The organism is Limnothrix sp. FACHB-1083, from assembly GCF_014696485.1.
GTDB lineage: Bacteria > Cyanobacteriota > Cyanobacteriia > CACIAM-69d > CACIAM-69d > CACIAM-69d.
On sequence record NZ_JACJQD010000002.1, the window covers coordinates 461,373 to 515,774 of the forward strand.

Here is a 54,402-nt window from a genome sequence, read left to right on the forward strand (position 1 = left end):
CAATGGGGGTGATCAAGAAATTTCGGCCAATGCTGCGTCATGATTGAGATGTCGCCCCGACCCATTGAACAGTAGCAATTCGATCATGGTTGCCACGATCGCCCCGGGTTTATCGCTTGCGAAATTTTTACAGCAGCCGGAGATTGACGACTCGCCGGCCTGGGAGTTTCACGATCAAGGGCCAATCCAAAAACCAATGCCGGGTGGAAAACATAGCCGTCTGCAAATTCGCTTAGGCGGGGCCATTAATTCACCCTGGGAAGCGCTGACGGAGATGCGCTGCACCTTTGGCGATCGCTCGATCGTGCCTAACCTGATCGTTGTCCGCGAGACCGACGTGCCGATCGATCAGGCGGATGAAATTTCGGACTTTGGGATGACGGTGGCTCCCAACTGGGCGATCGAGATTCTGTCGCCAGCCCAGGGCGAAACCCGCGTGGTGCGAAACCTGTTGCACTGCTTGCGCCACGGGAGCCAGTTGGGCTGGTTGGTGATGCCGCGCGATCGGGTGGTGGTGGTGTTTTTGCCCGATGCGTTGCCGCTGGAATTGTCGGGGAGCGATCGCCTGCCGGTGTTGCCGGACTTGCCCTTGGCACTCACCGTAGATGAGTTATTTAGCTGGCTAAAGCGCCGGGAACCGTAACCGGGCGATCGCCCCTATTTCAAGTCGGCGATCGCCCCTCGGGCCATTTCGGCGATCGCTCGATCGGTGGCTTTCGGTAGGTGGTAATACTTGCCGCCCGCCGTTTCCGCTAGCTCCTTGGCGAAACCTGTTGAAACGAATTTGCTTTGGGTGTCAATTACCAGCAGCTTGATGTTCAGGGCGCGGATTTTGCCGGAAATGTCCAGCAGCTCTTGCTTCACGTCCGGTTTCTCGTCCGGCTCCATCGGCTGGCCGAGCGATCGCGCCAGGGGCACATTTCCCCGACCGTCCGTAATCGCCACGATCACCACCTGACCCACATCCCCCGACTGACGGGCATTGGTGCCGACGCGCACCGCCTGGGTCAAACCGTGGGCCAAGGGCGAGCCGCCACCACAGGGCATGGTTTCCAGCCGTCGCCGGGCCGCCGAGATTGATCGCGTGGGCGGCAACAGCACCTCTGCTTGCTCACCCCGGAAGGGAATCAGCGACACCTGATCACGGTTTTGGTAAGCCTCCGTCAGCAACCGCAACACCGCCCCCTTGGCGGACTGCATCCGGTTCAGGGCCATCGACCCCGATGCATCCACCACAAACACCACCAAGGCTCCGGCCTTCCGGGCGAGGCGCTTGGCCCGCACGTCGCTTTCTTCGACGAATACGCGGCGACCCGTTTCGCCCGCAGCGGCGGCTCGGGTGCGGCGGGCTTTTTGGTAGGGCGCGGCCGATCGCAGGGTGGCATCGACGGCAATTCGGCGCACGGGGCCGCGCGGCAAAACGGGTTTGATGTAGCGCCCCCGATCGTCCGAGAAGATGATCGATCGGCTGCCGGAGCTACCGCCCGATCGCTGGGCCGTGGTTTGGGCAAACAGCAGCACCGACGGATCCATCACCACCCCTTCCGGGTCGAACACGAATTCCTCGGGGATGGCAGGCGGCTCGTCCGGTTGATCCTCGTCTTCGTTTTCGTCTTGATCTTCGTTTTCGTTGTCAGTTTCGTCGTCCTGTTCCTGCTCCGCTTCCGGCTGCTGTTGCGGCGGCGGGGGCGGCGGCGGCTGTTGCTCGTCCGGCGGCGTTTCAATCACCGTGGCCCGGGGCACAATCACCAATTCCACCGCCACCCGCAGGTCATCGGCATTCACCGCCGTCCGCCCATCGAGGGCCGCATGGGCTTTGGCAACCCGCACCGCAAACAGTTCCGCCCGGTGGCCCTGCACCCGGCCGCGCACCGCCTCTTGCACCAAATATTCCACCTGCTCGCGGCTGATCGTGGCATCACGCAACCACTCCCGCGCCAACAGGATTTGGGTTTTCAGACCATCCAGTTCTTCGGCATATTGACCGAGGAAGTCCTGGGGCGATCGCGCATAGCCCACGGCCCGATCGACCACTTCCACCCGCTGATCCAAGCCCAACGCTCCATCGGCGGACAGGGCGATCGCAATTCGATCGAGCAAATGCTCCCGCAGCGGCCCCTCTTCCGGGTTGTAGGTGGCGATCAACAGGGCTTGGCAGGGGTGAGCAAAGCTGATCCCCTCCCGCTCAATTTGGTTGCGCCCTTCCCCGATCGCCCCCAACAGCAGGTTGGCGATTTGGTCATCCAGCAAGTTCAGCTCATCGACATACATCACGCCCCGGTTCGCCTCCGCCAGCAAGCCGGGCTGAAACACCGTTTCGCCGCGCTTCACGGACTGGCCCACATCCACCGAACCCAGCAGCCGATCTTCGGTCACACCCAGGGGAATTTGCACAAAGGGCGCGGGAATCACTTTCCGGGGCACTTCACCGGTAAATTGCAAGCCGTCTTCCCAGCGATCGGGCGCGTCCGGGTCGCAGTTGCTGAGGGAGCCGTCCACCACCTCGATCGGGGGCAGCAGGGCATGGATCGCCCGCGCCATCACCGATTTGGCCGTGCCGCGCCGACCGGCGATCGCCACGCCCCCCAGGCCCGGATCGATCGCCGCCAACAGCAAAGCCATCTTGATCGACTCTTGGCCGATCACCGCCGTCAGCGGAAAGGCGATCGGGTCTCGGGTTTGGGGCGGCGCAGTAACGGACATGGCGGGCGAAAAAGGGAAATTCTTATGATCAGTCTTGATGCTTTTCAGGATATCAGCGCAACGGGACAGCCGGGCCACTTCAGGCGGTTGGGGCCGTAGTGGCGTGACAGTCCGAAAATTGCAGGTTCCGCCGGGAGCTTGGCTGTTACCAAATCGTCAGGGGGCAAGGGGCTTAAGTCCCTTGTCTAGCAGGGTGGAACGGTTTTTGGATAAGGGTTTTGCGGGTTTGATGACCTTTCACGGACTGTGCCACCACGGTGCTGGATCTTGCACAATAGCAACAGCGACCTTGGGCAACATTGCAGTTTCTCGATGGTCAAGGCGCTGAGGAGTTTGAGCCAATGACTTCCAAAACGATCGCCCCGATCACCTACGACAGCGACTATTACGGCTGGGTGCAACAACAGGCCGAACTGTTGCGATCGGGGCAGTTTGATCAATTGGATCTGGAGAATTTGTTAGAAGAGGTTGAAAGCTTGGGGCGATCGGAAAAGCGAGCTTTAACCAGTCAGATTATCCGGCTCTATTGGCATCTGCTGAAGTGGCAATACCAACCCCACAAGCGATCGAACTCTTGGGCATTTTCCATTGAAGATGCGCGGGATGAAATCTTGGAATTACTCGACGAAAATCCCAGCTTTCGGCGCGACTTAGCAGATTGGATCGTCAAGAGCTATGAGCAGGCCCGCAAAAAAGCCGCCCGAGAAATGGGCTTACCAATCGATACGTTCCCGATCGAGCTGCCGTTTACTTGGGAAGCTGCGATGACTGTTGCGATCGAATATGTTGATCGGGATTAGGATGCCACCGCATGGAAACACAGACGACTATCGAGTCGATCGCCCCGACCACCTACGACAGCGATTATTACGGCTGGGTGCAACAACAGGCCGAATTGTTGCGATCGGGGCAGTTTGATCAATTGGATCTGGAGAATTTGTTAGAAGAGGTTGAAAGCTTGGGGCGATCGGAAAAGCGAGCTTTAGCCAGTCAGATTGTGCGGCTCTATCTGCATTTGCTGAAATGGCGGTTTCAACCCGATCACCGATCGAATTCTTGGGTGTTTAGCATTCGTTCCGCCCGCCGTGAAGTTCAACAGTTACTCACCGAAAATCCGAGTTTGAAACCCTGGCTCCCCAGTGCAATCGAGCAGGCCTATCCCCAAGCCCGCGAGCAAGCTTTTGTGGAAACAAAATTGCCCTTGAAGACGTTCCCGATCGAGCCGCCCTTTTCCTGGGAATTGGCGCTCACGATGTCGATCGAGTATGCCGATCAAGATATGGATCAAGATCAGAAATTGAGTTGATTTTGGTCTGCTCAACCGATCGAAATCTAGGCGATTTTTAGCTCCCCGATCGCCTCTAGCCGCTTAAAGGCATTGAGCTGCACATATTTTTCTTCCAGCGCTTCCGACACATCGGGCCCAATCCAGCCCAGTTGTTTCAGAATGTGGATCGCAGCAGCATATTTGGCCCGCTTGGCCCCGTCTGTCACCTTGATAGCAATGCCCAGCCGCTCGCCCACGCGGCCCATACACTGCATCCCTTCGGCTCCCGCTTTGCTGACAATTTCGCCCCCCGTCAGCCGCATCAGATCCGTGTCAAAGCCACCATGGCCGGAAATCAGCTCCGGATAGCCGGTCATGGCCCGCACGATGCGCTCCAATTGCAGATTGTCGCCGGATGTGAGCTTGGCAAACAGGGTGGCCAACTCCTGAAGGGGCATCAGATAGGTGGGCGCGCCGCAATCGTCGCGGGCTACGACAAATTCTTGGGCAGGAATCCCGAGCAGCTCGCCAATGACACTGGAAACGGCTTGCTGGGCGGGGTGGGAATATTGCAGATAGTCCCCGATCGACCAATTGCCGTGACGACACATGGCCAACATCCCTGCATGTTTGCCAGAGCAGTTGTGTTGAAGTGCGCTGGATTTGCCTTGGGGAATCGGGCATTGGAGGGCGCTGGGTTCAATGCCGCAATGCCAAAGGATGTTGAACACTTGGCGGGCTTGGGCAATGTCTCCCTGATGGGAACTGCACATGATCGCCAGGTCGCGATTGCTGAGACCAAAGTGATCCAAGGTTCCAGAGGCGACCACGGCCAGGGCCTGGAAGGGTTTCAGAGCCGATCGCGCAAAGCTGGAGATGCCGGAATCGCCCGCCAACATCAACAAGCGCCCCCGGTCATCGCAGGCCACTGCTTGCACCATGTGGGTGGACTCCACCAACCCTTCCCGCAGCAAGCGAATTTCAATATCGGCCGCGCGCGTTAATTTGCCCCGAGTCATAAAAACTGGTTTGAAACTTGTTTAGTTAGACATTAATTCCGCCAAAAACTGCGATTGTTCATCGCAATTTAAGATCAGCTTCGGCAATCAGCCCATTTTTTCGGTGTTTTCCATTCTTCAACGGATCTTGCGCGGATCGGGGCCTTGCGATCGAACTCGCTCGATCGCGCCCACCGTTCCCCATCCAGGTTAACCGAACCGGCCCCTAGACCAGGCTCCAAACGGCCGCCCCCGCCAGCAAGGTTCCTGCCAAAATCAGCACCAACCGCCGGAGCCGATCGAGCGTGGGCTTCACCTCATAGGAAACCACTAGCCGATCTTGGGCCAACATTTCCGGAGCCTTTTCCCAGACCTGGCCGTCATACCAGCCGGATTCTTCATAGATAATTTTTTCGCTGAACAGGCGACGGCCCACATAGCTCCAGGCCGAATAGATCCGCGCCAACACCAGCAACACGGGTAACACCGCCCCGCCACCGGCCCCCAACAGAAAGTGAGCCAGGTCTTTTTTGAGGGGGAAGCTGGCGGCGGCCACGGGCCCCACCACCAACCAGCTCCAGGCCCAAATCCACAGCAGCTTGATCACCAACCCTCGGCCCGGCAGGGTGGGCCAAGACAACAGCCAGGCCTCCTTCAACTCGGAAAACTCGTTGAGGGGTTGTTGTTCTTCGGGAACGGGGCAAACCGAACGGGGCGATCGCGTCATAAACAAGGGATGAATCAGCTCTGTTGCGCCGCTCAGGCATGGATGATCAGCGGGGGGATCGAATCGAGATCCCTAGCCAGCCGTGTTGGACGATTCAGTGGCGGGCAGGGGCCGAAACTCCAGCCGCCTGCTGTGGCCCCAAAAGGCTTCTAAGTTGTAGTATTCGCGCTCCGTGGGCATCATCACATGCACCACCACATCGCCGTAGTCATGCAAAACCCAGCCGCCATCACCATAGCCAGCGGTGTTTTGGGGCCGGCGATCGAACTCGGTTTTCAGCTTCATTTCGATCGCGTCGGCAATGGCGCGAATTTGGGCCCGCGAAAACCCGGTCACAATCAGGAAATAGTCCGCCAGGTAGGAAACCTCCGTCACCTCCAGCAGCGCAATGTCTTCCCCTTTACGATCGTCCGCCGCGTTGGCCGCCGCGATCGCCACTTCATAGCTGGAACCACGCCCCAGTTGATAGACCGCCCCCTTGGCCACAGGCGGCGCAAACTCCACTACCGTCTCGTCGTCCCCTTCGTCTTCAATGCCCTCAGCCGTCAACAGGGCCAGCTCTTGCGCGTTCAACTTCAAATCCGGATCACTCATCAAAATTACGTCGCCGCGATCGGCTGGCGAGGTGAGTTCTACACAATGGCGCAACACAGTGGCACAAAACAGTGGCACAACGCAGGAACCCGAAACCAAAACGCTGATGAACGGTCGATCGATCAACCCAGCCTCCACCCCAAGCAAAACTTAAACGGTGGCAACAAACTGGGGCGATCGGGTCATGAAGATGAGAGCGCAGCCCTCCGGTTCACGGGTCACTGTTTTGAGTCACGCGCCATTGAACCTTCAGTCTAGCAAAAGCCGTTGTTCTGCGAATCGATCCCCTGAATTACCATCCCCAAAAGCATCCTTCCGCCAATCCTGGCCTGAATTTGTACTCGCCAGCCCACCTCATTTTTAAATTCTTGGGCCGCAACGCCAGCCTCCAAGTCTCTGTTAAAATGGCGGCGTTGTTATTGCCCCGTAGCACCCTTGAGTCCGTCTCTCGATCTTCCCAAGGTTGACGATTTTTTGCAGGAACTCGCTGCAATCCAGCAAACCGGCTCCAAGCGGATCGCCATCCTGGGTTCGCGCCACGTGCCGATTACGCATCAACAATTGATTGAAACCCTCAGCTACGCATTGGTGCTGGCCGGGAATCAAATTATTACTTCGGGTGCTACGGGAACCAACGCCGCCGCCATTCGCGGAGCCATGCGCGCCGATGCCAATTTGTTGACCGTGATTTTGCCCCAAAGTTTGGAGCGGCAACCGCGCGAATCTCGCGATCAATTGGAATCGGTGATTCATTTGGTTGAAAAACCAGAAAATGACCAGCTTTCTTTGGCGGAAGCCAGCTCCCTGTGCAACCACGAAATTATTTCCCGTTGCCAGCAGTTAATTTGCTTTGCCTTCCATGACAGTGTGACCCTGCTGCAAACCTGCCGGGAAGCTGAAGAACAGCGTCGGGTGGTCACGCTGTTCTATTTCGACTAGTTGATTCGACTTCCTGAAATTCGACTAGGTGAAAACGCATGATTTTGGGTTTTAGCATTCCCACTTTGCTGCTGGGTTCAATTTTTGTGGCGAGCTTTTTGGTCTATTTCCCTTACTTGGCGGTGGCCTATGCCCGGTTCCAGGTGGGGATGGATTTGGGTGCGCCCCGGGCCATGTTCGATCGCCTGCCGGACTATGGTAAGCGAGCCACTTGGGCCCACCAAAACAGCATTGAAACCTTTGCTCCCTATGCCGCTGCGGCCCTGGCGGCCTATGCCACCGGGGTCAACACCCCTGCGGCCGGTTGGGCAGCGGTGGCCTTTGTGGGAGCGCGGGCGCTGTTTTCGGTGGCCTATTTGGCCAACATTCCTCCCTTGCGATCGCTGATGTTTGGCATTGGGCAAATTGCAATGATTTCGCTGTTTGTGCAAGCACTCCAGCAAATTGCCTAGGGGGGCTGAATCCACGGCTGCATCAGTCACCATTGGCGAGTCTGGTTCATGGGAACTCGATCGCCCCTGGCTGAAGATTGATCACGAATTGGGCGATTCATTTTGTATTGGTTTGGATTGAAAAATTAGGGTTATGGCTGCGACGTTTTCCTTTGATGTGGTGAGTGAGTTCGATCGACAGGAGTTGGTCAACGCGATCGACCAATTGCAGCGAGATTTGAAATCCCGCTACGACCTGAAAGACACCAACACGATCGTTGAACTGGGCGAAACCGATCTCACGATCGAAACCGCCAGCGAAATGACCCTTGAAGCCGTCACGGCCGTTTTGCGCGAGAAAGCCGCCAAGCGAAAACTAGATCTGAAAATCTTTGACTTTGGCGACATTGAATCCGCGAGCGGCAACCGTGTTCGCCAAAAGGTGAAGTTGCAAAAGGGCATTCCCCAAGACATCGCCAAACAAATCAGCAAATTGATTCGCGATGAGTTCAAAAAAGCTCAAGCCCAAATTCAAGGCGACGCAGTGCGCGTTTCTGCCAAATCCAAAGACGATCTGCAACTGGTGATCCAGCGCCTGAAGCAGGAAGATCTGCCCGTGGCACTGCAATTCACTAACTATCGTTAGTCCCACCGGCTCCCCGATCCAGGAGCCGGCCCTGGCAACCCAAAACATCTTCAAGCACTTTGCCGTTTTGGCAAGGTGCTTCATTTTGGCAATGGGATACTGCCGCATAACCATGGCCAGATGCAGCGCGATCGCCCCGGTGGAATGGCCGGACTCGATCGTTGTCGCAGCCACAACGGGTTGGCAAATGTCCAGAGACCACGATGTTGCTGGCTTGCTCAAGAACAAATTCTAATGCAACAATTTCGCATTAATTAGAATCTGTCTTTTAAGCCAGCGCGATCGCCATGACCATCACCACTTCTGAACAAGCCGCCGTTGAGCTTTATCAAGAGACGGCTGCCCAAGCCCGACACCCAGACGCAACCGATCGGCACGATCGCTTATTGGTTTACCCCGCTTGGCTCTGGGACGGCTACATCCGAGAAGTGGAACTCCGGGAAGGCTTTGAAATCCAAGTCCATCACTACCGGCTGCGCGATCGCTGGGATGCGGCCCTGGCCGAGCGTGCCGAGTGGCTGTCGTTCCATTTCCACCTCTCCGGGCAGCACCAAGACAGCTACACCGAAGTTCACAACCTGGAATATGCCCTCTACGGCAGTGGCCTGGCCCCCAAGGATTGGATCATTGGCACAGACCGGAACCCGATCCTAGAAGTCCATATTTGGCTGTCGCCGCAGGTGTTTCAGTCCTTTGCGGGTCAAGACGGGGAACTCCCTCCGGCCTTGCGCCACCTTGTGCGGCCACCAGACCAGCTCTACTACACCCGCGTGGGCAAAGTCTCCAGAGCCATGCAGCGGGTGCTGTGGCAAATCATTCGCTGTCCCTATCAGGGCATTACCAAGCGGATGTTTCTAGAGAGCAAGGCCCTGGAGGCGGTGATGCTGGTGCTGGCCGATGAGCTGAAAATTCAGCAGGAACAGCCATCAACCCATGGCCCAGCAGAGACTTGGGAGGGCGGTGCGGCGCTGGCAAACCTGAAACCCGATGATATCGATCGCCTGCACCAGGCGCGATCGATCTTGCTGAAACACCTAGAGCAGCCCCCCTCATTGATGACTCTGGCGCAACAGGTGGGGCTGAACAGTCGGGCGTTAAAAGAAGGCTTTCGGCAGGTGTTTGGTCAGCCACCTTTTACCTATTTACATGACCATCGCCTAGAGCAAGCCAGACAGTTGCTCGAAACCGGCGAGCTAAAAGTGTCCGAAGTCGCGGCTGCTGTGGGCTTTGGCGATCGCAGCCACTTCGCCAAGCAGTTCAGAACCAAGTTCGGCATCAATCCCAAGCTCTATCAGGCCCAGCGCAAAAAGTTCTGCTAGCCCCCAAAAAAAGTACCGCGACTCACCAAAACGGCTTTGTTTTGCCATTCGCCCTTGCTAGGCTCCTGAAAGTCTTTCTCAACTGCGGTGTGGGGTCATGGTGAATCGGTTGTCGGGTCTGGTTGTGGCGACTGTGCTGTCGGTGGCAGGGCCACAGGTCGCCTGGGCCGAGGACAACGCTCAAATTCCCCGAGTACAAGACCTAGGGCAGCCTGCCACCAGCCTCCAAGAGTGGCGGGCGCAAATTGAACGGGCCACCGTGCAAGTAACCGGCGTGCAACTGAACCGCACTGATGCGGAACTCGAAATTATCCTAGAAAGCGCCGAAGATCAGCCCCTGCAAATTGATGCGACTCAGTTCCGTACTGAGGGCAATAGTCTTGTTGCCGAGATTCCGAATGCCGTGCTGGCACTACCCGCAGGACAAGCTTTTGTGGCGGAAAACCCGATCGCTGACATTGCCACGGTGCAGGTGACGCAGCAAGACAGCAACACGATCCGGGTCAGCGTCACCGGAACCAACGCCCTGCCCACCATCGAAGTGACCCTGACCACCGCCGGCCTGGCCTATAGCCTCAACCCTGCCGGGGAGGAGCCAGACGAGGAACTCGTGGTCACCGGCGAAGGGCAACGGGGCTATCGCGTGCCAAACTCCTCCAGCGCAACGCGAACAGATACGCCCTTACGCGATATTCCCCAATCGATCCAAATCATTCCCCAGGAACTGCTGCAAGACCAACGGGCTGACGTGACCAGCGCCTTGCTGAATGCGCCTAGTGTGCGGGTTGGCTCGCCGTCTAACTTTGACGCGGTGCGGGCCCAGGTGCGAGGCTTTTTCACTTCGCCCACCGTCGATGGCATAGTCGCACGGGACTTTAACGGGGTCTCTGCCAATATTGGCCCTGACCTCACGGGGATTGAGCAAATTGAAGTGCTCCAAGGGCCCAACTCCATTTTGTTTGGCTCATCCTCGCCGGGAGGAACGATCAACTTTGTCACAAAGCGCCCTTTGAGCGATCCCTATTACTTCGTGGAAGCGAGTACGGGCAGCTTCGATTTTTACCGGGGCGAAGTGGATCTGTCTGGCCCCCTCGATCGCGACAAAAACATTCTTTATCGACTGAATTCCTCCTATCGCGACCAAGAGCTTTTCACGGATTCCAGCCGAACTAGAAACTTCGTGATTGCGCCGGTTCTGAGTTTTGCCTTGGGTGAAGACACCACACTCAGCATTGAAGGCACTTACAAGCATTTGTCGCGCGATAACGCCACCCATGGATTGCCGATTGTGGGCACAATTTTGGATAACCCCCTGGGGGATGTGCCGCGCAGCCGCAACCTGACGGAAAGTGATGCTGAAGTTCGACAAACCCGAATTGGCTACAAGCTGGAGCATCAATTTAATGAAAATTGGTCATTAAATCATGCGTTTCGATATGGGTGGATGGAGTTTGACACCTTTGGCCGATTTCCGGGAGCGCTGGGTGCTGACAATCGAACTATATCAACCAGCTTCTCTGACATTTCCGACCAGTATTTTGACTATCGGATGACTACGAATGTGGTAGGTAAGTTCGCGACCGGCTCCATTCAGCATCAATTATTATTTGGGGTTGATTTAGGGCGATCGGATATTGAGCTGAAGTTCACGGGGCTAGAAGGCCCGCCCATTGATTTATTTGATCCCACCTTTGGGGCATTGCCTGGCGCGGTGACCTTTAGCAGTGAAGACAGCATTGTGACCGATGAGCTGGGGATTTTGCTGCAAGATCAAATCACCCTAGCAGACAACTTGAAGGTGCTGATCGGTGGTCGGTTTGACATGTTTAGACAGACTGGCGATTTCGGCAATCCCGATTTGGTTCAGACGGGCGAGGCCTTTAGTCCTCGGCTAGGGATTGTTTATCAACCGATCGAACCGATTTCCCTGTATGCCAACTACAGTCGATCGTTTGAACCAACTATTGGTCGTTCTCGCGATGACAGTACTTTTGAGCCTACCCGAGGAACCCAGTTTGAAATTGGTGTGAAAGCCGATTTAAGCGATCGGCTTTCGGCAACTTTGGCGTGGTACAACATCACCCAAAAAAATGTGCTGACCACCGATCCCGTTGATGACAACTTCTCAGTGCAAACGGGAGAGCAGCGGAGTCGGGGTGTTGAACTCAGCGTGGCCGGGGAGATTTTGCCAGGGTGGAAGATCTTTGCCAGCTATGCTTACAACGACGCAAGGATTACTGAGGACAATAACTCAGATTTGGTGAATAATCGCGTCCAACGCACTGCACCCCATGCGGCAAGTTTGTGGACAACCTATGAAATTCAGGAAGGCGATTTTCAAGGGTTGGGATTTGGTGTGGGCTTGTTTTATGTGGGCGATCGTGCAGGTGATAATGCCAATACATTTGAGTTGCCGAGCTACCTAACAACTGATGCCGCAATTTTTTATAAACGGAACGGATTCCGCGCGGCAATCAACATCAAAAACCTCTTTGATGTGGAGTATTTTGAAGGGTCTTTCAATCGCAATCGCATCTTTTATGGTGCGCCGTTGACCGTGCAAGCCAGTTTCTCTTGGACGTTTTAACCCAGCGATCGGCGATCGCCCAGTATTCATCAGCCGGGGTAAGCATGAAATGGAATCACCACAAAAGCCTTTGCCAAAATCACTCACTCGCCTGCTTTCTGCCAAACTCAGGACGATTTCTTTCTTCATTCACCGCTGGTTAGGTTTGGCGATCGGGATTTTGTTGTGCATCGCGGGTTTGACTGGCAGCGTTCTCGTTTTTTGGCACGAAATTGATCATTGGGTGCTGGTTCAGCGGCTGGGAACCGTTGTGCCTGCCGGGTCAATGGTGCCCGTTGCTGCCATCATCGAATCGATCAAAGCGGCCTATGGGAAAAAGCAATGGAACATCAACACCATTGCGCCACCCCAATCAGCCCAGGAACCCTATCAAGCCTGGTTGGAGACCCCAGCGCATCACCATTGGCAGGTGTTTGTGCATCCCTACACGGGGCAAATTATGGGCGATCGGGAATGGGAAAGCAGTTGGGTTGGCCTAATTTATGACCTCCATTACAAACTGCTGGCGGGGGAAACAGGAACCCTAATTATGGGCATTGTTGCGTTGCTGACATTGATCTTGAGCCTAACTGGCATTGTGTTGTGGCCGGGCTGGCGCAACTTCATGGCTGGATTCAAAATCAAGTGGAAAAATGCCCATATCAAACGAACCAACTTTGATATTCATAAAGTTTCAGGCATTATTACGGCAATCTTTTTGGGCTTGATTGGGTTCACGGGGTTTGCTTGGAATGTGCCTCAAGCCAAGGTGAATGAGGCGATTTATGCTGTGACTTTCACGCCCAAGCCAGCCCCGCCAGTTTCCAAGCCCATTCCAGGTCAGCAGCCTTTATCCATTGCTGAGTTGGTCCAGCGAGCCGAAGCGGTGATTCCCGATGCGACGATGACCTATATCGTGCTTCCTAAAAAGCCGGAATCTCCATTGATCGTCAGCAAGCGGCAAACCCAAGAAAGCTCGCAATGGGGCAATACTAGAGTGGCGATCGATCAGTTTACCGGCGAGTTAATTCAACTGACTGATGGGCTGAAGCCGACTCGGGCGGAGGCGATTATGAGTCAATTTGATGCAGTTCACTTTGGGACTTTTGGCGGTCTGGCAACCCGAATTCTTTACGTTTTTGTTGGGTTGGCTCCCCTAGCGCTGTTAATCACAGGTTTCGTGATGTGGAAGCATCGGCGCAGAGTTCCCAAGCCGGGCCATTCCTAAGTCAATATAGTTATTAGTCACGCTATGGGTTTTGATTTGGAGGCGATCGCCTAACTCAGGACTGATGACCCGCTAAATTCCTAAAACTAATATCTACAGGGGCTGGATAGTTGTAATAGAGACTGTCATGCAAAACACTCAACCCGCCACCATACCAAGCTTGTGTTACCTGATGACATTCTGCCTATCCGCTATGGTTTAAGGAGGTCAAATACTTTAAATAGTTGATCATCTACTGGTTGTTTTAGTTCAGCTTCTTTTTCAAAATGGTATGAAATCCAACGAACATCTTTACTCTCAATACTTGTATAAAAGTAAATCGCGTTAGATGCTTCAACAAATTTGATAAATGGCAGTAATTCCAGTGGCTTTGTCTGCCCTGAATTACGTAGATACAGCTTTTTTCTGTCAAGAGGGATTAGGCTTTTTACTGTTATTTCATTGAATGGGGTTCTTGCTCCGATTAATTCTTTTGCGTTAAAAGTGAAGATACCATCTTCAAAACTGCTTGTTGTCGGGGAGAGTATTCGAGTATCTTCAAAGGCATCAGCAATATACGCTCTAAACTCGTTTAGTTTCTGTTCAAGTGTTAGAACTCTTTGATTATTTTCTTCTTCGCTTGTTATGCCACCATGTCCCTTCCATTTATTTCTAAGATCGGCAACTTCCTTTAATATACGGATAATGCTCTTGCTGGTAATCATTGACAAAAAGGCTTCTGTCGGATTGCCAAACAGACTTTTGCAATAATCCTTCCTATCTTTGTCTGATAAATATTTTCTAATCGCTTTTGAAAGGTTTGACGTGAGAGCATTCCAATTGCCAAACGTAGCTTTCAAATACCAATCTTGAAATTTTTCATCATTATTAACCCAGTTATGGCTTTCGGCTTTGTAAAATTCTTTGTCTTGAACCAAAGCACTCAGCATTAGCATTGATAAAAATTCCGAGAATCCTTCAAAGAAGTGAAACAAGTGCTCAATTTTTTTACTATTGTCTTTGGTGGCATAATACCGCCATAGAATCGAAGAGATAGGAAAAGGCAGTTCGTCAATCCAAGTTTCTAATTTCTCTTCCTGATTTATAGTTTTCAATTCCTTAGAGATTAACTTATAGCTCTTCGGTCGTTTCCATAGATTGCGTCTAAGTTCATCAAGCCTAAATGTGAATTGTTGAATTTTGCTATCAACTTCAATTACCTCTGCTTGGGTAGGTAAGTCAGGCAAAAATAAAACGCATTTGGAAAGTTGAGATTTTGGAATTTGAGGAATTGCTGCACCAACTCCTAAACTCTCTCTTAATTTTTTACCAATTGGCGTATTAAAATAATTTGCCACATAAATCGCATTGGCTTTTGTTTCATCAAGTTGAATTTGATAGTAATTCTTTGGTTTGATTTTCAGTTCTGATAAGCTTGCAACAACGGGACTGCTTCCGATCTTGGGTAAATAAATAGAATTAGCTAAATGCTCAACTTCATCAGCATTGTCGCCTTTGAGTACATTTATAGATTCAGAAATATCAGTTAATAAAATATCAGTCAATAAAGTTGGCGGGTAGCCAATTCTCTTGACAAGCTCTTGCATCTCTTTTTCAGCTATAAGTGCATTCAATGACTCGAACTCTAAAAAATCAACAAGACAGCCAAGTTGAATAGCTCGACCTTGTTTTTGGTTTTTGAAGTTTTGGAGTATTGTTTTATTCGTTATATCATCTTGTGAAATCTCAGCAACAAATGTTTTCTCTTTATTCTGTTTAGAGATAAGAATAAGATGTAACTGAATACTTGTCATTGGTGAAAAAGCACCGGAAGGAATGGAAAAGACAGCATCAACAAAAAGTCCTTGTTTGTTTAATGCTTCTTTCCCTTTTTCGTTCCACAAAAATGAATTAGGAACAAGGAAGATTAATTTTCCATCTTGAGCTAAACGTTCACCACATTTCAAGAGTAGAGTTGTTGTAAAATCAAAAGGACTTTTCTCTCCATTTACGTCTTGCATTCGTCTTCCGAAAGGAGGAAACGAAAGAACCAAATCAAATCCCTGTGTTGTTTTTGATAGTTCATCTAGTGTGTCATCAAGCTTTATATTCTGACTTTTTTCCTCGAATAAGGACTTAATAGTTTCAAATTCTGTTGGATCTATGCAAGTTCCGAAAACGTCATCAGCCTGAATATAAAAAACAGGCGAGGATGCTGTTAGCCAAGGATCAAAAATAGATTTTTTACTCTCGGCTTCTAGAAGTTTTTCAATAAATTTCAAAACATAAATAGGTGCAACAATTGAATAAGCATTTGCCAGTTTAGAAATTAATTCTGTGCTCTGGAATAAGCTGTCAAGCTTTTCCACTCCCAAAGTTGCTCCAATAAGCTCCAACAACCTGGTGTCACGACATCCTCGAAAACTTGGATCTGCCCGAAGTCGGTCAAGGTTCCTCCAAATTTGATTTTTTATGTCTGTTTGTTGCATCTTTGTTGCCTTCTACGCTTGCAAGTAACTTAAAACCAGTAGACCTAGCTATACATTAGACCGCAGGTTCAGGATATCACCCCCAATTAGGGGACTCTTGCCACAACTCTAATTGTGGAAGCACCACAATTAATCAGTATACTTCTATCGATCAACCTCCTGCCACCTTCCACTCACTCAAGTTCTCAATCTAGGTATTCGCAACTCCTCAAATAACCCTGTCTAGCCGTTAGCCTGTCGCGGTTTCTGAGATTGTAAAAATTTACGAATTCGGCAAGACGATCGCCCGTTGTACCCAGCCAGCCCGATCGCCCACCAGAACCAACGCAGTGTTAGGCAATGGGCACAACATGGAGACGTAACCCAAGCACCTGTAAAACTTTGAGAACCGTAGCAAACTCTGGATTGCCTTCAAGTGACAAAGCTTTGTAGAGACTTTCACGCCCCAACCCTGCTTCACGGGCAATCTGGGTCATCCCTTTAGAACGGGCAATGTCTCCCAACGCTGCCACGACTAGGCTTGGATCACCCTCTTCAAGAGCAGCTTCCAGATAAGCAGCAATATCTTCCTTGGTTTCCAAGTGATCCGCTGCATCCCAAGAATGAGTTTGAACGATCGCCATAGAAACCTCCTATAGGTCTTGCGCCAAATCTAAGGCTGTTTTGATGTCTCGTTCCTGAGTACGCTTATCCCCTCCTGCCAAAAGGATAATCAAGGTTTCCCCTCGTTGGACGAAATACACTCGATAGCCTGGGCCGTAGTCAATCCGAAGTTCTGATACACCTTGCCCCACTGGCTTCACATCGCCCGGATTACCCATCGACAGCCGCCGAATGCGAATATCAATACGCGCTTTTGCTTGGCGATCGCGCAAAGTTTTAAACCATTGCGCATAAGTTTCCGTTTGGCGAATTTCAAACATACTGCTAACTGTATCCTGTGGGATACAGTTAATGGCCTTGTTGAGGACAAATCAACTGATCGCCACCCGAAAGCAACGCTTCTGAACTGATCAGGGTTTACGAACTCGGCAAGACGATCGCCCTTTGTACCTGACCTGCCCGATCGCCCCGAGCCGTGAGCTCCACCACCATTCCTGGTTCACCACGCACCAGCCAGACCACCCGCGATCGATCGTCCGTCGGATCCATGTGGTCGTAATAGGGCGTGGTCGGTTGGTGCGATCGCCCCGCCAGATGACCCAAGCTCACTTCCGGTTGACCGCTGATCAGCTCCGCACCCGGCGGTAGAGCGATCGCCGCGCGGCAGGGTTGCACCGCCCCCTTTTCGATCGCCTTTTGCGTGCCATTGGTCGGCAGCCAGCCCGTGTTTTGCACCACCCATTCCACCTGAAACAGCCGATCGCCCAAGGATTGCGCCGTGGCCTTCACCGGTTCCAGACGCGGCGAAATCAGCAATTGCCAGAGCAGCCAGCGGGGAAACCGTTCAATTTCTCGCTCCAGCAGGTGAGCCGGTGGGTTGCGCCAGGTGCAAATTTGGTTCCAGCCGCCCAGTTCCACCTTGCCCAGTTGCGGATGCTCCCAGGCGTACCAGTCCACATAGCCGCGCCCGTCCAGCACCTCATCGTTCCACTTCAGCAGCGCCAAATCTTCCTCGATCGGGTGGTCGTCCAGCCATTCCAGCAATTTGGGCGTTTTCACCCCCGCCGCCTGGGGCAGGTTCCACAGCTCCACCGTCCAGGCAAATAGCCCCCGCTCCTCATAGCACCAATCGTCAAAGGCTCCGGTCATCACGTTTTTCGGATGGTCGCAGTAGCCCTCAAACACACTGGTGGCGGGATAGTCCGTCAGTTCTGTGCCCTTTTGCCCGATCGCCCGGTAATTCAGCCAGTCCGCTTGGGGCAATTCCATGTCGGTGGCGTGGCTGTAGGGACGCAACAGCAGGCCGCCAAAGGTGTGGAAGGCCACGGCGGCGTTCAGGTTGGGGTGATGGGCAATGAAGTCCGCGATCGCCCGCGTTTCCGGCTCCGAGGTGGGATAGTTGCCCGCGCCGGTCTGTTCCGGTTCCGGTCGCCACTGCATCGGGAAATTACGGTTTAGATCCAACCCTTCGATCGGGCGGGGGGTGGCGATCGTCGCGCCGTCGTAGCGATCGATCCGGCCCTCCGGCAGCAGTCGATAGTAAGTGCCGCCGGTTTCGATCGGGTCGCGCCGCACCAGCAACCGGGGATCGCGATCGGACACTTTCCAGGCCCCATTGGGATCGGGCACACGCATCCAAAGGATCCGCCCGTCCCCATCGATATCTTCCATTTGCAGTTCGCTGGGGCCGCCCGCCAACCGATCGCCCGGGTAGGGTCGAGTGCTCGATCGTACAAATTTGGGGCGATCGGCCAGGGCCAGCTCGGCTCCGTCGGGATTCACGCGAGGGCAAATATAAAACGTCCGCGAATCCAGACAGCGGGTAACGTCCGGATCGCTGCCATAGTGCTTTGTCAAAAAGTCGAGGAGATAGAGGCAGGCCGTGGAAGGCGCAAGTTCCGTGGCGTGGATATTGCCATCCACCCAGAGGGCTGGCTTGTGGCGATCGGGCCCCGTCTCGCTATTGGTGATGGTTAGTAACCAAATATCCCGGCCCTCGTAGCTGCGGCCAATCGATGCCAATTGGACAAGCTGCGGAAATGCGGCCGCATAGCTCTGCAAAATCTCCGACAGTTCCGCATAGCGGTAGAGACGATCAAAAGAAACCTGACCCATGGGTGTTCTGTGTTCTTGGCCCAGCCCGACCAGAGGATGCATCGTGAATCACCATACCCGCCCATGCGGGGCTTGATCGGGATGCCGATTGACGTGAATTGACGTAAATCGACATGAAGACGTAAATCAAAAACGACTAACGCGAGATCTATGCCTGATCAAAACCCAATCAAAACCCAATCATGACCAAACCAAGGCTCATGCCGCCGGTTTGGGGCCGGTTGGGGGGAAATCAAACCCGGCCGGATTGTTCACCAACCAGGGCGATCGTGGCTCAGGAAGGGATGCCAGCCTTTGGATTCCAGCACTTTAACACCTCTATGAGGGGTCTTGCCCCCCATTGCCTCCACCCTTGTCGCAATTCCCGTACCCGCGCGATCGCGCCAGGCTATACAGAATCCTTTAGATTAGTTTTAAGGTTGTAAACATTTATTCACAGTTTCCCACCCCCTAGCTCAAAACATCGGTACTGATTTGGGGCTAAGGAGCCGCTGTGAGCCTGTTGCTAGCCCATTGTTGGGCTGTTGACTTGGTTGATGACGAATCCCCGGGATCTGTCCATGGATCCATTTATTTGGCTTATTTGGATCCCTTGGTCTGTTCATTTGGTCTGTTCATTTGGTCTGCTCACTGCAATCTGCCCATGATGACCTTTGGTGATTGCTCCGCCACCACGAGCCAACCCCGTCCAACTGCGTAATCTTGCCCTCTTGCCCCTCTCTGCACCATGTTTGAGTACTTTACCGATCGCGCCATCCAAGCCATCTTGCTCGCCCAGGAAGAATCTCGCCGCTTGGGCCACCGCCTCGTGGGCAGTGAGCAAATCCTGCTCGGTTTGTTGGGTGAACAGTCCAGCCCGGCGGCTCAGTTGTTGGCGGCAGCGGGGGTCACCCTGGAGGGGGCCCGGGCCCGGGTGGAAGCGCTGATTGGTCGCGGCGCGGGGATGGTTCCGGACGAAGTGCCTTTTACGCCCAAGGTGAAGGCCCTGTTTGAGGCGGCCTTGGCCGAAGCGCGTCAACAGGGCCAAAAGGTGGTGGCTCCGGAGCATTTGCTGTTGGCGATTATTCGCGATCGGGACAACTCGGCGGTGAAGGTACTGCGGAGTATGGATGTGGATCCCGATCAATTGCGGATCAACTTGATTCGGTTGCTGGGGGAAACGGCGGCGGTGGCCGCGGGCGATCGGGGCGAGTCCCGGCGAGAGTCCACGGGCGATCGCGCCGACAGCGGCAACATTTTGGCCACCTATTGCACCAACCTGACCCAAGCGGCGATCGAGGACAAGCTTGATCCCGTGGTGGGGCGCGATCGGGAAATTGAGCGCGTGGTGCAAATCCTGGGTCGCCGCACCAAAAATAACCCGATCCTGATTGGTGAGCCGGGCGTGGGCAAAACCGCGATCGCGGAAGGCTTGGCCCAACGAATTGCCCTGGCCGATGTGCCGGAAACCCTGCTCGATAAGCAAGTCTATTCCCTGGATATGGGGCGGTTGCTGGCGGGCACGCAATATCGCGGAGCCTTTGAAGAGCGGCTGAAGGAACTGGTCAGCGAAGTGCAGCGGGCCGGCAACGTGATTGTGTTCATTGATGAAGTTCACACCTTGCTGGGTGCGGGCGGAATGCAGGGCGGCCTGTCGGCGGGCAACCTGCTGAAGCCGGCCCTGGCGCGGGGGCAGTTGCAATGCCTGGGCGCGACGACGCTGGATGAGTACCGCCAATATATTGAGCGGGATGCGGCCCTGGAGCGGCGGTTCCAGCCCGTGAAGGTGGGTGAGCCGACCCCAGCCGAGGCGATCGAGATTTTGCGCGGCCTCCGCAGCACCTACGAAACCTTCCACAACGTGCTGATGACTGATGAGGCGATCGCGGCGGCTGTCACCTTGGCTGATCGCTACATTGCCGATCGGTTCCTGCCCGACAAGGCGATCGACCTGATCGACGAAGCCGGTTCCCGGGCCCGCGTCAGCGTTGGCAAAAAGCCCGCTCACATCCGCGATTTGGAGCAGCAACTGGCCCAAACCGTCGAGGAAAAAGAGCAAGCCGTGGAAAACCAAGACTTTGAAACGGCGGCCAAACTGCGCGATCGGGAATTGGTAATCACCGAAGAATTGGCGATCGCCCGCCAAGCCCCCGCTACCGATCGCCCTCGCCCAACGATTACCGCTGAAGACATCGCTGAAATCGTCAGCCTCTGGACAGGCGTACCGGTAACGCAGCTTTCGGATGCGGAAGTGGGACAACTGCTGAACCTGGAAGCCAAGCTGCACGAGCGGCTGATTGGGCAAAACGAGGCGATCGAAGCGGTCTCGAAGGCCCTGCGCCGGGCCCGCTCCGGCCTGCGGAATCTGGAGCGCCCGATCGCCAGCTTCTTGTTCCTCGGCCCCACGGGTGTCGGAAAAACGGAACTGGCCAAAGCGTTGGCTAACTTCATGTTCGGCTCCGATGAGTCGATCATTCGGATCGACATGTCCGAATTCATGGAACCCCAATCCACCTCGAAGCTGATCGGCAGCCCGCCGGGATTCGTCGGCTATGGCGATGGCGGCCAGCTCACGGAAGCGGTGCGCCGCCGCCCCTACAGCCTGGTGCTGTTTGACGAGGTGGAAAAAGCCCACCCGGACGTGTTCAACCTGATGTTGCAGTTGCTCGATGAAGGGCGGCTGACGGATTCCCAAGGACGGGTGGTCAGCTTCCGCAATTCGCTGATCGTGATGACCTCCAACCTGGGGGCCAAGGCGATCGCCAAGGGCGGCGCAAACCTGGGCTTTGGCCTCGCCAGCGACAGCGCTGAGGGTCGTTATCAAGCAATCCGCGATCGGGTCACCGATGAGCTGAAAAACTTCTTCCGCCCCGAGTTCCTGAACCGGTTGGACGAGGTGGTGGTGTTCCGCCCCTTGGAAAAATCGGAAGTGCGGCAAATTGTCGATCTGTTGGTGGTGCAGGTGGCCGATCGGCTGGTGGAGCAAGACATTCGCCTGACCGCGAGCGATCGCTTCAAGGACAAGGTGGCCGACGAGGGCTTCGACAGCAGCTTGGGGGCCCGCCCGCTGCGCCGCAAGGTGACGCAACTGCTGGAAGATGCTCTGGCAGAGGCGATTCTGTCCGGTCGGGTCAAGGGGGGCGATCGGGTGTTGGTGGATGTGGCCGACAACGGCGAAACCCTGCTCGATATCCAATCCCAGGCGATCGACCTGCGCTTACCGGCGAGCGTGAGCTAGGATTAGCCAGCAACGGCATGGGGCGATAAGCTTTTGCCCTTCTCCTCATGCCGTTGCAGTGTCTAAGTTAGCAACTCTTGATGGGAGCAATGTCCTCGAAGCACAGAACCCTAGCAGACCTACAAGCTGAAGCAATTCTCCACTGGCCAACGGAGTTGCTTCAACTAGCGGGTCATAAAAGCACACTTCCAATTCTTTTAAAAACTCAAGACGCTTTCATCTCGTTGCTGAAAGTTTGTGACAGCCACCCAGAAGCTTGGATTGGCGGACTTGAACAGAGCCGTCTTCTATCAGGCTCCTTATTTCTAAAACATTTGATGGTTGCTAGTGATTTAGGAGGAGAAGCACTAAATAAGCTGCCCTCTTTATCTCGGTATTTTCCCAACGGAGTTTTACAATTTGAGTGGCAGGGACAAATTCAAGAATATTCATTTAAAAAAATTCAAACAAAATGCTCATTGAGCAATTCAGCTCTAAGTGTTGATGCTCAAAGCCTTCTCACTAAAGATAAGTCTGATCGAAAAATAACAGATATTATGCAAGATGTAGCCATGTTGCTACTATTTAGCTCGTCTGCAGTTTGCGATACCTTACCAGGCGATATTAAAGAGAAATGTATTCTCGGATCTTTACTCGGTAAATGTCAAGATTTAGATAATTTTGCAAAAGAAAACTATCTTCGAGTGAGTCGTCAAGTTGCTGGTGCAACTTCTAATGATCTTGGACATCTGGCTCAAGATTATGTCTTGAACCATCTTAAAGCTTTGCTTCCATCAAATTGGGAGCTACACAAAGATTCGTCTCTACCACGGGTCTCGCACACTCAAGATCAACGAGAAACGAACTTTGATATTGTTGTTCAGTCTCCTCAAAATCGATATTGTGGCATTGAAGTTAGTTTTCAAGTCACGACCAATAGCGTTATTGAAAGAAAAGCCCGAGAGTCATCTTCTCTTTTGGCAAGTGCTCACAGTGAAAATCATAAAATCTGTTATGTCATTGACGGGGTTGGCAATATCGAAATTCGTAAGAGTGCTATTAATATTCTTCTGGAAAACAGTGATTTCATTTCTACTATGTCACCAGAGAGCATTCAGAAGCCAGCCGAATTCTTAGTCAAAAATCTTTAAAATATTCGAAATCTAGATTACTTAAGAGAACAAGCATGATCAAGTTTGTTGATTTGTTTGCAGGCATTGGCGGGATGAGGAAAGGGCTAGAGCTAGCTCTTGCACAACAAGGACTGCAAGAAGATTGTGTTTTCTCCAGCGAAATTGATGAAAAAGCCAAGCAAACTTATCAACTTAATTTTGGTGAAGAGCCTTATGGGGATATTAGAACTATTGATCACTTACCAACCCATGACATTCTCTTAGCAGGTTTTCCTTGTCAGTCTTTTTCCTATGCTGGTAAGCAGAAAGGTTTTGCTGACACCAGGGGTACGCTCTTTTTTGAAATCGAAAGACTGCTTTCTAATTCAGAGAAGAAGCCCAAAGTTCTTTTATTAGAAAATGTTAGAGGATTCACAACCCATGACTCCGGCAGAACTTATAAAACTGTCATCGAAAGATTAGAAGCATTGGGATATTGCACTAAAACTTTACTGCTGAATAGCTCAAATTTTGGTGTTCCACAAAATCGAGTAAGAGTTTATATTGTTGGTGTTTTAGATCATGAACCCAAGTTAACCCTACAATCGAATGTGGGGACTCCAGATTCTCATCAATTTAAAAAAACATTTTCTCAAATTGATTTATTTCTTAATCAATCACAATACTGTTGTGTTCGAGATATTTTAGAACGCAACCCTGATCCACGATATCAATGCTCAGAAACATTCACGGAGCAATTACGTCTTGCTCTCAATGGCAAACCTTTAGAAACGCTGCATGGTTTTCGTTTGATTGATTATCGAGGTGGTAACTCAATTCATTCCTGGGATTTGGGTCTCAAGGGAAATTGCTCCCTTGAAGAGAGAGATTTAATGAATGCCATTATTGAAAATCGCCGCAAAAAGCATTTTGGTACACATCAAGATGGAAAAGCTCTAACGTTAGAACAAATTAAAACCTTCTGGTATCAGCCAAATCTCGAAAACCTTTTGCAGAACTTAGTGAGCAAAGGTTATTTGCGATTCATTGACAATAAGTACAATCCCAAATGCGGCAACATGTCGTTTGAAGTATTTAAGTTTCTAGATCCTGATAGCATCTCTATTACACTCACTGCTAGCGATTCTCATCGTCTAGGTGTTGTACAGAACGGAATTCCAAGGCGAATTACCCCAAGGGAATGTGCAAGACTTCAGGGTTTTCCTGATGACTTTCAGTTACATACTGATGATATAGCGACCTATCATCAACTAGGAAATTCTGTATCTGTGCCAGTCATTAAAGCAATTTTTGAAGATTTATTTAGATCGTCAACTGCTTTACATCATTCAGAAGTTCTATTAGTTTCTCGCTAAACGCATTGGCCATCTAGATTCTTGAAAAATTCTACTGTTGACTACGATGAGTGACATTCCCATAACGTTGGGATTAGCTTGATCACAGCAATGGCTCAACGATTTTTGCTCCCCTCCAGCCTATGTCGGATCCTAAACGCCCCATCCCGAATCATGATGCTGGTTTGCCCTGGGTGCGATCGCCCCAACACCTGTGGCTGATCGGAGCGGCGATCGCGACGGTGATTCTGTGGCAACTGCCGTGGGGTCACCAAATTTTGTATCCCTTTTCAATTCTGGCAACTTGGTTCCACGAAATGGGTCATGGGGTTGCTGCGATGCTGCTGGGCGGGCGGTTTGAGACGCTGTTACTCCATCCCAGTGGTGGCGGCGTGGCCCAACACAGCGGCCAGCTCTGGTTGGGGCCGATCGGGCGAGCCTTGGTGTCGGCGGGTGGGCCCTTGGGTGCGCCCTTGGCGGGCTATGGGCTATTGCGCCTCTCCCAGAAGCGCTTGCCTCGGGTGCAGTTGGGGCTATTTTTGTTGGGTTGTGCGCTGTTGCTGTCGGTGTTGTTGTGGGTGCGCACGTTGTTTGGGGTGTTGGCGATCGGGGCTTTGGGCGTTGCGATCACGTTGATTCCGCTCTATGGATCCCCTTGGGTGCAATATTTTGCACTGCAATTTTTGAGTGTGCAGGCTTGCCTCAGTACCTTTTCCCGGCTGGACTATTTGTTCACTGAAAACTGCACAATTCAGGGTGTGGCGATGGTCTCGGATACGGGACAAATGGCCAAGCAGCTTTGGTTGCCCTATTGGTTTTGGGGAGCGCTGTTGGCGGCGATTTCGCTTTATTGTTTGGGGTCAGGTCTTTGGCGCTTGGTGCGATCGCGTCCCGATGGGTTTTGAGGTTGATTAAAGGGCGATCTCCGTCGGCTCGGAATGGTGTTCGACTCTAGCGGTGGCTTTATTTTGCCGAACAGCGATCTGACCGCTCCAGATGTGTCCCATGTTTCTCGGGCCAAAATGCCCCGCAGGGTTCGATATTTTGCGGAGGTTGTGCCCAACTTGGTGGTGGAAATTAAATCCCAGAGCGATCGGGTGGTGAAGTTTCGCGAAAAACTCACCATGTATTTAGAGCAGGGCGCTGAGGTGGCCCTGCTGGTGGATCCCGATCGGGAAGTCGTGGAACTTTATCGGCTTTTGTAGATAGCAACTAACCCATGCGACCCCAAGGCATATTGATCTTTTTTTGTGGAAAGATGGGGGCGGGAAAATCCACCCGATCACGCCAAATTGCCCAAGCGTTAAACGCGATTTTAATTTCAGAAGATGACTGGCTCAGTCAGCTTTATCCCCAGGAAATCCAAGGATTGGCAGACTATATCCAGTATTCTCGCCGCTTGAAAGGTTTACTTAAACAGCACTTGGCAACGTTGCTGAAGGCGGGACTCTCAGTCGTGATGGACTTTCCCGCTAATACAAAAACCCAGCGGGCTTGGTTCCAAGAGCTGATCCGCGAGCATGATTTGGCTTATCGGTTCATCTATTTGGATGTGGACGATCGAACCTGTCTAGACCGCATTGCCCAGCGCCGCCAAGAACAACCCGATCGTGCCCAATTTGACACGGAGGCGATGTTTCACGAAGTCACGCGCTTCTTTGAGCCGCCCACGGCTGAGGAGGGCTTGGTCATCGAGGTGATTTAACCGGTTGCCGCCGATCGCTCGGCCCGGTCAGGCAGCGCGATCGCCCCCAGGCCAGCGGCAACGCCGAAGCCACATCGGGGCAAGACGGGATAAGAAGTAGTAGGATTACGGTGTAAATTTGCCCCCTCTGGGCGATCGCCCGCTTCTTGCCCGGCCGGCAAGCCATCACCGATGTTGTTGTCTCGTCCCGTATGAGTTCTGCCCTTACCGAACTGGCGATCGTTGCGGCCTTGACGGTTGCGAACGGGATTTTTTCAATGTCGGAAATGGCGATCGTCTCGTCCCGCAAGACGCGCCTGCAAAACCGAGCGGAACGGGGCGATCGAGCGGCTCGCGCAGCCCTGGCCCTGGCGGAATCGCCCAACCAGTTTTTATCCACCATCCAGATTGGCATCACCCTGATCGGCATCCTCACGGGGACTTTTGGGGGTGCTTCTTTGTCGGCGGAGTTGCGGCCAATCCTGGAAGCCGTGCCGCCATTAGCCCCCATGAGCGGGGCCCTGTCGGTGGTGATCACCGTGGCGGGCATTACCTATCTTTCGTTGGTGGTGGGCGAGCTGGTTCCCAAGCGGCTGGCCCTGGGCAATCCAGAACAGATTGCGGCCAATGTGGCGCTACCGATGCGGTGGTTGTCGCGGATTACGGCTCCGGTGGTCTATTTGTTGAGCCATTCCACGGATCTGATTGTGCGATCGCTCGGAACCACGGTTTCCAGCGAGCCGCAGGTGACGGAAGAAGAAATTAAGCTGCTGTTGCAACAGGGCACGGAAGCGGGCACGGTCGAAGAAGCTGAGCAGGAAATTGTAGAGCGGGTGTTGTCGCTGGGCGATCGGCCCGTCAGCTCCGTGATGACTTCCCGCCGAGAGGTGGTGTGGCTGGATTTGGATGCGCCTTTGCACGAAACGATCGAGCAAATCATCAACAGCCACCACCAGCGATTCCCCGTTTGTCGCGACAGTTTGGATGAGGTCGTTGGGTTCATTCAGGTAAACGACCTGTTGGCCCAAACCCTGATGAATCAGACCCTGAATTTAACGGACTGCCTGCGTCAGCCGTTGATTGTGCCGGAAACCACGGGCACGTTGCGAATTTTGGAGATGTTCCGCGAAACGGGTCTGCATATTGCATTGGTGGTGGATGAATACGGCGTGGTGCAAGGGTTGGTGACGATCAACGACATGCTCGAAGCGATCGTGGGCGACCTGACCGATGTGGATGAGGAAGACACGCCCAAGGTGGTACAGCGGGAGGATGGTTCCTGGCTGGTGGATGGGATGTTGGCGATCGAGCGGATGCGCGATGAATTGGATATGGCTGAACTGCCCGGTGAGCGGGAAGGACGCTACCAAACCGTGGCGGGCTTCGTGATTGCTTCGTTGGGTCACATTCCCAAGGCCACGGACACGTTTCACTGGAATGGCTTCCGGTTTGAGGTGGTGGATATGGATGGCAACCGGGTTGATAAAATCCTGGTTTCCAAACCCAGCACGGCTCCCAGCGCTTCAGAGCCGCCCACGGCTGATTAAGGGAAGCACGACCTCAGGATCACGCTTAAATCACTTAAATTCCTTTGGGCCGAGGGCGATCGCGCTGGGCAACTGTCACAGTATCTTGATGGGATGGGCAATGGGAATGAGCGGTGTTGTCGGGGTCGATCCAGGTGTATTGGCCAGGTGTGGTGTATTGGGTTGACCAGTTGGTCAGCGGGTTGATGAACGAATTGATCACGAACCGATCACCCCAACTGTGATCAACTCCAAGATTTTTTGATTAATTTCGATCGACCCATTTCCCGATCGACCCATTTCCCGATCGACCCACTTCCCGATCGGGCAATTTTCGCAGCCAATTAATGTACGATATTCAAAATATGCTCTAACAGATTTTGGATCAATTATTCAAAACCCAATTTAGGCCACCCATCAATTGTGGGCAAATTGCAAAATTCAAAACCTTCGATTTTATAACAAATTGTGCTTTGTCAGGTAAGGGGTGATCACCTGACCCCCTTGTGGAAAACTGCCCAATCGGGGCAAAACCTGTGGAAAACCTGTGGAAAAGTACCCCTATTCTGTGGAAAACCTGTGGAAAAATACCCCTCTTTCTGTGGAAAAAAAAAAGTGTCTGTGGAAAACTTGACTAAGTATAAATACCCTGTGGAAAAACACCCCCCCTTTTTCCACAGGGTTTTCCACAGGGTGTGATCGCTGAAAGGTTCATGAAATAAGGATTTTTTTGAGTTTTCCACATTTCCACAGGGCCCTACTACTACTACCTATTTAAAAAATAAGAAAGAGAAGAAGAAATAGATAGTCCAGCCCAAAAATTTTCTTGGAAACGGCCAAAATTCTTCGGGGAGACGGTCTGTTTCTCTCGAACTCAGGATCCAGTTTTTAGCCTAGTCGATCGAGCCGGAATCGCAACCGACCGGTGAGGCAGTGGCCGCTAGGGGCTGGAGACGACAGGGTTCGAGCTGGGCTGAGTTTGAAACCCAGCGGTTGACGGATCCGAAAACGGCTAAAACCCAGACAGAATCAGGATCTGAGCGCTCAAAGTTCGCTGCGCTTGAGGCCGAGCCGATCGGCAAGCTTGAGGGTGATCGAACCCTTTGAAAACGGCTAAAACCCAAGCCAGGCTTTGATTGTTGCGATTGCACTTCGGTTTTCCAGCGGGCGATCGGGCTGCAAAGTCACGGGTTACTCCCGATGGCCAAAACGGCGATTTTGGGTTAAACTCAGGGCTGCTCATCGGGGCCAAATTTCCCCCGGCGGCGGTCGCCGTTTTCCACAGAACAGCCCCGAAACCCAAGCCCCAGAAGCCATGAAGCTGCTTTGCGCCCAAAGCGACCTGAGTGCCAACCTGTCCCTGGTCAGCCGTGCCGTCCCGTCACGGCCGACGCACCCGGTTTTGGGCAATGTGCTGCTGACCTGCGATGCGGGCACTCAGCGCGTGAGTTTGACCGCCTTTGACCTCAGCTTGGGCATCCAGACCAGCTTCCCGGCGGAAGTGGAAGATTCTGGGGAAATCACGTTGCCGGCCAAGCTTTTCGCGGACATTGTGGGCAAGCTGCCCAATGGCACGGTGTCGCTGGATGCGAACGAGGACTGCTCAGCGGCGATTTCCGCCCAGTCCAGCCGCTACCAGATTCAGGGCATGAGCGCCGAAGAATTCACAACCCTGCCGGTGGTGGAAACGGGCGAAGCGGTTTACCTGCCGGTGGCGGCGCTGTTGGAGGGGATGCGCGGTTCCCTGTTCGCCGCCAGCAACGACGAAACGAAGCAGATTTTGACCGGGGTTCACCTGTCGGTGGAGACCGATTCCCTGGAGTTTGCGGCGACCGATGGCCACCGGCTGGCGGTGGTGCGGGCGGCAATGGTGGAGGACGAAGAGACGGAAACGGGCACGGTGGAACCCTTTGCGGTGACGGTTCCGGGCCGGACGCTGCGGGAGCTGGAGCGGATTCTGGCGGCGCAGCAGTCGAGCGAACCGGTGGCCCTGTACTGCGATCGGGGGCAGTTGGCCTTGCAGTGGGGAGATTATTACCTCACCAGCCGCACCCTGGAAGGGCAATACCCGGCTTATAACCAGCTCATTCCCCGCCAGTTCGATCGCCAGGTGACCGTGGAGCGGAAGTTGTTGCTGGGGGCGCTCGATCGAATCTCGGTGATTGCTGACCAAAAGAGCAACCACATCGTCAAGTTCTCGATCGACGCAACGAACCAAAGTCTAGGCATTTCAGCCGATGCGCAAGATGCGGGCAGCGGTCGCGAAACGATCGAATCGGCCCAAATTTCCGGCGAGGACATCGACATCGCCTTCAACGTCAAGTACTTGATGGAATCGCTGAAAAACCTGACCACGACAGAGATTCAGCTTCAAATGAACACGCCCACCAGCCCGGTGGTGATCACGCCCTTGGGTGGCGCAAAGGCAACCCATTTGGTGATGCCGGTGCAGGTGCGGAGCTAGGTTCAGGTTGGCCGCAGGCGTTAATCGCTTGGTGTTGTTGGTGTTAGTTAATCGCTAGTTCAGTTGCCCTTTCTTTTGCCCTTGCTTTGAAATTTATCCTTGCTTTGGAATTTCCTAGCGTGGGCTGAATATTGAAGATCATGCCCGTTGCGGTTGCTAGCAGTCCCAGGAAGCCCAGTGAAATGCAACTGACAAGGGATAGCTCAAATTTCCAAAATCAGCGGCTTTGGTGGCAGTTTTTGCCTCAGTTGGGTCAATGGCTGGGGATTGTTGGGGCGATCTCCTGCTGCTGGGCCGCTCCTGTTTGGGCAGAATCAGCCCCAATGTCAGCCCCGATGTCAGCCCCGATGGTGGTGTCGCCGTCCGTGACTGACACCAGCGCTTTGGCGAGTGCTCCGGTCAGCGCCCCGATCGCCATTCCTGCCACGCCTAACCCACAACTGGCACAAGACCTCATCACCAATCCGGGTGATTCGGGGGTTTTTGATCGGTTCTGGGCCGACCTAGCTGGATCGCAAGTGATTTATCTGGGGGAAGTTCACGACCGATCCGCCGATGTGCCGATCAAATTGGAGGTTATCCACAGGACTTTTCAACAGGTGGAAAACTTTTCGCGCCAGGGTCAGCCCGGCCGGTTGGTCATTGCGCTGGAAATGTTTCAACAGCCGTTCCAGTCGGCCTTGGATGATTACTTGGCGGGGCGGATTGACGAAGCCACCCTGCGCGATCGCACGGAATTTGACCAACGCTGGGGATTCGACTGGGAAATTATTGCGCCGACTTTGCGGTGGGCGCGCGATCGGGGTGTGGCCGTCGTGGCCTTGAACCTGCCCGTGGAAGTGACTCGCCAAATTGGTCGCCAGGGCTGGGATGCGCTCCCCGCTGAGGCTTGGCAATGGTTGCCCCCGCCCAATGAATTGCAACTGGGGTCTGCGGGTTACCGGGCCTGGCTGCGAGAAATTTATGACGAAATTCATCAACAGCACGGAGCCAGCGCCCAAAGTAGCGCCCAAAGTAGCGTCCAGAGTTCTGGGAGTGCCGATCGCACGGAACGCTTTAACCGATTTTTGGCCGCTCAGGCCGCTTGGGACGAAACCATGGCGGCGGGCATTGCTCGGTTGCTGCAACGGCCGGGCGATCGGGTGGTGACCATTTTGGGTCGTGGCCACATGGTCTATGGGTGGGGCGTGCCCGATCGGCTGGCCCGGCGCAAACCTGATGTGGTGCAGCGATCGATCCTGTTGGGCCCCCTGGAAGCCCCCGAAATTTACCGCGATGGACGATCGATCAGTCACTACTGGTGGCCCAGTGCCCGATCGGCCCCGTGAAATTACTGATTAATCCAAGGGTTGATTAGTAATATTATGAGTCAGCATTATGAGTAAACGAGACCAACTCATGCTTAACAGCATTGCTTAGGGTTTGTCATCGTCTTTGGGAGAAGTGAGTTGAGCTTTGCTTCAGTTTCGGATGCTCCGACGTTTCAGGAGCGAGTTGCGCATCTGACCGAACAGCTTGAGCGATTTGCTCAAAAAGATCTTGATCCAACGGTTCGTGATGAATTAGCACTCGACATTCTGTGCGATCGAGATACCTTGCAAGCCATCCTCAAGGACTTGGCAAAGCATCAGCAACTGGAAGCCGCCACCGTTTCAGAAATCGACGCGCTCGATCGTCGCCTGGCAACCCTAGACTCAAAATTTCTGGCCATTGCAGCCTTGCCCCGTTGGCGAGATACCTTTGATCCTGGCCCTAACGCCTGGTGGTGGTTTCCCGAAGCCGAAGGCTCCAAGCCCAAAATTGCAACCCGACGACGGGAAATTTTCTGGCGGGGGGTGTCCGTTGTGTCCCTCCTGGCCACTGCCAGTGCCGCCAGCACCATCCTGCCGGTTTTCTCGATCGGGGGATTTGGCTTAGGAGAAGCCCTGGCCAGCGCCGGCCAGGTGACCGGGCTGGCCGTGTTGGGGCGTGGCGTGCTCACCCCCGAAGGAACCAAGGCCCTCAAACAGTTTTGCGCGAGGTTTTCGATTCCCGGCCAGTGGTATAGCGAGGCGATCGCCGCCTTTTCCATCACCCTTGGCGCTTTGTCCATGTGGGCCGCCCAAGACGGTCTGCCCCGGTGGTTTAACTATGCCGCCAATCAGCACTATCAACAGGGCGAGCTAGAGGAAGCCCGTGTAAATTATCAAAAAACGCTTTCTCTGATGCCCAACAATGACGAAGCCTCATTGGGGCTGGGATTGGTTTATGAATCCCTGGGGCAACTCAAAGAAGCTGGCGATTCTTATCGGCAAGTGGCTGACCAAGGCGACCCGATCGCCCTCAGTCGATTGGCACGAGTTCAGTTCTCTTTGTTGCTGAAAACCAAGCGATCCGACACGTTACTTCGCAATCAACAAACCTCGGAAGTCGAAGCCCTTTTAAAACTGGCACTGCACCGCATTGACATGAGGGGTCTATCAACCATTGATGCCGCTAACCAGCGCTATCAAATCTACCGAAATTTGGGGTGGTTGCGTTGGTGGCAACGAGATTATATCGGTGCGGAATCTGTCTTGAAACGTGCCATTAGAGAAGATGAATCTTTTCCCGAAAAACAGCTTGGCACAGGTCTTTCCCATTGCTTGCTGGCTCAAATTTATCGTGAAGAACAACGGGAGACGGAAGCCACTGCGGAATACAACATCTGTGTGCAAAAATCGCGGCCGGAAACCCTCACAGAATATGAATGGTTCTTCCAAGTGGGGCAAGGACGGATGGCGACCTGTGTTGATACCAGCGCTGTGATGCGCGGCACAAGCCGAGAGATTATCCGAAAACTACCCCTTTGTACGGAAGACGATCCAGGGCGTAAGAATTCTGTTGCACCGGATCCCACTCAACCCGTCATTCAGTCATCGCCCAGTTCGATGACCGGAACCGTTGCACCACCTAGCCCTTAACCCAGGAAAGAGATTGAAGAGGAGGATGGTTCCCGATCGCCCGTTGCGCCACTCGATCGACTATCCAAAACCGATTGGGTCAGTTGGACAATTTCCGGGAAAGCAAAGTTTTCCGTTAAGTGGGTCAGGGTTTGAAAGAGGTCGTAATAAGGGCTAGGAATCTGCTGCAAGAGTTGAGTAATGGTTTGATCAGAACAGGTAAGGGCCGCATGGTGTAAAGCGGCAATCCAAGCCTGGGGCATCACCGATAAATCCACGGTGGGTGACTGGTTGATCGCGCCTAGGGAGCTGACAGAGTGATCGGGCGCATCGGTTCTGAGTTCTGCATAACGGTACTTTAAGGGCAAATATTTTGCCATCATCTGAAAGGGTTGATCGAGGGCAAAAGGCTTGCTCATATAATCATTACAACCGGCTGCGATCGCCAGCGAAGGATCATCGGCAGACCCCTGGGCCGTAATGGCAATGATCGTGGTTAAGGAAAAGGGTGCTTGATGCTGACTTTCCCAACGCCGTTGCTCCAGAGTGCGAATTTTCCGCGTTGTGGCATAACCATCTAATCCTGGCATTCGCAAATCCATCCAAATCAGATGGGGCTGCCAATCTTGCCATTGGGCGATCGCTTCTAAACCGTTTCTTGCTTCATGAATTTGCAAACCCAAACAGGACAGTAGCCGCACCAAAAGCTGGCGATTTTCCGTTTGATCATCCACCACCAAAATTCGATAGTCCGTGCGATCGCTCGCTAATCCCACAATTTGGGGAATCGGCGTATTGGTTTGCGATATCGCCTGATGAGTCACCAAAACAGGGAGATAAAAGCGGAAAAGGCTGCCTTGGCCCAGTTGGCTTTCAGCGGTAATTTCTCCACCCATTAACTCCACCAGTTGGCGACTAATGGCTAAACCCAAGCCGGTTCCACTATGGGCATCTTGGTGATCCGTTGCCTGCACAAAATCATCAAAAATGGTTTCCAAATGTTCAGGAGCAATGCCAATTCCACTATCTTGAACCTCAAATAGCAAGGTGGTTTGGGTGGGCGTAGAGGGCGATTGCTCCGTTGATGTGCCATTCGCTGCAACCGAATTAGGAACAGGTGTTATTTCTGAGGAAACTGTCTCAAAATCAGGAATATTTGGGGGTGAAGTTTCCGTAACAGGGGGTAACTGGTTTGGGCTGCTGTTGTGGGAACGTAGCCGCACTCGAATAAAGCCCGTTTGCGTAAACTTCAGGGCGTTGCTAATCAAATTAATCAAAACTTGCTCTAGCTTTCGGCCATCAACTAGGGCATGGGTGGGTAATAATTCGGCCAGTTGTAAATCTAGCTGTAGGCCCTTATGTTGGGCTTGCAACAAAAATAGATCGGCCACACTTTGCATTAATTCCCGCAGGTTAATGACCTGAGGCGCGAGGGTTAATTTACCGGCTTCTATTTTAGATAGATCTAAGATCTCGTTGATGAGTTTTAAAAGATGCTCACCACTGCGATAAATTCGCTGTAAGTCGTCCCGCTGGGTGGGTGACAAAACCGCTTCTCGCTGCAAAATATTGGTAAATCCAAGAATAATGTTGAGAGGAGTTCGGAGTTCATGGCTCATTTTGGCCAGGAAGGTACTTTTCGCACGGTTAGCCACTTCTGCGGCCTCTTTGGCTTGATGTAACTCCCGTTCTACTTGTTTTCGATCGCTGATGTCACTGAGGATGCCAATCAGGCAATCTTGACCTTCCAAATAGCTGATGGTGGCTGAGAGTAGAACCGTTTTAATTTCGCCAGATTTGGTGCGAAATTCCGTTTCGAATTCGCGAATCCATCCCTGCTCCTTCAGAACTTTTCGAAACTCCGTTAAGTCATTGGGATCTTTCCAGAGCTGCATTTCAGTGCAGCTTTTGCCCACCATTTCTACGTGAGAATAGCCTAGAATGCGCGTGAAATTATCATTAATATTAAGGCAATAACCATCATTGATTTGGGCAATCCAGGCGGCTTCTGGACCCGCTTGGAAGATGGTGGCGAATTTTAATTCCGATTGACGCAGGGCCAGTTCCATCCGTTTTTGATCGGTGATGTTGGTGATGGTTCCCACCAGTTTCACCACTCGACCCTGTTGATCAAAAATCGGCTCGCCGCGACTGATCAGATAAATGGTTAACCCGTCGCGCCGTTGGATACCATGTTCGATCGTGTAGGGAATTCCTTGCTCGATCGCCTCCGTGACCGTGGCCACAAATCGCGGGCGATCGGCCTCGGGGAGCAAATCAAAAAGGTCAGGATGGCCCGGTTCTTGGGCATCGGGTTCCAATCCCAAAATGCGAAACTGTTCCGCAGACCAAGTGCTTGTGCCCGTCGCCACATCAAATTCCCAACTGCCCACCTGGGCAATCCGTTGGGCTTCCGTGAGGGCCGCCGTTTTCTGGGCCACCTGTTGCTCCAGGTCACGGGCATAGGTGTGGCGGAGTTGGTCGGCCGCTTGCAAGGCTCCCACCATTTGCTGAAAGGCTTGGGTTAAGCGATTCACTTCCGCCACCCGTGTTTTGGGCAGGGGGTTGGCATGTTGACCGGCGGCGATCGCCCGGGTTGCTTCTGTCAAATTTCGCAGCGATCGGCTCAAGCGTTTGGCCGTCCAAGTGCCCGTTCCCAAAGATCCTGCCAAGGCCAACAAACAAAACCAAAGATTTTGGCGATGATTAGCCTCAATCTCACCAATGAAATCGGCTTCCGGAACCGCCGTGACCACAAGCCAATGCAATCCATAGGCATCTTGGTAGGGGGTGACTTTCGTAAACAACGTGCCATTTTGAAAGGCTAATCGCCACCGTTGTTCCGTTTGAATGGCTTGCCATTGGGGATCTTTTTGTTGAAGTTGCTGGGCAATGGCCCTGGTTTCTGAATTACGACTTTGGGCCAGCGATAATCTTGTGGGATAGGGTTGGTTGGGTTGCTGAATGTAGGGCAATTCCAGGGTTGAAGTGGCCACCAAATTGCCCGATCGATCCACAATAAACGCCTGACCTCGGGGCGAAATCTGCAACTGATTGAGGAAGGTATTCAACCCCGACAATAAAACCGTGCGGCTTAAAACGCCCCGAAAATTGCGATTGCCATCATAAATTGGCAACAATGCATCAATGCCCAACATTGGAATCACGCGATGGGTGTAAACCGGTGACCAAGTGGGCTGGCGACTACTTTGGGCCCGTTGAAACCAGGCCGTTTGTCGCACATCATCGGTAATTTGATAGGCGGCTTCCAAGGGTTGCCCTTGGTCATTCACACGCGAATAGAGGCGCTGGTTGGGCAGGTTGGGGCTGGCCTCTGCCAGGAACTGTGTACCTACGGGATAGGATTTGCCCGTCAACTGCTCAATTTGTTGGCGCAACTCCAAATTGACCGATCGCACATAGCCCACCAGCAAGCCCCGATCGTTGGCAAACATGGTCGCCACCAGACTGGGATCCGTGGCCATCTGTTGCCACAGATAATCGCGCCAAGGGGTGGAGTTATCCAACGGCAACTTGCCCCCTTGGATCGCTCGACCATTGGCGGCCAAGGTGTGTTGTTGCTTGCTGAGCAGACTATCCACATGATCACGCACCCGGTGATCCACAGCATCCAGCAGGCGATTGGCCAAATTTTCTACGGAGGTTTGGCCGCTGCGGTAAGACCAATAGCCGACCAAGCCCACCGCCCCCACCACCTGCACCACAAAGGGAACCGTCAACACCCAAAACAGGCTGATGGCCGCAGATCGATTGGCCACAGATCGATCGGGCTGATTTTGGCCATGCCGCAACAGCGAAATCCGTTGCCAAAGGCCTTGGATCCGACGAGGGAGCCGCATTTTTCGCCAGCGTGGCTGTTGAAGATTCATAGGCTCATGCGGGACTGACGGGGCAATTCAGGCGCGTTCAGGGGCCCTTGTCCTAGCGGTTTGGGAAATGACGGGGAGACTGGAGGCAGCGGCTTGGGTCGGAAATGGTCGGTTTGATTTTGGGCATGGGTGGGTAGTGGCATCCCAATCGCTCAACGGTGGATGACCTGACTGCAATTGTGCGATCGACCGGTTTGCAATCCTCGACTGCGATCACAATCGGGGCCCGATCGCAGTTCGATCGCGCCGTTGCCTAACCAATCGCTTACAACTGGTATTAACACTATCAGCGACTGATGATCTGTAACGCTATCTACCTACTAATCGAGTAGATCTACTGAAGTGTTAGAAATATCACAGCGTTCTTTGCTTGATCGCTTGAACTCATATTGATAATTCTATTGATATCAACTTATGGAACTGAGGTTTTATAAGTTTTGTAAGTGTGCTGATCTGGCAAGAAATTGCCCTTGATGGCTCAGATTAGTTGAAAGTTCGATTCACCTAGTCAACCGCTGAAAAATTACCTTAAATGACTATACTAACCCATGAGAAAGAATTTTGGCTTGCTGGAAATTACGGCGAGTTAGTCCACTAGAGATCACAAGAATCCCAGGATGATAACAACATGAGTCCCTTGATTTTGAAAAGGGTAAATTGTGCAAGATCTGATCTTGGCTTAAGGATACTTAAAATTCCAGCAGAAACTAGATTGGGAATCGGCTATTCTGGACTAGACCTTAACCTATGATTCGGGTTTTTGATTCCGCAAAAGTTAGGATAGTCAGTGTTAGAAAAATAACCCAATTGTCTTGAACGGGGTGGCAAATTAGGTCACCCTCATCAATGCACCCAAAATACTCCTGTTTTCCCCAAGGGTGATTGCTAAAGTTTTGTTCTGGAACTGACGCTTGGCAACCTGAGCCATCGCGGCGGTTGGCTGGGATGCAAGGGGCTCGGGTGAAAGCGCAACAGTGTTGATCAGGAATTTTTGATCAGAAATTGGCGAAGATCATCGGCTAGGATCGACGCAACTTTCAGGCCGTTTGGATAACTCCCATGTCTGCGACAGCATCGTTTATTCGCCAAAGCCAACTGCTGGGCCGCTTGGTGCTCGATCGCGCCACTACGGAAACTCTGGGCCATGTGGCCGCCCTGTGGGTGGATCCGCGAGCAGCCCGGGTGTTGGGAATTGTGATTCGATCGGGGCCGTTGCCGCTGAATTTGTCCTTGAAGTTGCCGCTGGGTGGCCCGTTGCGAGCCTGTGCCTGGGGTCAGGTGGTGGCAATCGGGGCCGATAGCGTGTTGGTGGACATAGGAACCCAAGGGGAGAGCCTGCAACAGCCGGAGGGAGCCTTTGACCTTGTGGGTCACGAGGTTTGGACTGACGGAGGCAATCGAATTGGCACGGTGGCGGATCTGGAGTTGGATCCGGCCGTGGGCCGGGTCGATCGCTACCTCTTCCGGCGCGAAGGCGTGGCGGATGTGGCCTATAGCTTGCCGGCCGGAGCGGCCATCAGCGGCGGGCCCAAGCGGCTGTTGGTGGTGACCCAAGCGGCCGAAGCGGCCGAGGCGGTTCCTTTGACGGTCGCTTGGGATCAGGCTTTGGATTCGGTGCAAACTTCGGTGCAAACCACCCTGCGCCAAGTGCAGGAAAAGACGAAGCCGATCGCCGAAACGGCCCGCAGTCGGTTTGCGGATTTGGCCCGGGAAGCCCGCGATCGGGCCAAGTCTTTGGCGGACACGGCCCGCACCCGCGCCACGGAGCTGACAGAAACCATGCGCGATCGCGCCGATCGCCTGACCCAGGAAAGTCAGTCCCCCCAGCGCGATCGCCCCGCTGGAAATTTGCCCGCCGCCCCAGAGAATGCTGCGACGGATGATGATGATCCGATCGACCTGTGGGATGAAGATTCCCCCGCGATCGACACGCCCGCAAGCCCGATCGAAACCGATTCCCACCAGCCACCTCAGCCACCTAACGCCTAGGAAGCGCCTCAAGGCTGAATCATGCGTCTTCGCCATTGGCTGACTGTAATGAATCCTGGGCAGAAGGGCGATCGGGCGGCTGCACTGGCAACAAGTTCTGTGCTTTCAGATAGCCCAACAGCCAATTCACCGCCGTTGCCCGTCGGGTTTTGCGGGGCACTAATTCCCCCACCTTGTAGCCCTTGAAGCCCAAATATTCCTTCAGCAATTGCTTATTCTCAGCGGGAATCGATCGAGTCAGCTTCACCGTGGCTGGGCGGCTTTCAATAAAGTTCGGTGGTTCTGGATAATCCCCTTGCCAGTCAGCCGGAGCCAGCCAAGCTTGGGTGTTTGGATCCCATTGGTAACCCAACCCATGCCACAGCAGTTGATTCACCCGGTCATCCTCTAATCGATCGTCTAAAATGTCCCACAGCAGCTCGATCGTGAGACTGGGCAAGCGATCGGGAAATCCATCCGGTAACGCCACCGTTGAGCGTTCCGTGCAGTTTGGCTCCTGACAACTACTCATGAAAGACCTCTTTTCAGAACCGCAATCAACTTATAAGTCTTATCAATTTATTACATCAAAAAATGGCATCAAATTGTAATGAAATCCAATCAATGATATTCAATCAATCAAATTAAATTTATTCTATCTTGATATTCATTCCTGTAATTCCTTGACTCGATCAACACCCAGTTTTCTCTAAATCTTCTATCTTGACTGTCCTCTTGCATTCACCCTGGAATGATTCAGCATTGGTCTAGTCCGCACTTGATCGCAAAATCATTCCTCGCTCTAACAGCCTGAACCAAAACCTAACCATTGGGATGCATGAAAAACACAACTCTCGATCGCTCGATTTTGGAGTCCCATTGCATTTTCTTCTTCATCCAATCTTTAATTTAAGTAATCATCAACCAATCTTTGCTGAATCTTTAAAAATCCCCCTTGATTCCGCCAAATCTTAAAGCTAAGTTAGATTCCATAAGGGGTCATAAAAGCGACGCGGAATGCCACGCGGTCGAACTTTGCTCTCAATACCCATCCTCTTGTGGAAGATATGAAATCTTGGTTTGCCCCCAGCGTTGCACTTGCAACCATTTCGCTGAGTTCCATCGCAGCTCCCGCCCTTGCCCTCAGCATCAGCTACTCCGATGCCTACGTGCCGGATGCCAGCACGGTTACGACCCTGAATGCTATTGATGCATTTACGGGCGGCCTCACAGACGCAGAAGCCCGAAATGGCCTTTATGGTTTCACGGATATTGAAGAAGTCCTGTCGATTCAGAAGTTCGATCCTAGCCTTGGAACTCTGAAATCAGCCAAGTTGACCTTTGATACGGGACTTTGGCAAAAGGCTTACTACGAGCACCTCGGTCGTTTGCGCCCCGGCAACGCAGCAGCCATCAAATTTGATTTTGAGGCTAATTTAAACCTGACATCCAGCGGCGGCACGTCAGTTTTTGATATTCCCCTCACGGGTGCTCATGATTTTACGGCATCCTCATTTGATGGGGGCCTTGACTTTGCTGGCACTTCGGGCCGGAAGTTTTCTACTTCCTTGAACGGTCAATATCAACAAACCAAAACCATCACTGATGTCGCAGCTCTGGCTGGCTTCATTGGCACTGGTTCGATCGACTACACCTTCTCCGCTTCGGCTCTGTTCAGTGTCTTTGGCCCTGGTAACTTGAGTGCCGGTGTGCTGACCCTGGCTAAAGGTGCGCTGCGGGTTGATTACGAATACGAAAAGGAATCCACCTCAGTGCCAGAACCCACCGCGCTGTTGGGTCTTGGTTTGGTGGCTGGTGGGGCAATGGTTCAGCGTCGTCTGCGGGCTGCAGCACCCCGGAACTAGGTTGCAAGGCCTGTCAATGGCAGCTTGGAACTAGCTCGTCAGTCGATCGAACCCTAGCCAATTTAGGGATGAGGCTGGGGGACTGAAAAGATAGCCCGAGCTGTTCTTGACTGCGCTCCTGTGGACTGCACAACTGAATTGCACAAGTTGGTACTGTTGAGATTGGGTTTGGCGATCGCTGAACCCAATCTTTTTTTGCATGATGTTGATCGCTTAAACCGTTGCACCCACCAAAGCAGCGGGTCGATCGCCCAAGGATTCCACCTTCCAGCGATCGAGTTCACCCAGGGCGCGATCACGGTATTGGCCGTAGCGTTCCTGTTTGTTGCGGATCTTGGTTGGCAGCTCCGGCAGGATGCCAAAGTTTGGCGGCATCGGCTGGAAATGCTTCGGTGAGGCGGAACTGATGAACTCGAACAGTGCGCCGCTCATGGTTACGGGGGGCAGGGCGATCGGCTCTAGGCCGCGGGCAATCCGGGCCGCGTTGGTTCCCGCCAGCCAGCCGCCGGCCGTGGCCGCCGTGTAGCCCTCCGTGCCGATCAGTTGGCCTGCCGCCAGTAGGGTGGCGCGGCCCTTGAACTGCAAGGTGGCGCTCAATAGTTCTGGCGCGTTGATGAAGGTGTTGCGGTGCATCACGCCCATCCGCACAAATTCGGCATTTTCCAAGCCGGGAATCATCCGAAACACGCGCTGTTGCTCGCCCCAGCGCAGGTTGGTTTGGAAGCCGACTATGTTCCACAGTTGCCCCGCCTTGTCTTCCTGGCGCAGTTGCACCACGGCGTAGGGGCGTTTGTCGCGGTTGGCGGGGTCGCGCCCGTCGCCCAGTCGGGAATCGAACAGGCCCACGGGTTTCAGGGGGCCGTAGCGCATGGTGTCTTCGCCGCGCTGGGCGAGTTCTTCGATCGGCAGGCAACCCTCAAAGAATTTGGCACTTTCGCGATCGAAATCCTTCAGGGGCGCTTGTTCCGCCGCGCAAAGGGCCTGATAGAACTGCAAATATTGCTCCCGGTTCATGGGGCAGTTCAAATAGGCCGCCTCGCCCTTGTCGTAGCGGGAAGCCATGAAGGCCACGTCGCGATCGATCGATTCGCCCACCACGATCGGGCTAGCCGCATCGAAAAAGCTCATATAGTCCCGGCCCGTGAACTGCCGCAGATCCTCGGTCAAGTCCGGGCTGGTCAGGGGTCCCGTGGCCAACACCACCACGCCATCGGTGGGAATTTGCCGCACTTCCTCGCGCCGGAAGTCCACCAGCGGATGTTGCGCCAGAGTTTCGGTCAGGTCGCGGCTAAACTCCGCGCGATCGACCGCCAACGCCCCGCCGGCCGGCACGGCATGGTGATCCGCCTTGCCAATCACGATCGACCCGAGCCGCCGCAATTCCTCATGCAGCAGGCCGGCCGCGCGATCGGCAGACATGGCCCCAAAGGAGTTGCTACAAACCAATTCCGCCAAATGTTCCGTGTGGTGGGCGGGGCTGAGGCGTTCGGGCCGCATTTCATAGAACACCACCGGCACGCCCGATCGCGCCACCTGCCAGGCTGCTTCAGTGCCGGCCAGCCCACCGCCAATCACATACACCGGCTGTAAATTCGACATGGCTTACCTCAGCGATCGCCCAAACTTCCAGGAACCAAGATGAATAGCTTATAGCAATTTGATTAGGGCGATCGGCGTTTGCGAAATTCAACTGTCTGAATCATCGAGGGCCGCAAGGGCTATTTTGAGACAACTTTGAACACCTTCTCGATCGCGTTCTGATAGCTGCCCAATGCGAGCTAAGTTTGCTGAAGGAGGCAATGTCACAATGAAGCTGCGGAAAATCGATTCAACTCGTAAACCGGCTGATTTCCAATCTTGGAGTTTATAGTCTGTGATACCCAAAGCTTTGGCTTGAGTTGTAATCAGTCCCACAATGACATCAGGACGATGGACATGATAAATCGATGAAGACAAAACAACCGCAGGACGGCGTTTGATGCCCGTGACACCAGGAAAGTCCACGGTGACGACATCACCTGGCTGGAAGATCACTAAGCTATCTCCTCATCATTATCAAAATCTGTGTTGAAATGCTGGAAAGAAAAGGCTGCTAAGTCTAACTGATCCTGTTCTGTCCAAGTGTCGCTATCATCCAACGCCGCCTGATTTTGCTGAGTCAAGCCATTCAGAATCAAAGCTGCTAACTGTAATAAAGCAGTTGGTGGAAAGATGCGAGTGATATATGCATACACATCTTGAATGGTTGGGCTAGGAACAGACATCATCGTAGTTACACTTCGGCTTTCTTCAAAGTTTAGCAAAGATGCATCGGATGAATAATGCCTTGCAAACACCAATGAATAGTAATGAATAGTGCTGCAATTCAGTCATGATCAGCTAGTGAAAGTCTTTCAGCGGAAGCGATCAGTTACCAAAAATTGTCACCTCGCAGGTGCTATCAGGACTATTTGTGGGTTCCCGCCTTTCTCCATATTCACAATATTCACAGCAATATTCAGTTGGCGATGTGGGGCGATCGCTCGCTACCTTCAACAGTGCTGATTTCAACCCTGTGCCAGTATCGCTGGTCGCGAGCAACTGCCCAGACTGATAGAAACCGAATAGTTAGCTAGCCCAACCGTAGCTGCGAAGATGTTTGCCACAGTAGCCGATCGCCACTTTTTCGGTTTCAAAGTCCAGCTCAAAATAAATTTGCAAGTTGTGGACTGCGTTGTTTTTGCCCAAGGTGAGATGTTTAAACATCCGCTGTTTGCGGCCCCCATGGCGAAAGTCCCGATCGCTCCCGTATCGAGAACCGGTGACTTGGTGTTCCGTGGGCTTAAAGTCCAAACCATAGGCGCGGAAACCCTCCCGCCAACCGCCCATCGATCGCCCTTCCCGTTTTGCCAGCAGGGAGGCGCGGCCAATTTCCGCGATCGCCCGTAAAGCTTGATAAACCTCACTGGGGCGACCAAATTGGGACTCGGCCGCAGCCGATCGGGCAGAATCCCAAATTTCCAACACATCCCCAAACTGTTGTTCCGCCGTTTCCACCGCCGCCAACACTGTTTCAAAGGCCCCTGCACTGACTAACTCGTCCGTTTCCGAGTTGTTCTCTCCCGCTTCGATCGGTTTGGGTTGATATTGCAACAGGCTGGCCAAGTTGCTTTGGCTTGTGTTTAGCTCCGCTTCCAACTCCGCCACGTAATCCCGTAAATGGGATAGTTCCCCTTGGAGGGCGGCTTGCTCATCCCAGGTTTGTTCCACATCGGTGCGAATGGCTTCCAGGTCAGTCCGCTCCTTTTGCAGCAGCCGATCACGCTCTTGGAGTTGGGTTTTCAGCGCCTCGATCGTCCGTTGGTGGTTGGTGGCCTGCTCTTCCAAGGTTTCCAGTTGCAGTTGTAGCGATCGCTGGCTGGTTTCCAGGGTTTGGCGTTCGTGGCTTTCGTGATCCAAATCTCGCTGCAACCGCTCCAACCGTTGTTGATAGCGCCAGCGATCGAGCACCCGCATGGACACCACCCCGATCGTCAGTCCCCCCAAGGCTTGGGCCGCATTTTGCCACAGGGCCCCTTGGCCCCAGGCGGAGTCTGTCACCTCCACGCTGGCCAGCCCCAGGGTGGATCCGTGGCTAACCAAACTACCCACGCCCACCACTGTGCAAAATGCCACCACGCTCAACCCCAAGAGCGCCAATAACCGCATTCGATCGCCTGTTTCCATACCCGAATTAAGACCGCCGACCTGTGTGAGAAGCTTCCTCGATTGTAGACGCGCCACTCTGGATTGTGTGGCCCCTACCCGTCATGATTTCCAAAGCGAGGGATTATCAATCCCTATTGTTTTGGGAGTTTAAACTAATGTTAAAAATTGATTTTGAAATCAACGGTTTAAGGCGAAGATTTTAAGCCAAGGTTTAAGGTCAGCTCTAAGGTCGCTCTCTGTTTGTGATTGAGGGACAGTTGAGCGGCATTCATGCTTGATCAATCTTGATTTGGTCTTGATTGTGCTTTAATTCGCTTGAATTTGACCTTGGTTTGACCGTACTTCAGCTTGGGCTTAGTTTGGATTGAGCTTTGATTGGAGTTGGACTAAGTTTGGAAGAAACCTGAATTGAACTGGAATTAAAAAACCGGGAGAACCCGTTCAGGATTCCCCCGAATCTGCATTCATTCATCCTTCTAGGTCAGCAATTGCACTGAAACGGGAGTGCAACATCATCGCTCAAGATCAAAGTTCAAAGCCAAAGTGAAAAACCGCAGTGCAACGCTTTCAACCATGGGCCAGTTACCCTAGCCGATCGACAGCTTCACAACCTTGTTCTTTTCTTCTTCCACCTTGGGCAACCGCAGTTCCAAAATGCCATTTTGATAGTTAGCAGTGGCTTGGGCATTTTGCACGCGGGTAGGCAACGAAATCACTCGTTGAAACTTGCCGTAACGAAATTCGGTGCGGAAAGCGCTGTCTTCTTGGACGGTTTTCTCGGAGCGTCGCTCACCAGCGATCGAAACCGACTCCGCCGTCACTTCCACATCAACGGTTTTCGGATCAACGCCCGGTAGCTCCAGGCGCAACAATAGTGCATCAGCGGTTTCTTCCAATTCCGCAGCCGGTGCGTGGTGCAATTCCGGGTCGATCGCCAAAGGAGTCATCAGTGCGCCATCCAAGAGTCGATCAAAACGACGACGGAGCGACTCAATTTCTCGATAGGGTTCCCAACGAATCAAGGTCATTTTAGCCACCTCGCGAACTCCTGAAATCAACAATTTGGGAGAAGGGTTTGCTTGAGGATTAACCTCAAGAATCGAGTTCAATCTTGCTCGAATTGGTTCAATTTTGCGTGGAGCGTTTTGCTCTGCACAATCTCAAGATAACTCGCTCAAACAGAAGCTAGATTCGGTTTGTACGACCCATTCAAGGGCAGTTCCCACACCTGAGTTTTCAGAAGCCAATGGCTGAGACATTGTGTTGAGAGCCAAACTGCTGGCCAAACTGCTGACCAAACTGCCTAATCGCTTTTGTTGCTGACTGCTGAGGCTTAATCGAAGAAATAAAAATGCCAAAAAGGCGCAGTGATATTGCAGTCAAATTAAGACAGTTGCAAGGATGAAAACCGTACTTGAGTGGGCTTGAAAACCGATAATTTGTCCAATGACAGCCGGAAATTCAGCGGGGCCCGAACCGGGTGCTTAACTGGGTATGGGAACTGTTGTGGGGATGGATGACAGGATGGGTTTTGGGATGAATTGGGGGATGAATTACGGGTCTGGCTGCTCGATCGAGCCTATTCTGTTGGCGCTCCCAACCACGGACAGCGATTGGTGGTGGCTGGCGGGTGGCATGGGGCTGTTGGTGTTGTATTTGCTGGCTTCGGCAGCAACGGAAATGGGAACCCGCCGCCCGATCGGGTGGCGATTGCCCAAGCACCCATCAAGGGACGCGGCCCCATCAGCGGGCGATCGAGAATCGTCTGTGCCTCCCCAGCCCTAGGAAAACCTTTTAAGATCGAGCAGTTGCGGCCCAGGGATCCGACCCCAAATCGAAACCAATCGCATTGAAATTGGATTGAAATTGGATTGCGCCTTGCTTTGAGATTGATCGAACCCCGATCAAATTGCCCATGAATGTTCAGGAACTCCTCGCCATGTTTTTTGGTTTAAAGCAAAAGTCCACGATGCCCACCGCCAAGGAAGCGTTACCGGGGCGATCGACCAAAATGCCCATCAAGAATCAGCATTTTGTGAATGGCAACCCGATCGAGGGGCCCTTCCCGGCCGGTCTGGAAACGGCCCTGTTTGGGTTGGGTTGTTTTTGGGGAGCCGAGCGCAAGTTTTGGCAAACCCCCGGCGTATTTTCCACGGCCGTGGGCTATGCGGCCGGGCACACGCCCAACCCCACTTACCACGAAGTTTGCACGGGCCTGACGGGCCACAACGAAGTGGTGCTGGTGGTCTATGACCCGCAACAGGTGAGCTACGAGCAACTGTTGAAGGTCTTTTGGGAAAGCCACAACCCCACCCAAGGGATGCGCCAGGGCAACGATGTGGGAACCCAATATCGATCGGGCATCTATACCTACAACGAAGCCCAAAAGGCGGCGGCGATCGGCTCCAAGGAACAGTACCAAGGGGCGCTGACCCAAGCGGGCCATGGAGACATCACCACGGAAATTCTGGATGCGCCGGAGTTTTACTACGCGGAAGACTATCACCAGCAATATTTGGCTAAAAATCCCGGCGGCTATTGTGGCCTGGGCGGCACGGGGGTGAGCTGTCCCGTGGGCTTGGCGGTTTAGGGTTCGTTGCTGTGTCTGTTTCGGCCGTGGGTTGTCTCGGGGTTGTCCTGGGGGCCCGGCGGCCGATCGTTCCTTTGTTGGCCCCGGTGGGCCCCTTGCCATGAGCGCGATCGCGATCGATCTTCAGCCGGACTTGGCCTTGGACGATGCCACCTTTGCCCGCATCTGTCGCCAAAATCCCCACTGCAAATTTGAACGAACCGCCGCAGAAGAATTAGTGATCGTGGCCCTCACGGGAGGCGGAACGGGACAGCGCAACTCACGCCTCACGGCGCGGTTGGTGTTGTGGAATGAAGAGACGGGCTTGGGCGAGGTGTTTGACTCTTCCACGGGGTTTAAACTGCCGAACGGAGCCATTCGATCGCCCGATGTTGCTTGGGTCAGCCGCGATCGCTGGTTGGCCCTCAGCGCCAAGGAACAGGATAGCTATCCGCCCCTTTGTCCTGATTTTGTGGTGGAGCTAAAGTCGCCCAGTGATGACTTGGGCCAAGTGCAAGCAAAGATGCAGGAATATCTCAACAATGGGCTGCGTTTGGGGTGGTTGCTGGATCCGGCGGAGGCGATCGCCCAAATCTACCGACCCGATCGCCCGGTGGAAACCCTGAAATCCCCCACCACCTTGAGCGGCGATAGTTGCTTACCGGGTTTTTCCCTCTCTTTGTCCGGCATTTTGGATTCCTAGATTTTGAATTCCTAGATTTTGGATTCCTAGGAGGTTGATGGGGGAGCGGCCTGAGGGGCTGGCGATCGTTGGCCAAACATGGCCGTGATTGCCGTGTCGAGGGTGGGTTGCATCACAATTCGATCGCCATGGGCCACCACCAACCGAATCAGGGTCGGCAGGCCGCCCGCATCGGCCGCGAGATATAGCGGCTCCACATAGAGAATGGACCGCCCGATCGGGATGGCGACTAAGTTCCCTTGAATCACCTTGGAACCCTGGCGATTCCAAAGGCTAATTTGGCGTGCAATGTCGGGATCTTGATTAATGCGGGCTTCCACCTGCTCAATCCCAAACACCAGCCGATCCTTGGGGAATTGATAGAGCAAGAGTCGGCCGTAGCGATCGCCATCGGAGCGGGCCGCCAACCAGCCAATCAGGTTGCTGCGCTTGGCGGGGCTGAAGGGCAACAACTGCACAAACTCCGGTTGGCTGGTGCCGGGCAGTTGCATCAGGGCAAAGTAGGGCTGAATCGGTTGGGGCTGGTTGCCGTAAATTTCGTTGGGAATTTGCCACAGATCCTCCCGGTTATAGAACTCCTGGGGATTGCTCATGTGATAGGTCAGCAGCTTTTCCGATTGCACGGCAAACAGATCGATCGGGTAGCGGAAGTGCGATCGAATGGCCGGCGGGCATTGGTCGATCGGGCGCAAGAGTTCCGGGAACACCGCTTGCCAACTGCGAATCAGCGGATCATCCCCATCGGCCACATAAAACCGCACCGTGCCGTTATAGGCATCAATCACCGCTTTCACGGAATTGCGAATGTAATTAAAACCGGCGCGGCTGGGTTCGGAATAGGGATAACGGCGGCTGGTGGTGTAGCCATCCACAATCCAAAACAGGTGGCTGCGGTGATCGAACCCATCGGCATCCGCCGCCGATTGCAGGTTCACGGCCACGGCGTAGGGATCGCGATCGAACTGCAAGAAGGGGGCGATCGTCCGTACCCGTTCCCGCACATTCCGCCGCCAGAGCAAGCGCGTGTCCGGCGTGAGGTTATTGGTCAGCAGTAACTGCCAATCGCGTAGATAGGCCGCCAACAGCCACCGCTTCCACCAGTGATCGCCCAGTAGCACCCCGCCTTGACCGTCGTAGTGGTTATAGGCGTTGTCATTGCCTCGGGGATAGTCCAACTCTTGGGCTGCGGTCGGAGCCAGGATGTAGGTATTGGTCAGCTCACCAAAGTAGACCCGGGGCCGATCGAGGGGAATGCCCTGGCTCACCTGCCCATTGGCGGCCCGCAGGATGCCGCCGCCCGTGTCATCAGTGCCGGAACCAATGTCCCGAACCCAATAGAGCGGTAGGCCACCGGCTCCCACTTGGTTGGCGGGACTGAGGGTGAAGCCATAGCCGTGGGTGTAGACCAAATGGCGGTTCAGCCAAGTTTGGGCCGGGGCTGACAGGGCGGTGGTGTCCAACTCCCGCATGGAGAGGATGGTGGGATGGAGGGTCGATCGGTCTGTGGCGGCCGGGGCCGGATTGGGCCGATCGGGCAATCGGTACCGATCGAGGTCTGCGTTGGCAAAGCGGTAATAGGAGCGGATTTGTTGTAACTGCCGATTGGTATCTAGCAGCGGGTTCGTGTCCCAAAGTCGCACACTGTCGAGGGTGGGTTCATAGGTTTGCAGATCCGCCGCGCTAAGGGTGGCTTGGGGGTCAAAGGATTCCGCTTGCACCCGATCGAGGCCAAACGCCGATCGGGTAAAGGCAATGTTGCGCTCAATGTAGGGCCGTTCCCGCTCCAGCTCATTGGGTTCCACAATTGCCCCCTGCACCGCCTCGGGCAACAGAAAACCCAGACTGATGCCCCCGATCGCGTAGCACAACAGCCCGATCGCCACCAACCGGGGCGGCAAATCCGGCCGGCGATCGCCCGTGGGTTGTGCCACCCGGCCATCCAGCCAACGCCGAGGTTGCAACCCCGTCAAGGCATAGCCCAGCAGCCAAACCCCACTGCCCAAGGACACCAACCCCAAGCCAATGTTGGCTGGCAACTGCACGCGAATATCCGCAAAACCGGCTCCATAGGCAGCGCCTCGGGTGGAATTGAGCAAATCAAAACAGGCAACCCCGGCGCTGATGCCCGCTGCCAACAACACCAACCCCAAGAGGCCGCAGCCGTGCCGCCACTCCCCCACCGTGAAGCCGGGAAATCGCCCCCGCGCCAAGGATTTCTGACTGAGCAGGTAATATAGCCCCACCAACAGGGCCGACCAAAGCAACAGCCCGATCGCCCAAAACTCCAACAGTTCCACCAGGGGCAAGCCAAACACAAACCAGCCCACATCCAACCCAAACACCGGATCCACCTGCTGAAATCGGCTGGGGTGGGCGGCCAGCAAAATCGTCGCCCAATGTTGGGAGCCAATCCAGGCAAAGTTCAACGCGGCGATCGCCCCCAAGGCCCGCAAGCCCCACCTCGGCGCGATCGCCCCCAGGGCCCAAAGGCATCCCGGCAGCGCCAACCACCACCATTGTCCCGATCTCAACGGTTCCAGCAGTTCCCATAACAACAGCGGTTGCAAGCGAGGAACCGCCGTGGGTAAGGCTTCCCGCCCTGCCGTCCAGCCAATTTGCCCGTAATGCACCACCAGCAGGGCCAACCCCAGGGCTAACAATCCCGACACCAGCAGCAATGGCAGCAAATCTAGCCGGCCGCCCACCAGCCGTTCCCCGCGCGGTTCGATCGCCCGAGGCATCACCCACCAGGGGCGATCGGGATCAGGGCCCAGGGCCACCGACTCCCGGCGGTTGAGCTGTTCCGCCAGCCACAGATTGCCCCACAGCACCGCCAACGACCCGATCGCCCCTACCCCAAACAGAGCCGCCTGCACCGCCAGCCGCATCCACCAAAGGGAGCCATAGCCCAACTGGCCAAACCAAAGGCCATCCCCCAGCCAGCGCACCGCCAGCCCGATCGCCAGCACAAAACCCAACCCGCCCAGGGCCCACCGCCAGGGTTGCTGCCTGGCTCGATCGGGGGCCGCTATGGGGGGCGTTGAATTGACAGCCAAGGGCGATCGCGTCCGGGTCATGGAAAGTCTCCAGCCTCAATGAACGTTGTCTAGCGGAATGTTGGAAAAAAAACAACTGTTCCGCGCCGCCGCCCCTGGGCAACAGCCACCATCAGGCCGACGATTGAGGCGATTTAAAGGCCTGACGCACTTTAGGCCGAAACAGGTAGAACAAAATCAAAAGGGCGATCGCCAATTGAAACCCTAACTGCGACAGGGTTGAGGCCGGAACTGAAGCCGATCCTAGGGCGATCGAACTCACGAGCGACTGTCCCAAACTCAAAACCTGCAAAATCTGCCAAATTAATGTCAAAATCCAAGCCCATTGCTTCAACTTCCAGAGGCCATATCCCAGCAATCCCCCCACCAGCGAGAGCAACACCCCAATTCCCCCAAACACCAAAATCAACGTCGGAACCATCCCCAGCATCATCGCCTGGGCTTGCGGATCTGAATTGGAACCGGCGGTTTGGAGTTGCAGTTTGAGGCTCTCGATCGTGCTATCCACTAAAAATTGCCGCCATTGGGGAATCACCAACACCGACAAACTGAGCAAGAACCCAAAACCACTATAGAAAAACTGCAAGCCCGCCAGAATGGTCACACCTAAGGGGCGCTTGGTCATAATCTTTGGATTGATTGCCAGATCACGCCTCGGTTATAGCAACGAAATCCGAAACGTTCTGGGGCAAATCGTGCTATTTCTGCAAGGGATTTCTCGGGAATTTCTGTGGAGTAGCCCCGGCCCATGAAAACGAAAGTTTCGCCCCTGAACCCGATTTGGCTGTTTCTGATTGCCTTTGCCACGGTGGTGGCGGCCTATGGCGGCAAGATGAAACCCCTGACGGAGGCTTCCTTCAAAGGGGCGGGCAGCGCGGTGGAACTGGCGATCGGGCTGGTGGGTTCCATGGCCCTGTGGTTGGGGATTATGCGCGTGGCGGAGGAAGCCGGGTTGATGCAGGCGATCGCCCGGGCGATTCGGCCCGTGATGGTGCGGCTGTTTCCCACCGTGCCGCCGGAGCATCCCGCCATGTCCGCCATGATCATGAACTTGGCGGCCAACGCGCTGGGCTTGGGCAACGCGGCCACGCCCTTGGGTCTGAAGGCGATGAAGGAACTCGATCGCCTGAATCCCAACCCCGGCACGGCCACCAACGCCATGTGCTTGTTTTTGGCGATTAACACGGCCTCGGTGACGCTGATTCCGTTGGAAGTGATCGCCGTGCGGGCCAGCGCGGGCACGACCCAACCGGCCTCGATTGTCCTCACCACCTTGATTGCCACGGCGATCGGGACAACGGCGGCGGTGCTGGCCGCTACGTTTGCGGCCCGTCGATCGCCTGATCCAGCCCCGGTGATTGAGCCAACCGAGCCGATCTCGGACACTCCTGAAGATGCAGAGGCGATCGAACCGGCCGTGGACACCGCCCCGCCGCCTGTATTGCATCCCCCCAGCCGTGTCGGTCAACTGGTCTTTGGTGGGTTGGTGCTGGCTTTTCTCGGGGCGATCGTTCAAAAGGTGATCCGCCACGGTTTTGGCTTTGTCTTCAGCTTGGAAGGCTTCACCACCATTTCCAATTGGGTGCTGCCGATGTTTATCAGCGGCTTCCTCATCTATGGCTACTTTTGCGGCGTGCGGGTCTATGAAGCCCTGACCGAGGGTGCAAAGGAAGGCTTTGAAATTGCCGTGCGGGTAATTCCGTTTATGGTGGCGATTTTCGTGGCGATCGGGATGTTCCGAGCCAGTGGCGCGTTGGAACTGCTGACCAACCTGCTCACTCCCGTCACCGCCTTGATTGGGATGCCTGCCGAAGCGCTGCCTATGGCCCTGATTCGGCCGCTGTCCGGGAGCGGCGCGTTTGGGTTTATGTCGGAAATTGTGAAGGCCAATCCCAACAGTTTCCTAGCAGATTTGGTTTGCACCATGCAGGGCGCATCGGACACCACGTTCTATACGCTGGCGGTCTATTTCGGCAGTGTGGCGATTATTCGGACGCGCTATGCCTTGCCGGTGGGTCTGTTTGCCGATGCGGTCAGCGCGATCGCCTCGGTGTTGGTTTGTCGATTGCTGCTGCCGGGCGCGGCCTAGGCGATCGCCCCGAAACCTGGCCAGGCAAGGGGCTTAAGCCCCTTGTCTACCGATGGTTAAGCCCCTTGTCTACCGATAGTGTTGGTGTGATGCGAAGGTCAGTGTGATCTGGGTTCCGGTAACGGATCGCCCTTGGATCGCTATCGTTAAAAACAGACCACACAATCACCCTGCAAGGACGAGTCAAGAAGCCCATGGCCAAAGCAATTTGGAACGGAACCGTGATTGCTGAGAGCGATCGCACCGAAGTTGTGGAAGGAAATCACTATTTCCCGCCCGATGCGATTAAGTCGGACTATTTTCAACCCAGCAACACCCACACCACCTGCGGCTGGAAAGGTGTGGCCAGCTACTACACAATCGCCGTGGATGGCCAAACCAACCCCGATGCCGCCTGGTACTATCCCGAACCCAAGGATGCTGCCAAGAAAATCGCCGGTTATGTGGCCTTCTGGCGCGGCGTGAAGGTGGAAGCGTAATGATTGGGGGCGATCGCGCGATCGCCCCCACCGCGAAACGGTCGATCGCGTGCATAATCCACAAATAAATCAACGCCCGCGCCGGATATGTCCCCCGAAATTGCCGCCACGATCGAAATTTTGTCCGCCGACGAGTTGCGCCGCACCGTCAACCGGCTTGCGTCCGAAGTGGTTGAGCGATCGGGCGACCTCTCCAAAGTCGTGCTCGTGGGCATCTACACCCGGGGCGTACCCCTGGCCAAACTGCTGGCCCGCCAAATCGAAATGCTCGAAGGCGTAACCGTTCCCGTTGGCGCACTGGACATCACCTTCTATCGCGACGACCTCGACAAAATCGGCCCCCGCACCCCCGAACGCAGCGATATTCCCGTTGATCTCACGGGCAAAATCACTGTTTTGGTAGATGACGTAATCTTCACGGGCCGCACGATTCGCGGAGCCTTAAACGCCACCTTGGATTACGGCCGGCCCGAGTCCATTCGGTTGTTATCTTTGGTCGATCGGGGCCATCGCCAACTGCCCATTCACCCGGACTACACCGGCAAAGTGTTGCCCACCGCCAAGGACGAAAAGGTGAAAGTCTACCTCCAAGAACTCGATGGCCGTGATGCCGTCGAACTCAGCCGCGCTCCTGTTAGTTAGTTTCTAAATCAATTGCCAAATTTCTTGGAGCGATTGGCTCAAAAAGATGGATCCATCCTTAGCAGCCAGTGAAATTATCAAGCAAGTGATTGAGCATTATGCTCAGTTCCAGCCTTCTCACGGAAAGATTCGACTAGAGACAATTTTTGATGATCACCAGGGTCGCTATGCCCTGATGCAAACAGGATGGGATCGCGATCGCCGCATTCGTGGAAATTTGATCTACGTTGTCCTAGATCAAGAAATGATTAGAATTGAATATGATGGCATGCAGAAGTGTTGAATCTAAACACAAAACTTCATATTCTAGGCAACAAGAGTTTCTGGCAGTAAATCATAGCTCCAATGACTGATTGAGCCATAGCGACCGAGTACAACTTGCAAATATCGCAATTTATCTAGTAGCGTCTGACTATAGAATTGCGGCAATTCTATTAACTGCAAGATGGCATAAGCAATTAAGACCATGTAGATCTGTATTGCTACGCCATTTTGATTTTTCGTAATGAGCTGATCTAATTTTAAATGCATCTTTAAGAACTTCCATAGCAACTCAATCTGCCAGCGCTTTCGATACAGTTCTCCAATCTCT

The 54,402-nt window shown here is 53.8% G+C and carries 50 protein-coding genes; 29 read left to right on the forward strand and 21 right to left on the reverse strand.

All coding sequences use genetic code 11. The annotated features are described in order from the left end of the window. Positions 1 to 85: 85 nt before the first annotated feature. Positions 86 to 643, forward strand: coding sequence for a Uma2 family endonuclease (locus tag H6F46_RS03980; RefSeq protein WP_190353621.1), 558 nt, complete (start codon positions 86 to 88; stop codon positions 641 to 643). A gap of 14 nt (positions 644 to 657) precedes the next feature. Here the strand turns inward: H6F46_RS03980 and bchD are convergent, their stop codons facing one another. Beyond that, on the reverse strand, positions 658 to 2,703 hold the full coding sequence (gene bchD / locus H6F46_RS03985) for a magnesium chelatase ATPase subunit D (protein WP_190353622.1): 2,046 nt from the start codon (positions 2,701 to 2,703) through the stop codon (positions 658 to 660). 341 nt (positions 2,704 to 3,044) lie between these two features. On the opposite strand from bchD, the gene H6F46_RS03990 reads away from it, so the two are divergent. Then, positions 3,045 to 3,503, forward strand: coding sequence for a DUF29 domain-containing protein (locus H6F46_RS03990; protein ID WP_190353623.1), 459 nt, complete (start codon positions 3,045 to 3,047; stop codon positions 3,501 to 3,503). 11 nt (positions 3,504 to 3,514) lie between these two features. Beyond that, positions 3,515 to 4,009, forward strand: coding sequence for a DUF29 domain-containing protein (locus H6F46_RS03995; RefSeq protein ID WP_190353624.1), 495 nt, complete (start codon positions 3,515 to 3,517; stop codon positions 4,007 to 4,009). A gap of 26 nt (positions 4,010 to 4,035) precedes the next feature. On the opposite strand, the gene H6F46_RS04000 is transcribed toward H6F46_RS03995, so the two are convergent. The 3 genes from H6F46_RS04000 to rsfS form a co-directional block, all read right to left on the reverse strand. Next, on the reverse strand, positions 4,036 to 4,989 hold the full coding sequence (locus H6F46_RS04000) for an asparaginase (protein WP_099533424.1): 954 nt from the start codon (positions 4,987 to 4,989) through the stop codon (positions 4,036 to 4,038). 205 nt (positions 4,990 to 5,194) lie between these two features. Continuing rightward, positions 5,195 to 5,695, reverse strand: a complete 501-nt coding sequence (locus H6F46_RS04005; protein WP_190353625.1) for a CGLD27 family protein — start codon at positions 5,693 to 5,695, stop codon at positions 5,195 to 5,197. Between the two features lie 72 nt (positions 5,696 to 5,767). Next, positions 5,768 to 6,157: a ribosome silencing factor gene (rsfS, locus tag H6F46_RS04010; protein WP_370567079.1), complete on the reverse strand. Its 390-nt coding sequence runs from the start codon at positions 6,155 to 6,157 to the stop codon at positions 5,768 to 5,770. Positions 6,158 to 6,334: 177 nt separating this feature from the next. Between rsfS and H6F46_RS04015 the strand changes: the two genes are divergently transcribed. From H6F46_RS04015 to H6F46_RS04030, 4 genes are all read left to right on the forward strand, one after another. Then, positions 6,335 to 6,547, forward strand: a complete 213-nt coding sequence (locus tag H6F46_RS04015; RefSeq protein ID WP_190353626.1) for a hypothetical protein — start codon at positions 6,335 to 6,337, stop codon at positions 6,545 to 6,547. A gap of 177 nt (positions 6,548 to 6,724) precedes the next feature. After that, on the forward strand, positions 6,725 to 7,228 hold the full coding sequence (locus H6F46_RS04020) for a DNA-processing protein DprA (RefSeq protein ID WP_099533428.1): 504 nt from the start codon (positions 6,725 to 6,727) through the stop codon (positions 7,226 to 7,228). Between the two features lie 38 nt (positions 7,229 to 7,266). Continuing rightward, positions 7,267 to 7,680 (forward strand): MAPEG family protein, encoded by a 414-nt coding sequence (locus tag H6F46_RS04025; protein WP_190353627.1) that lies wholly within the window; start codon positions 7,267 to 7,269, stop codon positions 7,678 to 7,680. Positions 7,681 to 7,813: 133 nt separating this feature from the next. Then, positions 7,814 to 8,305, forward strand: coding sequence for a YajQ family cyclic di-GMP-binding protein (locus tag H6F46_RS04030; RefSeq protein WP_099533429.1), 492 nt, complete (start codon positions 7,814 to 7,816; stop codon positions 8,303 to 8,305). On the opposite strand, the gene H6F46_RS04035 is transcribed toward H6F46_RS04030, so the two are convergent. Beyond that, complete coding sequence (locus H6F46_RS04035; protein ID WP_190404979.1) at positions 8,292 to 8,507, reverse strand: hypothetical protein; 216 nt, start codon at positions 8,505 to 8,507, stop codon at positions 8,292 to 8,294. The genes H6F46_RS04030 and H6F46_RS04035 overlap by 14 nt on opposite strands. Positions 8,508 to 8,592: 85 nt before the next feature. On the opposite strand from H6F46_RS04035, the gene H6F46_RS04040 reads away from it, so the two are divergent. The 3 genes from H6F46_RS04040 to H6F46_RS04050 all read left to right on the forward strand — a co-directional run bounded on the left by H6F46_RS04040 (position 8,593) and on the right by H6F46_RS04050 (position 13,418). Then, complete coding sequence (locus tag H6F46_RS04040; protein ID WP_190353628.1) at positions 8,593 to 9,624, forward strand: AraC family transcriptional regulator; 1,032 nt, start codon at positions 8,593 to 8,595, stop codon at positions 9,622 to 9,624. A gap of 97 nt (positions 9,625 to 9,721) precedes the next feature. Further along, a complete protein-coding gene (locus tag H6F46_RS04045; RefSeq protein ID WP_190353629.1) occupies positions 9,722 to 12,211 on the forward strand; it encodes a TonB-dependent siderophore receptor in 2,490 nt (829 codons plus the stop codon). Positions 12,212 to 12,281: 70 nt separating this feature from the next. Beyond that, a complete protein-coding gene (locus H6F46_RS04050) occupies positions 12,282 to 13,418 on the forward strand; it encodes a PepSY domain-containing protein (RefSeq protein ID WP_242027762.1) in 1,137 nt (378 codons plus the stop codon). 191 nt (positions 13,419 to 13,609) lie between these two features. On the opposite strand, the gene H6F46_RS04055 is transcribed toward H6F46_RS04050, so the two are convergent. The 4 genes from H6F46_RS04055 to H6F46_RS04070 all read right to left on the reverse strand — a co-directional run bounded on the left by H6F46_RS04055 (position 13,610) and on the right by H6F46_RS04070 (position 18,604). Then, positions 13,610 to 15,886 (reverse strand): N-6 DNA methylase, encoded by a 2,277-nt coding sequence (locus tag H6F46_RS04055; protein WP_190353631.1) that lies wholly within the window; start codon positions 15,884 to 15,886, stop codon positions 13,610 to 13,612. Positions 15,887 to 16,218: 332 nt separating this feature from the next. After that, positions 16,219 to 16,509, reverse strand: coding sequence for an addiction module antidote protein (locus H6F46_RS04060; RefSeq protein ID WP_190353632.1), 291 nt, complete (start codon positions 16,507 to 16,509; stop codon positions 16,219 to 16,221). A 9-nt stretch (positions 16,510 to 16,518) separates the two neighbouring features. Next, positions 16,519 to 16,809 carry a type II toxin-antitoxin system RelE/ParE family toxin gene (locus tag H6F46_RS04065; RefSeq protein ID WP_190353633.1) on the reverse strand — a complete coding sequence of 97 codons (291 nt, stop codon included), beginning with the start codon at positions 16,807 to 16,809 and terminating at the stop codon, positions 16,519 to 16,521. Positions 16,810 to 16,906: 97 nt separating this feature from the next. Then, positions 16,907 to 18,604, reverse strand: a complete 1,698-nt coding sequence (locus tag H6F46_RS04070; RefSeq protein WP_190353634.1) for a M14 family metallopeptidase — start codon at positions 18,602 to 18,604, stop codon at positions 16,907 to 16,909. Positions 18,605 to 19,331: 727 nt separating this feature from the next. Between H6F46_RS04070 and H6F46_RS04075 the strand changes: the two genes are divergently transcribed. The 6 genes from H6F46_RS04075 (at position 19,332) to H6F46_RS04100 (ending at position 25,972) form a co-directional block, all read left to right on the forward strand. After that, positions 19,332 to 21,821, forward strand: a complete 2,490-nt coding sequence (locus H6F46_RS04075; RefSeq protein ID WP_190353635.1) for an ATP-dependent Clp protease ATP-binding subunit — start codon at positions 19,332 to 19,334, stop codon at positions 21,819 to 21,821. Between the two features lie 89 nt (positions 21,822 to 21,910). Next, complete coding sequence (locus tag H6F46_RS04080) at positions 21,911 to 22,951, forward strand: hypothetical protein (protein ID WP_190353636.1); 1,041 nt, start codon at positions 21,911 to 21,913, stop codon at positions 22,949 to 22,951. Positions 22,952 to 22,986: 35 nt separating this feature from the next. After that, positions 22,987 to 24,288, forward strand: coding sequence for a DNA (cytosine-5-)-methyltransferase (dcm, locus tag H6F46_RS04085; protein WP_190353637.1), 1,302 nt, complete (start codon positions 22,987 to 22,989; stop codon positions 24,286 to 24,288). 122 nt (positions 24,289 to 24,410) lie between these two features. Next, on the forward strand, positions 24,411 to 25,172 hold the full coding sequence (locus H6F46_RS04090; RefSeq protein WP_190353638.1) for a M50 family metallopeptidase: 762 nt from the start codon (positions 24,411 to 24,413) through the stop codon (positions 25,170 to 25,172). A 33-nt stretch (positions 25,173 to 25,205) separates the two neighbouring features. Further along, positions 25,206 to 25,472 (forward strand): Uma2 family endonuclease, encoded by a 267-nt coding sequence (locus H6F46_RS04095; RefSeq protein ID WP_190353639.1) that lies wholly within the window; start codon positions 25,206 to 25,208, stop codon positions 25,470 to 25,472. A gap of 14 nt (positions 25,473 to 25,486) precedes the next feature. Beyond that, positions 25,487 to 25,972: an ATP-binding protein gene (locus tag H6F46_RS04100; RefSeq protein ID WP_190353640.1), complete on the forward strand. Its 486-nt coding sequence runs from the start codon at positions 25,487 to 25,489 to the stop codon at positions 25,970 to 25,972. On the opposite strand, the gene H6F46_RS04105 is transcribed toward H6F46_RS04100, so the two are convergent. Further along, positions 25,969 to 26,133 (reverse strand): hypothetical protein, encoded by a 165-nt coding sequence (locus tag H6F46_RS04105; RefSeq protein ID WP_158234444.1) that lies wholly within the window; start codon positions 26,131 to 26,133, stop codon positions 25,969 to 25,971. The genes H6F46_RS04100 and H6F46_RS04105 overlap by 4 nt on opposite strands. Before the next feature lie 30 nt (positions 26,134 to 26,163). Here H6F46_RS04105 and H6F46_RS04110 point away from each other — a divergent pair, with 30 nt between their 5' ends. Beyond that, positions 26,164 to 27,498, forward strand: coding sequence for a hemolysin family protein (locus H6F46_RS04110; protein WP_099533444.1), 1,335 nt, complete (start codon positions 26,164 to 26,166; stop codon positions 27,496 to 27,498). Positions 27,499 to 27,532: 34 nt separating this feature from the next. On the opposite strand, the gene H6F46_RS04115 is transcribed toward H6F46_RS04110, so the two are convergent. Further along, positions 27,533 to 27,700, reverse strand: coding sequence for a hypothetical protein (locus H6F46_RS04115; protein ID WP_190353641.1), 168 nt, complete (start codon positions 27,698 to 27,700; stop codon positions 27,533 to 27,535). Positions 27,701 to 28,792: 1,092 nt separating this feature from the next. Here H6F46_RS04115 and dnaN point away from each other — a divergent pair. From dnaN to H6F46_RS04130, 3 genes are all read left to right on the forward strand, one after another. After that, a complete protein-coding gene (gene dnaN / locus H6F46_RS04120; RefSeq protein WP_099533451.1) occupies positions 28,793 to 29,941 on the forward strand; it encodes a DNA polymerase III subunit beta in 1,149 nt (382 codons plus the stop codon). Between the two features lie 182 nt (positions 29,942 to 30,123). Next, positions 30,124 to 31,269 (forward strand): ChaN family lipoprotein, encoded by a 1,146-nt coding sequence (locus tag H6F46_RS04125; protein ID WP_190353642.1) that lies wholly within the window; start codon positions 30,124 to 30,126, stop codon positions 31,267 to 31,269. A 120-nt stretch (positions 31,270 to 31,389) separates the two neighbouring features. Further along, on the forward strand, positions 31,390 to 32,883 hold the full coding sequence (locus tag H6F46_RS04130; protein ID WP_190353643.1) for a tetratricopeptide repeat protein: 1,494 nt from the start codon (positions 31,390 to 31,392) through the stop codon (positions 32,881 to 32,883). Here the strand turns inward: H6F46_RS04130 and H6F46_RS04135 are convergent. Further along, positions 32,880 to 36,752 (reverse strand): ATP-binding protein, encoded by a 3,873-nt coding sequence (locus tag H6F46_RS04135; protein WP_190353644.1) that lies wholly within the window; start codon positions 36,750 to 36,752, stop codon positions 32,880 to 32,882. The two genes, H6F46_RS04130 and H6F46_RS04135, sit on opposite strands and share 4 nt — an antisense overlap. A 1,059-nt stretch (positions 36,753 to 37,811) precedes the next feature. Here H6F46_RS04135 and H6F46_RS04140 point away from each other — a divergent pair. Continuing rightward, the gene (locus tag H6F46_RS04140) at positions 37,812 to 38,741 is read left to right on the forward strand and encodes a hypothetical protein (protein WP_190353645.1); all 930 of its coding nucleotides are present in this window, start codon (positions 37,812 to 37,814) and stop codon (positions 38,739 to 38,741) included. Between the two features lie 19 nt (positions 38,742 to 38,760). On the opposite strand, the gene H6F46_RS04145 is transcribed toward H6F46_RS04140, so the two are convergent. Then, a complete protein-coding gene (locus H6F46_RS04145) occupies positions 38,761 to 39,180 on the reverse strand; it encodes a DUF1823 family protein (protein WP_234407076.1) in 420 nt (139 codons plus the stop codon). A 607-nt stretch (positions 39,181 to 39,787) separates the two neighbouring features. Here H6F46_RS04145 and H6F46_RS04150 point away from each other — a divergent pair. After that, positions 39,788 to 40,585, forward strand: coding sequence for a choice-of-anchor E domain-containing protein (locus H6F46_RS04150; RefSeq protein ID WP_190353692.1), 798 nt, complete (start codon positions 39,788 to 39,790; stop codon positions 40,583 to 40,585). Between the two features lie 213 nt (positions 40,586 to 40,798). Here the strand turns inward: H6F46_RS04150 and trmFO are convergent, their stop codons facing one another. From trmFO to H6F46_RS04175, 5 genes are all read right to left on the reverse strand, one after another. After that, complete coding sequence (trmFO, locus tag H6F46_RS04155; RefSeq protein WP_190353646.1) at positions 40,799 to 42,184, reverse strand: FADH(2)-oxidizing methylenetetrahydrofolate--tRNA-(uracil(54)-C(5))-methyltransferase TrmFO; 1,386 nt, start codon at positions 42,182 to 42,184, stop codon at positions 40,799 to 40,801. A gap of 87 nt (positions 42,185 to 42,271) precedes the next feature. Continuing rightward, the gene (locus H6F46_RS04160) at positions 42,272 to 42,619 is read right to left on the reverse strand and encodes a type II toxin-antitoxin system PemK/MazF family toxin (protein WP_190353647.1); all 348 of its coding nucleotides are present in this window, start codon (positions 42,617 to 42,619) and stop codon (positions 42,272 to 42,274) included. Further along, positions 42,619 to 42,852 (reverse strand): hypothetical protein, encoded by a 234-nt coding sequence (locus H6F46_RS04165; protein ID WP_242027763.1) that lies wholly within the window; start codon positions 42,850 to 42,852, stop codon positions 42,619 to 42,621. The genes H6F46_RS04160 and H6F46_RS04165 overlap by 1 nt, the downstream gene beginning before the upstream one ends. 340 nt (positions 42,853 to 43,192) lie before the next feature. Then, a complete protein-coding gene (locus H6F46_RS04170) occupies positions 43,193 to 44,290 on the reverse strand; it encodes a hypothetical protein (protein WP_190353649.1) in 1,098 nt (365 codons plus the stop codon). 569 nt (positions 44,291 to 44,859) lie between these two features. Then, positions 44,860 to 45,300, reverse strand: coding sequence for an Hsp20/alpha crystallin family protein (locus tag H6F46_RS04175; protein WP_190353693.1), 441 nt, complete (start codon positions 45,298 to 45,300; stop codon positions 44,860 to 44,862). A gap of 520 nt (positions 45,301 to 45,820) precedes the next feature. On the opposite strand from H6F46_RS04175, the gene H6F46_RS04180 reads away from it, so the two are divergent. The 3 genes from H6F46_RS04180 to H6F46_RS04190 all read left to right on the forward strand — a co-directional run bounded on the left by H6F46_RS04180 (position 45,821) and on the right by H6F46_RS04190 (position 47,544). After that, positions 45,821 to 46,057: a hypothetical protein gene (locus tag H6F46_RS04180; protein ID WP_190353650.1), complete on the forward strand. Its 237-nt coding sequence runs from the start codon at positions 45,821 to 45,823 to the stop codon at positions 46,055 to 46,057. 154 nt (positions 46,058 to 46,211) lie between these two features. Next, on the forward strand, positions 46,212 to 46,862 hold the full coding sequence (msrA, locus tag H6F46_RS04185) for a peptide-methionine (S)-S-oxide reductase MsrA (RefSeq protein WP_099534929.1): 651 nt from the start codon (positions 46,212 to 46,214) through the stop codon (positions 46,860 to 46,862). A 31-nt stretch (positions 46,863 to 46,893) separates the two neighbouring features. Then, positions 46,894 to 47,544 (forward strand): Uma2 family endonuclease, encoded by a 651-nt coding sequence (locus tag H6F46_RS04190; protein WP_347278275.1) that lies wholly within the window; start codon positions 46,894 to 46,896, stop codon positions 47,542 to 47,544. A 26-nt stretch (positions 47,545 to 47,570) separates the two neighbouring features. On the opposite strand, the gene H6F46_RS04195 is transcribed toward H6F46_RS04190, so the two are convergent. Both H6F46_RS04195 and H6F46_RS04200 read right to left on the reverse strand, forming a co-directional pair. Beyond that, complete coding sequence (locus tag H6F46_RS04195; protein WP_190353651.1) at positions 47,571 to 50,621, reverse strand: UPF0182 family protein; 3,051 nt, start codon at positions 50,619 to 50,621, stop codon at positions 47,571 to 47,573. Between the two features lie 91 nt (positions 50,622 to 50,712). Then, positions 50,713 to 51,225, reverse strand: coding sequence for a hypothetical protein (locus H6F46_RS04200; protein ID WP_190353652.1), 513 nt, complete (start codon positions 51,223 to 51,225; stop codon positions 50,713 to 50,715). Between the two features lie 123 nt (positions 51,226 to 51,348). Here H6F46_RS04200 and H6F46_RS04205 point away from each other — a divergent pair, with 123 nt between their 5' ends. The 4 genes from H6F46_RS04205 (at position 51,349) to H6F46_RS04220 (ending at position 54,093) form a co-directional block, all read left to right on the forward strand. Then, positions 51,349 to 52,689, forward strand: coding sequence for a nucleoside recognition domain-containing protein (locus H6F46_RS04205; protein WP_190353653.1), 1,341 nt, complete (start codon positions 51,349 to 51,351; stop codon positions 52,687 to 52,689). A gap of 194 nt (positions 52,690 to 52,883) precedes the next feature. Next, on the forward strand, positions 52,884 to 53,168 hold the full coding sequence (locus H6F46_RS04210; RefSeq protein WP_099534917.1) for a DUF427 domain-containing protein: 285 nt from the start codon (positions 52,884 to 52,886) through the stop codon (positions 53,166 to 53,168). Positions 53,169 to 53,255: 87 nt separating this feature from the next. Beyond that, a complete protein-coding gene (gene pyrR / locus H6F46_RS04215; RefSeq protein ID WP_190353654.1) occupies positions 53,256 to 53,810 on the forward strand; it encodes a bifunctional pyr operon transcriptional regulator/uracil phosphoribosyltransferase PyrR in 555 nt (184 codons plus the stop codon). A 46-nt stretch (positions 53,811 to 53,856) separates the two neighbouring features. Continuing rightward, positions 53,857 to 54,093, forward strand: a complete 237-nt coding sequence (locus H6F46_RS04220; protein WP_190353655.1) for an element excision factor XisI family protein — start codon at positions 53,857 to 53,859, stop codon at positions 54,091 to 54,093. Positions 54,094 to 54,116: 23 nt separating this feature from the next. Here H6F46_RS04220 and H6F46_RS04225 read toward each other — a convergent pair. Continuing rightward, a partial coding sequence (locus H6F46_RS04225; RefSeq protein ID WP_242027764.1) for a transposase occupies positions 54,117 to 54,402 on the reverse strand: 286 nt, incomplete at its 5' end.

What these genes read in the sequence shown, in the direction of transcription:
- H6F46_RS03980 (WP_190353621.1), top strand. Translation starts at nt 86, where the DNA reads ATGGTTGCCACGATCGCCCCGGGTTTATCGCTTGCGAAATTTTTACAG.
- bchD (WP_190353622.1), bottom strand. Translation starts at nt 2,703, where the DNA reads ATGTCCGTTACTGCGCCGCCCCAAACCCGAGACCCGATCGCCTTTCCG.
- H6F46_RS03990 (WP_190353623.1), top strand. Translation starts at nt 3,045, where the DNA reads ATGACTTCCAAAACGATCGCCCCGATCACCTACGACAGCGACTATTAC.
- H6F46_RS03995 (WP_190353624.1), top strand. Translation starts at nt 3,515, where the DNA reads ATGGAAACACAGACGACTATCGAGTCGATCGCCCCGACCACCTACGAC.
- H6F46_RS04000 (WP_099533424.1), bottom strand. Translation starts at nt 4,989, where the DNA reads ATGACTCGGGGCAAATTAACGCGCGCGGCCGATATTGAAATTCGCTTG.
- H6F46_RS04005 (WP_190353625.1), bottom strand. Translation starts at nt 5,695, where the DNA reads ATGACGCGATCGCCCCGTTCGGTTTGCCCCGTTCCCGAAGAACAACAA.
- H6F46_RS04015 (WP_190353626.1), top strand. Translation starts at nt 6,335, where the DNA reads ATGGCGCAACACAGTGGCACAAAACAGTGGCACAACGCAGGAACCCGA.
- H6F46_RS04025 (WP_190353627.1), top strand. Translation starts at nt 7,267, where the DNA reads ATGATTTTGGGTTTTAGCATTCCCACTTTGCTGCTGGGTTCAATTTTT.
- H6F46_RS04030 (WP_099533429.1), top strand. Translation starts at nt 7,814, where the DNA reads ATGGCTGCGACGTTTTCCTTTGATGTGGTGAGTGAGTTCGATCGACAG.
- H6F46_RS04040 (WP_190353628.1), top strand. Translation starts at nt 8,593, where the DNA reads ATGACCATCACCACTTCTGAACAAGCCGCCGTTGAGCTTTATCAAGAG.
- H6F46_RS04045 (WP_190353629.1), top strand. Translation starts at nt 9,722, where the DNA reads ATGGTGAATCGGTTGTCGGGTCTGGTTGTGGCGACTGTGCTGTCGGTG.
- H6F46_RS04055 (WP_190353631.1), bottom strand. Translation starts at nt 15,886, where the DNA reads ATGCAACAAACAGACATAAAAAATCAAATTTGGAGGAACCTTGACCGA.
- H6F46_RS04060 (WP_190353632.1), bottom strand. Translation starts at nt 16,509, where the DNA reads ATGGCGATCGTTCAAACTCATTCTTGGGATGCAGCGGATCACTTGGAA.
- H6F46_RS04065 (WP_190353633.1), bottom strand. Translation starts at nt 16,809, where the DNA reads ATGTTTGAAATTCGCCAAACGGAAACTTATGCGCAATGGTTTAAAACT.
- H6F46_RS04070 (WP_190353634.1), bottom strand. Translation starts at nt 18,604, where the DNA reads ATGGGTCAGGTTTCTTTTGATCGTCTCTACCGCTATGCGGAACTGTCG.
- H6F46_RS04075 (WP_190353635.1), top strand. Translation starts at nt 19,332, where the DNA reads ATGTTTGAGTACTTTACCGATCGCGCCATCCAAGCCATCTTGCTCGCC.
- H6F46_RS04080 (WP_190353636.1), top strand. Translation starts at nt 21,911, where the DNA reads ATGTCCTCGAAGCACAGAACCCTAGCAGACCTACAAGCTGAAGCAATT.
- dcm (WP_190353637.1), top strand. Translation starts at nt 22,987, where the DNA reads ATGATCAAGTTTGTTGATTTGTTTGCAGGCATTGGCGGGATGAGGAAA.
- H6F46_RS04090 (WP_190353638.1), top strand. Translation starts at nt 24,411, where the DNA reads ATGTCGGATCCTAAACGCCCCATCCCGAATCATGATGCTGGTTTGCCC.
- H6F46_RS04095 (WP_190353639.1), top strand. Translation starts at nt 25,206, where the DNA reads ATGGTGTTCGACTCTAGCGGTGGCTTTATTTTGCCGAACAGCGATCTG.
- H6F46_RS04100 (WP_190353640.1), top strand. Translation starts at nt 25,487, where the DNA reads ATGCGACCCCAAGGCATATTGATCTTTTTTTGTGGAAAGATGGGGGCG.
- H6F46_RS04110 (WP_099533444.1), top strand. Translation starts at nt 26,164, where the DNA reads ATGAGTTCTGCCCTTACCGAACTGGCGATCGTTGCGGCCTTGACGGTT.
- dnaN (WP_099533451.1), top strand. Translation starts at nt 28,793, where the DNA reads ATGAAGCTGCTTTGCGCCCAAAGCGACCTGAGTGCCAACCTGTCCCTG.
- H6F46_RS04125 (WP_190353642.1), top strand. Translation starts at nt 30,124, where the DNA reads ATGCAACTGACAAGGGATAGCTCAAATTTCCAAAATCAGCGGCTTTGG.
- H6F46_RS04135 (WP_190353644.1), bottom strand. Translation starts at nt 36,752, where the DNA reads ATGAATCTTCAACAGCCACGCTGGCGAAAAATGCGGCTCCCTCGTCGG.
- H6F46_RS04140 (WP_190353645.1), top strand. Translation starts at nt 37,812, where the DNA reads ATGTCTGCGACAGCATCGTTTATTCGCCAAAGCCAACTGCTGGGCCGC.
- H6F46_RS04150 (WP_190353692.1), top strand. Translation starts at nt 39,788, where the DNA reads ATGAAATCTTGGTTTGCCCCCAGCGTTGCACTTGCAACCATTTCGCTG.
- trmFO (WP_190353646.1), bottom strand. Translation starts at nt 42,184, where the DNA reads ATGTCGAATTTACAGCCGGTGTATGTGATTGGCGGTGGGCTGGCCGGC.
- H6F46_RS04165 (WP_242027763.1), bottom strand. Translation starts at nt 42,852, where the DNA reads ATGATGTCTGTTCCTAGCCCAACCATTCAAGATGTGTATGCATATATC.
- H6F46_RS04170 (WP_190353649.1), bottom strand. Translation starts at nt 44,290, where the DNA reads ATGGAAACAGGCGATCGAATGCGGTTATTGGCGCTCTTGGGGTTGAGC.
- H6F46_RS04175 (WP_190353693.1), bottom strand. Translation starts at nt 45,300, where the DNA reads ATGACCTTGATTCGTTGGGAACCCTATCGAGAAATTGAGTCGCTCCGT.
- H6F46_RS04180 (WP_190353650.1), top strand. Translation starts at nt 45,821, where the DNA reads ATGAATTACGGGTCTGGCTGCTCGATCGAGCCTATTCTGTTGGCGCTC.
- msrA (WP_099534929.1), top strand. Translation starts at nt 46,212, where the DNA reads ATGTTTTTTGGTTTAAAGCAAAAGTCCACGATGCCCACCGCCAAGGAA.
- H6F46_RS04195 (WP_190353651.1), bottom strand. Translation starts at nt 50,621, where the DNA reads ATGACCCGGACGCGATCGCCCTTGGCTGTCAATTCAACGCCCCCCATA.
- H6F46_RS04200 (WP_190353652.1), bottom strand. Translation starts at nt 51,225, where the DNA reads ATGACCAAGCGCCCCTTAGGTGTGACCATTCTGGCGGGCTTGCAGTTT.
- H6F46_RS04205 (WP_190353653.1), top strand. Translation starts at nt 51,349, where the DNA reads ATGAAAACGAAAGTTTCGCCCCTGAACCCGATTTGGCTGTTTCTGATT.
- H6F46_RS04210 (WP_099534917.1), top strand. Translation starts at nt 52,884, where the DNA reads ATGGCCAAAGCAATTTGGAACGGAACCGTGATTGCTGAGAGCGATCGC.
- pyrR (WP_190353654.1), top strand. Translation starts at nt 53,256, where the DNA reads ATGTCCCCCGAAATTGCCGCCACGATCGAAATTTTGTCCGCCGACGAG.
- H6F46_RS04220 (WP_190353655.1), top strand. Translation starts at nt 53,857, where the DNA reads ATGGATCCATCCTTAGCAGCCAGTGAAATTATCAAGCAAGTGATTGAG.